At 71.6% G+C, this 57671-nt stretch carries 48 protein-coding genes (2 of these 48 cut by a window edge); 39 read left to right on the forward strand and 9 right to left on the reverse strand.

Going from position 1 to position 57671, the window contains the following annotated elements:
* The 6 genes in view from OG927_RS23180 to OG927_RS23205 are tightly spaced (at most 51 nt apart) and all read left to right on the forward strand, a layout consistent with a single transcriptional unit that may run on beyond the window.
* On the forward strand, positions 1-280 hold the final stretch of the coding sequence (locus OG927_RS23180) for an ABC transporter permease (RefSeq protein WP_056794543.1). It extends 725 nt beyond the left edge of the window; 280 of the gene's 1005 nt are visible here — the last part of the coding sequence; the start codon falls outside the window, past its left edge; it ends in the stop codon at positions 278-280.
* A 1-nt stretch (position 281) separates the two neighbouring features.
* Complete coding sequence (locus tag OG927_RS23185) at positions 282-1244, forward strand: ABC transporter permease (RefSeq protein ID WP_056794545.1); 963 nt, start codon at positions 282-284, stop codon at positions 1242-1244.
* Positions 1245-1250: 6 nt separating this feature from the next.
* On the forward strand, positions 1251-2243 hold the full coding sequence (locus OG927_RS23190; RefSeq protein ID WP_056794547.1) for an ABC transporter ATP-binding protein: 993 nt from the start codon (positions 1251-1253) through the stop codon (positions 2241-2243).
* The gene (locus OG927_RS23195) at positions 2240-3709 is read left to right on the forward strand and encodes an ABC transporter ATP-binding protein (protein ID WP_330320716.1); all 1470 of its coding nucleotides are present in this window, start codon (positions 2240-2242) and stop codon (positions 3707-3709) included. Before OG927_RS23190 ends, OG927_RS23195 begins: the two co-directional genes overlap by 4 nt.
* 46 nt (positions 3710-3755) lie before the next feature.
* On the forward strand, positions 3756-4427 hold the full coding sequence (locus OG927_RS23200; RefSeq protein WP_056794549.1) for a trimeric intracellular cation channel family protein: 672 nt from the start codon (positions 3756-3758) through the stop codon (positions 4425-4427).
* A gap of 51 nt (positions 4428-4478) precedes the next feature.
* Complete coding sequence (locus OG927_RS23205) at positions 4479-5345, forward strand: thioesterase family protein (RefSeq protein WP_330320717.1); 867 nt, start codon at positions 4479-4481, stop codon at positions 5343-5345.
* Between the two features lie 956 nt (positions 5346-6301).
* Here the strand turns inward: OG927_RS23205 and OG927_RS23210 are convergent.
* Positions 6302-6928 (reverse strand): TetR family transcriptional regulator, encoded by a 627-nt coding sequence (locus OG927_RS23210; RefSeq protein ID WP_056794553.1) that lies wholly within the window; start codon positions 6926-6928, stop codon positions 6302-6304.
* Between the two features lie 105 nt (positions 6929-7033).
* On the opposite strand from OG927_RS23210, the gene OG927_RS23215 reads away from it, so the two are divergent.
* The 3 genes from OG927_RS23215 to OG927_RS23225 all read left to right on the forward strand — a co-directional run bounded on the left by OG927_RS23215 (position 7034) and on the right by OG927_RS23225 (position 8842).
* The gene (locus tag OG927_RS23215; protein ID WP_164494118.1) at positions 7034-7189 is read left to right on the forward strand and encodes a hypothetical protein; all 156 of its coding nucleotides are present in this window, start codon (positions 7034-7036) and stop codon (positions 7187-7189) included.
* A gap of 48 nt (positions 7190-7237) precedes the next feature.
* Positions 7238-7528 (forward strand): hypothetical protein, encoded by a 291-nt coding sequence (locus OG927_RS23220; protein WP_056794556.1) that lies wholly within the window; start codon positions 7238-7240, stop codon positions 7526-7528.
* Between the two features lie 144 nt (positions 7529-7672).
* Positions 7673-8842: a cysteine desulfurase family protein gene (locus OG927_RS23225; RefSeq protein ID WP_124281118.1), complete on the forward strand. Its 1170-nt coding sequence runs from the start codon at positions 7673-7675 to the stop codon at positions 8840-8842.
* A gap of 125 nt (positions 8843-8967) precedes the next feature.
* Here OG927_RS23225 and OG927_RS23230 read toward each other — a convergent pair whose 3' ends face one another.
* The gene (locus OG927_RS23230; RefSeq protein WP_056794558.1) at positions 8968-9648 is read right to left on the reverse strand and encodes an N-acetylmuramoyl-L-alanine amidase; all 681 of its coding nucleotides are present in this window, start codon (positions 9646-9648) and stop codon (positions 8968-8970) included.
* Positions 9649-9709: 61 nt separating this feature from the next.
* On the opposite strand from OG927_RS23230, the gene mnmA reads away from it, so the two are divergent.
* Positions 9710-10843, forward strand: coding sequence for a tRNA 2-thiouridine(34) synthase MnmA (gene mnmA / locus OG927_RS23235; RefSeq protein ID WP_330320718.1), 1134 nt, complete (start codon positions 9710-9712; stop codon positions 10841-10843).
* A gap of 55 nt (positions 10844-10898) precedes the next feature.
* On the opposite strand, the gene OG927_RS23240 is transcribed toward mnmA, so the two are convergent.
* A complete protein-coding gene (locus OG927_RS23240) occupies positions 10899-11699 on the reverse strand; it encodes an alpha/beta fold hydrolase (protein WP_056794562.1) in 801 nt (266 codons plus the stop codon).
* Positions 11700-11761: 62 nt separating this feature from the next.
* Positions 11762-12097 carry a DUF427 domain-containing protein gene (locus OG927_RS23245; RefSeq protein WP_056794564.1) on the reverse strand — a complete coding sequence of 112 codons (336 nt, stop codon included), beginning with the start codon at positions 12095-12097 and terminating at the stop codon, positions 11762-11764.
* Positions 12098-12162: 65 nt separating this feature from the next.
* On the opposite strand from OG927_RS23245, the gene OG927_RS23250 reads away from it, so the two are divergent.
* The 11 genes from OG927_RS23250 to OG927_RS23300 all read left to right on the forward strand — a co-directional run bounded on the left by OG927_RS23250 (position 12163) and on the right by OG927_RS23300 (position 26309).
* Positions 12163-12702 (forward strand): LOG family protein, encoded by a 540-nt coding sequence (locus tag OG927_RS23250; RefSeq protein ID WP_124281117.1) that lies wholly within the window; start codon positions 12163-12165, stop codon positions 12700-12702.
* Positions 12703-12776: 74 nt separating this feature from the next.
* Positions 12777-13466: an SDR family oxidoreductase gene (locus OG927_RS23255; RefSeq protein WP_056794569.1), complete on the forward strand. Its 690-nt coding sequence runs from the start codon at positions 12777-12779 to the stop codon at positions 13464-13466.
* A 35-nt stretch (positions 13467-13501) separates the two neighbouring features.
* Positions 13502-14527: a methionine synthase gene (locus OG927_RS23260; protein ID WP_330320719.1), complete on the forward strand. Its 1026-nt coding sequence runs from the start codon at positions 13502-13504 to the stop codon at positions 14525-14527.
* 24 nt (positions 14528-14551) lie between these two features.
* Complete coding sequence (ligA, locus tag OG927_RS23265) at positions 14552-16747, forward strand: NAD-dependent DNA ligase LigA (protein WP_056794573.1); 2196 nt, start codon at positions 14552-14554, stop codon at positions 16745-16747.
* A gap of 296 nt (positions 16748-17043) precedes the next feature.
* The gene (locus OG927_RS23270) at positions 17044-19194 is read left to right on the forward strand and encodes a putative bifunctional diguanylate cyclase/phosphodiesterase (protein WP_124281115.1); all 2151 of its coding nucleotides are present in this window, start codon (positions 17044-17046) and stop codon (positions 19192-19194) included.
* A 203-nt stretch (positions 19195-19397) separates the two neighbouring features.
* Positions 19398-19694 (forward strand): Asp-tRNA(Asn)/Glu-tRNA(Gln) amidotransferase subunit GatC, encoded by a 297-nt coding sequence (gatC, locus tag OG927_RS23275; protein ID WP_014048481.1) that lies wholly within the window; start codon positions 19398-19400, stop codon positions 19692-19694.
* A gap of 5 nt (positions 19695-19699) precedes the next feature.
* Entirely contained in the window at positions 19700-21202 is a 1503-nt protein-coding gene (gene gatA, locus OG927_RS23280) for an Asp-tRNA(Asn)/Glu-tRNA(Gln) amidotransferase subunit GatA (protein WP_330320720.1), read from the forward strand.
* Positions 21199-21441 carry a hypothetical protein gene (locus tag OG927_RS23285; protein ID WP_056794577.1) on the forward strand — a complete coding sequence of 81 codons (243 nt, stop codon included), beginning with the start codon at positions 21199-21201 and terminating at the stop codon, positions 21439-21441. Before gatA ends, OG927_RS23285 begins: the two co-directional genes overlap by 4 nt.
* Positions 21442-21457: 16 nt before the next feature.
* On the forward strand, positions 21458-22966 hold the full coding sequence (gatB, locus tag OG927_RS23290) for an Asp-tRNA(Asn)/Glu-tRNA(Gln) amidotransferase subunit GatB (RefSeq protein WP_056794580.1): 1509 nt from the start codon (positions 21458-21460) through the stop codon (positions 22964-22966).
* A 286-nt stretch (positions 22967-23252) separates the two neighbouring features.
* On the forward strand, positions 23253-25472 hold the full coding sequence (locus OG927_RS23295; protein WP_330320721.1) for an MMPL family transporter: 2220 nt from the start codon (positions 23253-23255) through the stop codon (positions 25470-25472).
* Between the two features lie 237 nt (positions 25473-25709).
* Entirely contained in the window at positions 25710-26309 is a 600-nt protein-coding gene (locus tag OG927_RS23300) for a hypothetical protein (RefSeq protein ID WP_124281113.1), read from the forward strand.
* A 253-nt stretch (positions 26310-26562) separates the two neighbouring features.
* On the opposite strand, the gene OG927_RS23305 is transcribed toward OG927_RS23300, so the two are convergent.
* From OG927_RS23305 to OG927_RS23315, 3 genes are all read right to left on the reverse strand, one after another.
* A complete protein-coding gene (locus tag OG927_RS23305; RefSeq protein ID WP_330320722.1) occupies positions 26563-26850 on the reverse strand; it encodes a DUF6191 domain-containing protein in 288 nt (95 codons plus the stop codon).
* Positions 26851-26888: 38 nt separating this feature from the next.
* Positions 26889-28046, reverse strand: a complete 1158-nt coding sequence (locus OG927_RS23310; RefSeq protein WP_206431780.1) for a PQQ-dependent sugar dehydrogenase — start codon at positions 28044-28046, stop codon at positions 26889-26891.
* Between the two features lie 121 nt (positions 28047-28167).
* On the reverse strand, positions 28168-29124 hold the full coding sequence (locus tag OG927_RS23315; RefSeq protein WP_056794847.1) for an aldo/keto reductase: 957 nt from the start codon (positions 29122-29124) through the stop codon (positions 28168-28170).
* A gap of 130 nt (positions 29125-29254) precedes the next feature.
* Between OG927_RS23315 and OG927_RS23320 the strand changes: the two genes are divergently transcribed.
* The 7 genes from OG927_RS23320 (at position 29255) to OG927_RS23350 (ending at position 39669) form a co-directional block, all read left to right on the forward strand.
* Positions 29255-30217 (forward strand): 2-hydroxyacid dehydrogenase, encoded by a 963-nt coding sequence (locus tag OG927_RS23320; protein ID WP_330320723.1) that lies wholly within the window; start codon positions 29255-29257, stop codon positions 30215-30217.
* Positions 30218-30483: 266 nt separating this feature from the next.
* Entirely contained in the window at positions 30484-33312 is a 2829-nt protein-coding gene (locus OG927_RS23325) for a putative bifunctional diguanylate cyclase/phosphodiesterase (protein WP_209469690.1), read from the forward strand.
* 217 nt (positions 33313-33529) lie between these two features.
* Positions 33530-35386, forward strand: a complete 1857-nt coding sequence (locus OG927_RS23330) for an acetolactate synthase large subunit (RefSeq protein WP_079099437.1) — start codon at positions 33530-33532, stop codon at positions 35384-35386.
* Positions 35387-35407: 21 nt separating this feature from the next.
* The gene (ilvN, locus tag OG927_RS23335; protein WP_056794595.1) at positions 35408-35935 is read left to right on the forward strand and encodes an acetolactate synthase small subunit; all 528 of its coding nucleotides are present in this window, start codon (positions 35408-35410) and stop codon (positions 35933-35935) included.
* A gap of 131 nt (positions 35936-36066) precedes the next feature.
* Positions 36067-37068 (forward strand): ketol-acid reductoisomerase, encoded by a 1002-nt coding sequence (ilvC, locus tag OG927_RS23340; RefSeq protein ID WP_056794597.1) that lies wholly within the window; start codon positions 36067-36069, stop codon positions 37066-37068.
* Positions 37069-37356: 288 nt separating this feature from the next.
* Positions 37357-38949 carry a phosphoglycerate dehydrogenase gene (gene serA / locus OG927_RS23345; RefSeq protein WP_056794598.1) on the forward strand — a complete coding sequence of 531 codons (1593 nt, stop codon included), beginning with the start codon at positions 37357-37359 and terminating at the stop codon, positions 38947-38949.
* Positions 38950-39099: 150 nt separating this feature from the next.
* Positions 39100-39669 (forward strand): hypothetical protein, encoded by a 570-nt coding sequence (locus OG927_RS23350; protein WP_330320724.1) that lies wholly within the window; start codon positions 39100-39102, stop codon positions 39667-39669.
* A 174-nt stretch (positions 39670-39843) separates the two neighbouring features.
* Here the strand turns inward: OG927_RS23350 and OG927_RS23355 are convergent, their stop codons facing one another.
* Entirely contained in the window at positions 39844-41013 is a 1170-nt protein-coding gene (locus OG927_RS23355; protein ID WP_330320725.1) for a PucR family transcriptional regulator, read from the reverse strand.
* A 180-nt stretch (positions 41014-41193) separates the two neighbouring features.
* Here OG927_RS23355 and OG927_RS23360 point away from each other — a divergent pair, with 180 nt between their 5' ends.
* Both OG927_RS23360 and pruA read left to right on the forward strand, forming a co-directional pair.
* On the forward strand, positions 41194-42120 hold the full coding sequence (locus tag OG927_RS23360; RefSeq protein WP_056794605.1) for a proline dehydrogenase family protein: 927 nt from the start codon (positions 41194-41196) through the stop codon (positions 42118-42120).
* 57 nt (positions 42121-42177) lie between these two features.
* On the forward strand, positions 42178-43809 hold the full coding sequence (pruA, locus tag OG927_RS23365; protein ID WP_056794607.1) for an L-glutamate gamma-semialdehyde dehydrogenase: 1632 nt from the start codon (positions 42178-42180) through the stop codon (positions 43807-43809).
* A gap of 148 nt (positions 43810-43957) precedes the next feature.
* Here the strand turns inward: pruA and OG927_RS23370 are convergent, their stop codons facing one another.
* The gene (locus tag OG927_RS23370; RefSeq protein WP_319100803.1) at positions 43958-46249 is read right to left on the reverse strand and encodes an exo-beta-d-1,3/1,6-glucosidase; all 2292 of its coding nucleotides are present in this window, start codon (positions 46247-46249) and stop codon (positions 43958-43960) included.
* A 160-nt stretch (positions 46250-46409) separates the two neighbouring features.
* On the opposite strand from OG927_RS23370, the gene OG927_RS23375 reads away from it, so the two are divergent.
* The 9 genes from OG927_RS23375 to OG927_RS23415 all read left to right on the forward strand — a co-directional run.
* Positions 46410-47009: a TetR/AcrR family transcriptional regulator gene (locus OG927_RS23375; protein WP_056794611.1), complete on the forward strand. Its 600-nt coding sequence runs from the start codon at positions 46410-46412 to the stop codon at positions 47007-47009.
* 558 nt (positions 47010-47567) lie between these two features.
* Positions 47568-48038: a hypothetical protein gene (locus tag OG927_RS23380; protein ID WP_319100827.1), complete on the forward strand. Its 471-nt coding sequence runs from the start codon at positions 47568-47570 to the stop codon at positions 48036-48038.
* Positions 48038-49429: a hypothetical protein gene (locus OG927_RS23385; RefSeq protein ID WP_245376694.1), complete on the forward strand. Its 1392-nt coding sequence runs from the start codon at positions 48038-48040 to the stop codon at positions 49427-49429. Before OG927_RS23380 ends, OG927_RS23385 begins: the two co-directional genes overlap by 1 nt.
* Positions 49426-50868: a vWA domain-containing protein gene (locus OG927_RS23390; RefSeq protein WP_056794618.1), complete on the forward strand. Its 1443-nt coding sequence runs from the start codon at positions 49426-49428 to the stop codon at positions 50866-50868. Before OG927_RS23385 ends, OG927_RS23390 begins: the two co-directional genes overlap by 4 nt.
* Positions 50869-50880: 12 nt before the next feature.
* Positions 50881-51993 carry an ATP-binding protein gene (locus OG927_RS23395; RefSeq protein ID WP_056794620.1) on the forward strand — a complete coding sequence of 371 codons (1113 nt, stop codon included), beginning with the start codon at positions 50881-50883 and terminating at the stop codon, positions 51991-51993.
* Positions 51990-54773 (forward strand): DUF5682 family protein, encoded by a 2784-nt coding sequence (locus OG927_RS23400; protein ID WP_330320726.1) that lies wholly within the window; start codon positions 51990-51992, stop codon positions 54771-54773. Before OG927_RS23395 ends, OG927_RS23400 begins: the two co-directional genes overlap by 4 nt.
* A gap of 1057 nt (positions 54774-55830) precedes the next feature.
* Entirely contained in the window at positions 55831-55959 is a 129-nt protein-coding gene (locus tag OG927_RS23405) for a hypothetical protein (protein ID WP_274922797.1), read from the forward strand.
* A gap of 144 nt (positions 55960-56103) precedes the next feature.
* Entirely contained in the window at positions 56104-57147 is a 1044-nt protein-coding gene (locus OG927_RS23410) for a 3-isopropylmalate dehydrogenase (protein ID WP_056794624.1), read from the forward strand.
* A gap of 269 nt (positions 57148-57416) precedes the next feature.
* Positions 57417-57671, forward strand: partial view of a branched-chain amino acid aminotransferase gene (locus OG927_RS23415; RefSeq protein WP_330320727.1) — the start only. The gene runs 849 nt beyond the window's last position; only the first 255 of its 1104 coding nucleotides appear in the window; the start codon lies at positions 57417-57419; its stop codon lies beyond the right edge, outside the window.

Raw genomic sequence — 57671 nt, forward strand, 5'->3', positions numbered from 1 at the left:
CAAGCGGGTCGTGCGCGGCCGTCACGTGCTGCGCAACGCGCTGCTTCCCGTGGTCACCGCGGTCGGTCTGCTGACCGGAAGCCTGCTCTCGGGTGCGGTCCTGACCGAGTCGGTCTTCTCGTTCGGAGGCATCGGCTCCTTCATCCGTACGTCGATCGATGCCCGCGACTACCCGGTGCTGGTCGGGTTCATCCTCTTCATCGCGATGGTGTACGTCCTCATCAACCTGCTGGTCGACCTCGCATACAGCATCATCGACCCGAGAGTGCGGGTGCACTGACGTGACGACATTGACCAAGAGGGCCGACAAGATCGACCGGCTCGCCGAGCTGACCCAGCAGACCGAGTCGACCTCGGGCGCGAGCCTGTGGCGCGAGGCGCTGCGACGGCTCCGCAACAGCAAGATGGCCATCATCGGCGCCGTCGTCATCGGCCTGTTCGTCGTGATGGCGATCGTGGGACCGTGGGTCGCCCCGTACAGCCCCACCGCCCAGACCTGGCGCGGAGAAGTCTTCGCCAACCAGGGCAAGTTCGTCGGTATGCGCGGCGAGAACTGGTTCGGCCTCGACCACCTGGGCCGCGACCTCTTCTCCCGCATGCTCGTCGGGGCACGCCAGACCCTGCTCGTGGGCGTGGTCTCCATGCTCATCGGCCTGGTCATCGGCGCTGTCGTCGGCATCCTGTCCGGAGCCGCCGCGACCCTCGGCGGCAAGGTCGGACAGCGCATCGACACCGTGATCATGCGCATCACCGACCTCATGCTGTCGCTGCCCTCCCTGCTGCTGGCGGTCTCCGTCGCGGCGGTCATGGGCCAGTCCCTGACCACCGTGATGATCGCCGTCGGTGTCGTCCAGATCCCCGTCTTCGCCCGTCTGCTGCGCGGTTCGATGCTCGCCCAGGGCGGCGCGGACTACGTGCTGGCGGCGAAGGCGCTCGGCATCCGGAAGAAGCGGATCGTCCTCACACAGATCCTGCCCAACTCGCTGAGCCCGGTAATCGTCCAGGCGACACTCAGTCTCGCCACCGCGATCATCGAAGCCGCGGCCCTGTCCTACCTCGGCCTCGGCAACCCGGACCCGGCGATCCCGGAGTGGGGCGTCATGCTCTCCCAGGCGCAGCGGTTCTTCGACAACGAGCCGATGATGGCCGCCTACCCGGCCGTCGGGATCATCATCACCGCACTGGGCTTCACCCTGCTCGGCGAGGCCATGCGCGAAGCCCTCGACCCGAAGCTGCGAGGCTGATCTCCCATGGCACTGCTCAATGTTGACCAACTCAGCGTCACCTTCGGGGGACGCGGCCGCAAGGACTCCATCGCGGTCGACGGTGTCTCCTTCACCGTGGACCAGGGCCAGGTCGTCGGTCTGGTGGGCGAGTCGGGCTGCGGCAAGTCCGTGACCTCGCTCGCCCTGATGGGCCTGCTGCCCGAGAAGGGCGTCAAGGTCGGCGGACGCGTGGAGTTCGACGGCCAGGACCTGCTGACCATCAGCCGGCGCAAGCTCCGCGACATGCGCGGCAGCCAGCTCGCGATGATCTTCCAGGACCCGCTGTCCTCGCTGAACCCGGTGATCCCCATCGGTATCCAGGTGACCGAGATCCTCCAGCGCCACCGCGGCCTGAAGGGGGAGGCCGCCCGCAAGGAGGCCGCCGACCTGCTGGACCGGGTCGGTATCCCGGACCCGCGCCGGCGGCTTAAGGAGTACCCGCACCAGCTGTCCGGCGGTATGCGGCAGCGTGCGCTCATCGCCATGGCGGTGGCCTGCGCACCCCGGCTGCTCATCGCCGACGAGCCCACCACGGCGCTCGACGTGACCATCCAGGCCCAGATCCTGGAACTCCTCAAGGAACTGGTCGACCAGGAGGGCACCGCCCTCCTGATGATCACCCACGACCTCGGGGTCGTCGCAGGCATCTGCGACGAGGTCAACGTGCTCTACGCGGGACGGGCGGTGGAGTCCGCGGGCCGGCGCGAGCTGTTCGCGGCACCCACTCACCCGTACGCGCACGGACTGCTCGGGTCCATCCCGCGTCTGGACGCACCGCGCGGGGAGCCGCTCCGCCCGATCCGCGGGTCGATCAACGACAAGATCGCCTGGGCCGACGGCTGCGCCTTCGCGCCCCGCTGCGACTACTACACGATGGAGTGCCTCACGGGCACTCCCGAACTGACCGAACCACGCACGGCCGGACACCAGGTGCGCTGTGTCAACCCGGTCCTGCCCAAGGCGGAGGTTTCGGCATGAGCCTGCTCGAACTCGACGATGTGAAGGTCCACTTCCCCGTCAAGAAGGGTGTCTTCTTCGACCGTACGGTCGGACACGTGTACGCCGTGGACGGCATCTCGCTGAGCGTCGAGGCCGGACAGACGTACGGGCTCGTAGGCGAGTCGGGCTGCGGCAAGACGACGCTGGGCCGGGCCGTGCTGCGGCTCGTGGACATCACCTCCGGTGAGGTCGTCTTCGACGGCACCGACCTGGCCAAGCTGCCGGACGAGGAGATGCGCCAGTTCCGCCGCCGGCTCCAGATGGTCTTCCAGGACCCGCTCGGCAGCCTCAACCCGCGGCAGAACATCGAGTCGATCCTCTCCGAGGGCATGGCGGCCCACGGGATCGGCACCGACCGGGCGGACCGCCGCGAGAAGATCAAGGCGATCCTCGCCAGGGTCGGACTGCCGGCGAACTCGCTGTCCCGCTACCCGCACGAGTTCTCCGGCGGACAGCGCCAGCGCATCGGTATCGCCCGTGCCCTGGTGCTCGAGCCGGACGTGATCATCTGCGACGAGCCGGTGTCGGCGCTCGACGTGTCCATCCAGGCGCAGGTCATCAACCTGCTGGAGGAGCTGCAGGAGTCCCTCGGGCTCACGTATCTCGTCATCGCCCACGACCTCGCCGTCGTCCGGCACATCTCCGACGTCATCGGGGTCATGTACCTGGGTTCCCTGGTGGAGGAGGCGCCCAGCGACGCGCTGTACGCCGGGCCGAAGCACCCCTACACCCGGGCGCTCATGTCCGCGGTGCCGGTGCCCGACCCGGAGGTCGAGGACCGGCGGGAGCGGATCCTGCTCCAGGGCGACCTGCCCTCGCCGGCCAACCCGCCGGCCGGCTGCCGGTTCCACACCCGCTGCCCGTGGGTGCAGGAGAAGTGCGCACTGGAGCGCCCGGTCCTGACGGACCTGGGTGACGGGCACAAGGTGGCCTGCCACTTCGCGGCCGAGATCGAGAACGGGACGATCGGCCTGACCCGCGCCACGGGCATCGAGGCGGTCGTGGGTACGGACAAGAGCGCGGACGTGGACGCGGCGGAGCCGGTCGCCGACAAGGTGCCTGCGGCGAAGGTGCCCGCGCAGAAGGCGTCCGTCGAGGATGCGGTCGTCGTCGCGAAGCCGGTTGCCGTCGAGGACGAGGTCGTCGTCGAGACCCCGGTCGCCGTCGAGGCTCCGGTCGCGGGGAAGTCCGTGGCGGAGAAGCCCGCCGACGTGGACACCGACGCGGACGTTGCTGCGGAGAACGAGTCCGATGAAGCGGCCGCCCCCGAGGAGGAGGCCGTGGACAAGGCCGTCCCCGAGGACAAGGCTGCCCCTCAGGACAAGGCCGTCCCTGAGGACAAGGCTGTGGACAAGGACAAGGCCGTCCCCGAGGACAAGCCCGCCTCGGACGAGGTGGCGGACGCCGCCGGGACCGGTGCCGGAGGCAAGACCGGTTCCGCCTGACGGTTCCCGGCGACATCGTGGGCACCGGACGTTGTAGAACTGTCCGGTGCTCAACGAACTCTTCACTCCCTCCGTCCAGCATGCGCTCGACATCATCGGGATCTTCGTCTTCGCGATCTCGGGCGCTCTGCTCGCCGTACGCAAGAACTTCGATGTCTTCGGCATCGCGGTGCTCGCCGAGGTGACAGCGCTGGGCGGAGGGATCTTCCGTGACGTGATCATCGGGGCCCTTCCCCCGGCGGCCTTCACGGACCTCGGCTACTTCCTGACCCCGCTGCTCGCCGCCGGGCTGGTGTTCTTCCTGCATCCGCACGTCGAACGGATCCAGGTCGGCGTCAACGTCTTCGACGCGGCCGGCCTGGGACTCTTCTGCGTCGCCGGCACGGTCAAGGCGTACGACTACGGCCTCGGCCTCACCGCGTCCGCCGCGCTGGGGCTGGCCACCGCGGTCGGCGGCGGTGTGCTCCGCGACGTCCTGGCCAATGAGGTGCCCTCGCTGCTGCGCTGGGACCGCGACCTGTACGCGGTGCCCGCCATCGTGGGCGCCACCATGGTGGTGCTCTGCATCCGCTTCGACGTCCTCAACGCCTACACGAGCGGCGCGGCGGTGATCACGGCGTTCGTACTGCGGCTCCTGGCGCTGCGCTACCACTGGAGGGCCCCGCGCGCGTACAACCGCCGCTCGGCCACGGCCGAGGAAGCCCCGGCCGTCATCTGACCGCAATATAAAGCTACCGCTTAGTAACGCAATCGGTGTACGGTGCAGCCCATGGCACAGGCAGCAGCGCAGGCGCAGCGCACCCCGCAGGCGACCATCGGGGACAGCGAGTTCGACCGGGACACCGCCGTCACCCTTCGCGAAGAGGGTGTCTACGACGCGGAGCTCTCCGCGGGCTGGACCATCATCCACGCCGTCAACGGCGGCTACCTGCTGGCCGTGCTCGGCCGTGCGCTCGGTGAGGCGCTGCCGCACCCCGACCCCTTCTCGGTCTCGGCGCACTACCTGACGGCATCCGTTCCGGGGCCCGCGGTGATCCGTACCCAGGTCGTCCGCACGGGCCGCACCCTCTCCACCGGCGAGGCCTCGCTCTACCAGTACGCGGAGGACGGCACCGAGGTCGAGCGCATCCGGGTACTCGCCACCTACGGCGACCTGGACGGCCTGACCGACGACGTCCGCACCTCCGCGGAGCCGCCCGCCATCCCGCCGCTGCAGCACTGCCTCGGCCCGGCCGACGGGCCGGCGCCCATCCCCGGCAGCTCCGCCATCACCGAACGGCTCGACATCAGGCTCGACCCGGCGACGATCGGCTGGGCCATCGGCGCGCCGTCGGGCAGGGGCGAGATGCGTGGCTGGTTCGGACTCGCGGACGGCCGTGACGCGGATCCGCTGTCGCTGCTGCTCACCGTCGACGCGTTGCCGCCGACCTCGTTCGAGCTGGGGCTGAAGGGCTGGACGCCCACGATCGAGCTCACCACCCACATCCGCTGCCGTCCGGCCCCCGGACCGCTGCGCGTCTCCATCACCACCCGCAACCTGGCGGGCGGCTTCCTGGAGGAGGACGCGGACGTCTGGGACAGCGCCGACCGCCTGGTGGCCCAGTCCCGCCAGCTCGCACGCGCACCGCGCGGCTGAGCGGGCGCGAACCCACCCCGCGCCCGCCGCCCGTGCGACGGGCGGAGCCGCGCTGTGGCCGGCACGCGGACCCGGGCGCGGACCGCCGGAATCGGTCCGGCAGGATGCGGCCGGCCTCGGCGAGGTCGGTGTCCTCGATCCCGGAGCCCGGCGCAGGGCGACACCGACGTCGGGCCCAGGACCTGTGGCTCGATCAGGGGCGGGCGGGCGGATCGAGTTCGCCGGACACGCATGCGGGCCTGGATCCACAGGGTCGGCGCCGACACCCCGGCCTCCTGGGCGTCGCGGAGCTCCCTGCCCCGCACCCTGCCCCCGCCGGCCGGCTGCGGCGGAGTGGAGGAGCAGGGCGGCCCCCGGTTCTCCTGGACGAAGGCCAGATGGGTCCGGACGACGACCCGGCTGCCCGGACGGGCCTGGTGGGCACTCGGCAAAGCCGTGCCGGCCCGCCAGGAAGCCGCCGTGGCCGGCCCGCCAGGAGGCCGCCGTGGCCGGCTCGCCGAGGAGTCGGTTCAGTCGGCAGCCGGTAAGGGCGGCGAAGAGGCCTTCGAGGCTGCCGGGGTGGCGAGAGAGGCGCCCGCGGCCGGCACCGAAGGCGACCAGGCAGTGCCTGCCGCGAACATGCCCAACCAGGCGGTCCTCACAGGCGCCTGCGTGGCCAGTAGGCCCCGCGCCCGTGGTGCGCGGGATCGGGCGGCAGCCTCGGGAGCGCCGATGTCAGCGGATGCCTCACCCTCGCCTACGGCGGCGGAGTGCCGGCGTCCACCTGCGCGGGGGAGGCGTCGCGGCGCTGGACGGCGCTCCGACGTGGCGGTGCCCGACCGGTGACGAGGGCTCCGTACGCACACGGGCCGCGCTCGCCCGGCTCCCCGGCCGCGTCCCGGTGATCCTCCCGGTCCCGGGCCCGGCGGGAACCGGTCACCCGGCGGAGAGCGCCGTCCCCGGCGGGTCTCCCGGCCCTACGGGGCCTCGTCCAGCCAGTGGGCCCGGCCCAGCGTGACCAGTCGTAGCCGGCGCCGTGCCACCCGGACGACCTCCTCCTCGCCGCCGGGGCCCGCGTCCAGCAGGGCCGATGCCGTGATCACCATGTGGTCGACGTACAGGCCGCCCAGCATCAGGAGATCCGCCGGGTCCCAGCCGGCCGAGTCCGGCTCGGCGGCGAGCGCCGCCGCGACCTCTTCGGCGAACAGGCGGAGCTGGGCGGTGATGGCCTCGCGGACCGGGCCGACGCCGCCGTGCTGCTCGCGGGCGATGAAGCGGAAGTGGGCCGGCTGGGCCGCGACATGGCGGGCGATCAGTCCGACGCTGCGGTCCAGCCGCTCCTCGCTGTCGCCCGTCTCGGCCAGGACCGCGCCGATCATGCCGTGCAGACTGCCCAGGGTTTCCTCGACGAGGGCCACACCGAGAGCCGCCGTGCCGTCGAAGTGGCGGTAGAAGGCGGTCGGGGCCACACCCACGGCCCGCGTCACCTCGCGCAGACCCAGGCTGCTCAGGCTCTGGTGCTCCAGGAGCCGCAGCGCCGCGTCGAGCAGCGCCTGACGCGTCTTCTGCTTCTGGACCTGCCGGATGCCGGTGGTGTGACTCATGCCATTCAGTAAACAACCGTTCTCCGGGGCCCGGAAGGGGTAGGCGGACTAGACTCAATAGTCAGTGAACAGTCGTACTCTCAATTGCTCGCAGAAAGGCCGCACATGTTCGTCCTCGTCGCCGCCCTGCTCCTGCTGGGGGTCGTTCTCGGGGCGGTCGCGCACCTTCCGCTCCCTCTCACCCTCGCCGCCGCGGCCGTGATCGGTCTCTGGCTCGCACTCTTCGGTCTCCGAGAACACCTTGCCCGCCGCCCCCACTGAGCGCGGGGCCCGCCTCCGTACGTCTTCGGAACCGAAGGAGCCCGCATCATGACCCTCGCCACCGCACTCACCCGCAGCACCCGGCGTGAAGCCGGGAAGGTCTCCCGCGAGGCCGACGGGCTGGCCGTCGCCTCGTTCGTCCTCGGCCTGCTCGGCCTCCTTGTGATGAATATCCTCCTGGGGCCCACCGCCATCGTCATGGCGGTCATCGCCCTCGCGCGCTCCACCGCCCGCCGCGGCCGCGCCCTGCTCGGTCTGGCCCTCGGCATCGCCGACCTCGTCGTCCTCGGCGTCCTGGTCACCGCCAACGGCACCGTCTCCTGGAGCCTGGGGGGCTGACAGGGGTGGGCCGACGGCTCGTCCGGCGGCGGATCGGGCTCCGGGAATGAGCGGCGGCGGCGCGCGCTCCCGAGGCCCTCGACGGGCCGCTGCGTGATGCGCCCGCGATGCGCCCGGCCGGGGGCTCGTAGAATCGGGTCCACCATGGCCTACCTCGACCACGCCGCGACCACGCCGATGCTGCCGGAGGCGATCGCGGCGATGACCGCGCAGCTCGCCGTCACCGGCAACGCGTCCTCACTGCACGCCGCCGGGCGCCGGGCCCGCCGTACCGTCGAGGAGTCCAGAGAGACTCTCGCCGACGCGCTCGGCGCACGCCCCAGCGAGGTGGTCCTCACCTCCGGCGGGACCGAGGCCGACAACCTCGCTGTGAAGGGCCTCTACTGGGCCCGCCGCGACGCCGACCCCCGGCGCACCCGGCTCCTGGCGAGCCCTGTCGAGCACCACGCCGTGCTCGACGCCGTCGACTGGCTCGCCACGCACGAAGGCGCGACCGTCGAATACCTTCCCGTCGACCGGTACGGCCGGGTGCACCCCGACGCGCTGCGCGAGGCGATCCTCCGTGACCCCGACGACATCGCGATGATCACGGTGATGTGGGCCAACAACGAGATCGGCACGATCATGCCGATTCGTGAACTGGCCGAAGTGGCGCGTGAGTTCGACATCCCGATGCACGCCGATGCGGTGCAGGCCTTCGGTCAGCTGGAGGTCGACTTCGCCCGGTCGGGGCTGGCCGCGATGACCGTCAGCGCGCACAAGATCGGCGGCCCGTTCGGCATCGGCGCACTGCTGCTCGGCCGTGACTTCACGCCCGTGCCCGTGCTGCACGGCGGCGGGCAGGAACGGCAGGTGCGCTCCGGGACCCTGGACGTGCCCGCCGTCGCCGCGTTCGCCGTCGCCGGACGGCTCGCCGACGACGGGCGTGAGGACTTCGCCCGCGAGGTCGGCGCGCTCCGCGACGAGCTGGCCGCAGCCGTGCTGCGGGCCGTCCCCGACGCGATCCTCGGCGGCGACCCGGCCCCCGGCGGCCGACTCCCCGCCAACGCCCACTTCAGCTTCCCGGGCTGCGAGGGCGACTCCCTCCTGCTCCTGCTCGACGCCCAGGGCATCGCCTGCTCCACCGGCTCCGCCTGCACGGCCGGCATCGCCCAGCCCAGCCACGTGCTCCTTGCCACCGGCACCGACCCCGACCTGGCGCGCGGCACCCTGCGCTTCTCGCTCGGGCACACCTCGACGGCGGAGGACGTGGCCGAGGTCGCCCGGGCCATCGCCCCCGCGGTAGAACGCGCCAGAACAGCCGGCCTCAGCTAACCCCGCCCCGCCCCGCCGTCCGCCCGCTGGTCGTTGGGAGCGATGGGACGCGGGAATCGGACATAACGCCCGGTTTTTGGTCCCCTGGCTCCCGCTGACCGGCGTGACCCGGGGGGGGCGGGGGGTTAGCTGGGGTGTGGGGGTTGCGGGGCGGCGCGGACCAGTTTCATGTAGCGGTCCCAGTCCCAGTGGGGTCCGGGATCGGTGTGGTCCGTGCCCGGCACCTCGACGTGCCCGATGATGTGCTCGCGGTCCACGGGCAGCTCGTACCGCGCGCATATCTCGGCCGTCAGCAGGGCCGACGCCGCGTACATCTCCGGCGTGAAGTCCTGCGGGCGGTCCACGAAGCCCTCGTGCTCGATGCCGATACTGCGTTCGTTGTACGAGCGGTTACCCGCGTGGTACGCCACGTCGAGCTCGCGGATCATCTGGGTCACGCGGCCGTTCTGGCCGACGATGTAGTGCGTTGCCGCCTGGTGCGCCGGGTCCTGGAAGACCTTGACCGCGCTGGCGAAGCTGCCCTGGGTGACGTGGACGATGACCCGGTCCACGCCGTAGTCGTCGGGGCGGTCGGCCCGCCGCCAGTTCGCCTCGGAGGCCGCCACCCAGCGGGCGCCCGCGTAGTCCAGCTCACCCGGTTTGCGGGGCTTCTCCACGCCCGGCACCCGCCACCAGACGCGCCGGACGTCGTCCACCGCCAGCGCGGCCGTGCCCAGGGCAGCCGCGCCGCCGCCGATCAGCAGCGTGCGTCTGCTGACGCCGCGCGATCCGCTTCCGGATCCTTCGGCCTTCCCTCGTGTCCCCATATGATCGTCAACGCTTATCCGCGCGCATTCGGTTCCCGGGGCCCCGTACTCTGGATGAGCTATGACTCAGACCTCCCAGCGCCCCCTCCGCGTGCTCGCCGCCATGTCCGGCGGAGTCGACTCCGCCGTCGCCGCGGCCCGTGCCGCCGAGGCAGGCCACGACGTGACCGGTGTGCACCTCGCCCTCTCCGCGAACCCGCAGTCCTTCCGTACCGGGGCGCGCGGCTGTTGCACCATCGAGGACTCCCGGGACGCCCGCCGCGCGGCGGACGTCATCGGCATCCCGTTCTACGTCTGGGACCTGGCGGAACGCTTCCGTGAGGACGTCGTGGACGACTTCGTCGCGGAGTACGAGGCAGGGCGCACGCCCAACCCCTGCTTGCGCTGCAACGAGAAGATCAAGTTCGCCGCGCTGCTCGACAAGGCGCTGGCCCTCGGCTTCGACGCGGTGTGCACGGGCCACTACGCGACGGTCGTGCTCAGGGAGGACGGCACCCGGGAGATGCACCGCGCCTCGGACATGGCCAAGGACCAGAGCTACGTCCTCGGCGTCCTGGACGAGAAGCAGCTCGCACACGCCATGTTCCCGCTCGGCGACACCCTCACCACCAAGGACGAGATCCGGGCCGAGGCCGAGCGACGGGGCCTGGCGGTCGCCAAGAAGCCCGACAGCCACGACATCTGCTTCATCGCCGACGGTGACACCCAGGGCTTCCTGGCCGGCCGGCTCGGTGGCCCGGCCGAGGGGGACATCGTCGACGAGACCGGTACGAAGGTCGGCACCCACGAGGGCGCCTTCGGCTTCACCATCGGCCAGCGCAAGGGGCTGCGCATCGGCCACCCGGCCCCCGACGGCAAGCCCCGCTACGTCCTGGACATCTCCCCGGTGAACAACACGGTGACGGTCGGCCCGGTCGAGGCCCTCGACGTCACCGCCCTGACGGCGATCAAGCCCCGCTGGTGCGGCACGGCCCCGTCCGGCCCCGGCACGTACACCGCGCAGCTCCGCGCGCACGGCGGCGAGACCGAGGTGACGGCGGAGCTGGTCGACGGCACCCTGCACGTCTCGTTCACCGAGCCCGTACGGGGTGTGGCTCCCGGCCAGGCCGTCGTGCTGTACGACGGCACCCGGGTCGTCGGGTCCGCCACGATCGCGACGACGGTCAGGCGCGAGAAGGCGGCGGCGGCCGGCTGATCCACGGGCCCCGGGACGGGTCGCTCCCCTGCGACGACCCGGCCCGGTGCCACGCCTACGACGCCCGGTGCGCGATCACGTCCCGGGCGAAGAAGTCCGCCAGGACCGGGGCGATCGCCTGCGGCGCCAGCTCCCGGGTCTGGCCCGTCAGGGTGCGGTGCCGCGCGCGGGGGATCGCCGCCGCGAGGGCATGCGTCATCTCGCGCATCGGGGTGGGGCTGAAGCCGCCGCTCACCACCAGCGTGCGCGCCGTGACGGACGAGAACCGGCCGGCCGGGAGTGCGCCGTTGCCCAGCAGCGCGTCGTCGTACGCCAGGGTGTGCGCCAGCGCTTTCAGACCGGCCCATACCGGGGCGTGGCGCATCCGGGCGATCGTCGTCTCCGGGACACCGGTCTGCGACATGTACAGGGCGACGGCGCCGTCACGGTCCCCTATGGACAGCATCCGGTGCAGCCGCGCCGTGCAGCGTGACTTGTACAGGAGACCGGCCGGCCCCGGGGAGTAGGGCGGTTCGTAGACCGCGAGGAGATCCACCGGCAGCCCCGAGGCCTGCGCCTCCAGTGCCAGCGCCCCGCCCGACAGCATGCCGAACAGCGACGCCCGCCCTCCCGCCCGGCTCATCACCGCGGCCAGGTCCTCGACCTCCCGGCGCACCGCGTACGGCCCGCCGTCACCGCTGGCGCCGCGTCCCCGGCGGTCGTAGGTGACGACCGTGAAGCGCGGTGCCAGCAGGGCGGCCAGCGGTTCCTCGGTCGCCGCGGTGCTCAGTGCCCCGCCGACCAGGACGACCGGCGGCCCGTCGCCCCGCCGGCGATACGCGATCGAGGTGCCGTCGCGGGAGAGAGTCATGTCCATGTGGGGGTGGACCGCACCGGCGCAAGGAACTCATCGGTGCGGCGGAGAAATATTTCCGACGGTCAGCCGGTCACCACATCCGTGGCGTAGAAGCAGAAGTGGTCCTTGATCGCGGCGACTTGCTCCCTGGGCTCCGGATAGGCCCAGACGAGGTCCGCCGCGCCGGGCCGGGACCAGTAGGAGGCGTCGCCCTTGAAGGGGCAGTGCGTACGGGTACCGGAGGGCGTCAGCAGTTCGGTACGGACGTCCCCGGGCGGCAGGTAGTAGCGGTCGGGACAGCCCGTCTCGCGCAGCACCAGCGGGCGGCGGCTCTCGGCGAGCACCTGCCCGTCGTGCACCGCACGCACGTGCACGGCAGCGGGTTCGACGGTGATGGTGTGTCCTGCGGTGGAGGTCATATGTGCTTCAGCCGCCCGGCAGGCCGGTTTCTTCCCGGGGCGCGGGCCGGTCGTACGGTGTCTCCATGAATATCTGCGTCTTCCTCTCCGCCGCCGACCTCGACGAGCGCTACACCGTGCCGGCCCGGGAATTCGCCGAGCTGCTGGGCCGGGGCGGGCACACCCTGGTCTGGGGCGGATCGGAGAGCGGACTCATGAAGGTCGTCGCCGACGGGGTGCAGGAGTCCGGCGGGCGGCTGGTCGGGGTGTCGGTGGACTTCCTGGCGGCGAAGGCGCGGACGAACGCCGACGAGATGGTGATCGCCGGGGACCTGGCCGAGCGCAAGGCGCTGCTCCTGGAGAAGTCCGACGCGATCGTCATCATGGTCGGCGGCACGGGGACCCTCGACGAGGCCACGGAGATCCTGGAGCTGAAGAAGCACGGCAAGCACACCAAGCCCGTCGTCCTGCTGAACACGGCCGGGTTCTACGACGGTCTGCGCCAGCAGTTCCAGCGCATGGAGGACGAGGGCTTCCTGCCGCTGCCCCTCACCGAGCTCGTCTTCTTCGCCAAGGACGGCGTCGGGGCGCTCGCCTACCTGGAGGAGTCGGCCGGCCTGCTGTGACGCACCGGGCCGGTCCGCTCCGACGCACTGGGCCGGCCGGCTGTGACGCCCGGCCGGGATGACAGCATGAGGCCATGCCTACTCACCTCATCACCGGCGCCGGCTCCGGTATCGGCGCAGCCGTCGCCCGGCGCCTGCGGGAACGCGGCGACGACCTCGTGCTGCTCGCCCGGGACGCGGGACGCGCCAAAGAGCTCGCCGCACTCCACCCGGGGGCGCGCACGCTCGTCGGCGACCTCGGCAACCCCGACCGGCTCTCCTGGGCGTTCGGGCAGCAGCCGATGCCCGAACGCCTCGACTCGCTGCTGCACATCGCGGGCGTCGTCGAGCTCGGCCGGATCGGCGACCTCACCCCCAAGGCCTGGCACTTCCAGCTCAACGCCAACCTGATCGCCCCCGCCGAGCTGACCCGGCTGCTGCTGCCGCAACTGCGCGTCTCGCACGGCCAGGTCGTCTTCGTGAACTCGGGCGCCGGGCTCGAGGCGCACGCCGAGTGGGGCGCGTACGCCGCGAGCAAGCACGGCCTCAAGGCCCTCGCCGACTCGCTGCGCCACGAGGAGCACGGCAACGGCGTGCGGGTCACGTCCGTCTTCCCCGGGCGCACCGCCAGCCCCATGCAGGCCAAGGTCCACCAGCAGGAGGGCAAGGAGTACGACGCCTCCCGCTGGATCGACCCGGAGTCCGTGGCCACCACGATCCTGCTGGCCATCGACCTGCCGCGCGACGCCGAGATCAACAACCTGACGGTCCGCCCAGGCCGCTGACAGTCCGGGGACCGCGCGGCCCGTAGGCTCTCCGCGTGAGTGAGAAGAGCAAGTTCAGCGGGTGCGCCGCCACCGGTATCGGGTCCATGCCGGGCGGAGACGCACGGGAAGCGGCCAGGACCGTCGCCGGGTCCTTCGGCGACGGACAGGGCATGCCGTACCTGGCGGAGCTGCCCGCGCGCGGCCCCGGTGCGGACATGACCGGGCGGACCATAGGACTGCTCGTCGAGATGTACGGCCACGTCGAGCCCAGCGGCTGGCGGATCAGCGACCGTCCCGGCCGCGACACCCGGCGCGCGCGGTCGTGGCTCGGCGAGGACCTCGACGCCCTGGAGGAGTACACCCAGGGCTACGAAGGGCTGCTCAAGGTCCAGGCCGTCGGCCCCTGGACCCTGGCCGCGGGCCTGGAGCTGCGGGGCGGCGAGGCGATGCTCGCGGACCCGGGCGCCTGCCGTGACCTGGCCGGTTCGCTGGCAGAGGGACTCCGCGGCCACCTCGCCGAGGTCCGGCGCCGGGTGCCCGGCGCCGAGGTCGTCCTCCAGCTGGACGAGCCCTCCCTGACCGCCGTGCTGCTGGGCCGGGTCAGGTCGGCGAGCGGATACCGCACCTACCGAGCCGTGGACCGACAAGTCGTCGAAGGAACCCTGCGCGATCTGCTCGCGGTGAACGGCGAGGGACCGACGGCGGTCCACTCGTGCGCCCCCGAGGTGCCCTTCGCCCTGCTGCGCCGCGCCGGGGCCGACGCCGTCTCCTTCGATTTCTCCCTCCTCACCGAGCGTGAGGAGGAGGCGATCGGTGAGGCCGTCGAAGGCGGCACCCAGCTCTTCCTCGGCGTGGTTCCCGGAGTCGACGCGGCCTCGACCGCATTGTCGGACCCTGGCGGTAGCGTCATGGGTGTCAGGACGTTGTGGAGCAGGCTGGGATTCAATCCGGGGACTCTCACCGAGTCCGTCGTGATCACCCCGTCCTGCGGGCTCGCGGGGGCGTCGCCCGCGTACGCGCGCGCCGCGCTCGCCCACTGCGCCCGGGCCGCGAGGTCGCTCGCAGACAACCCTGAGTAACGGGTCAACGGGAGGAACGGGACGATGGCGGGCGAACAGCAGGCACAGCGGCTGACCGGTGTGCCGGCACAGGCGCAGGAGCAGCACGCGCTCCTCGCCGAGCAGATCGAGGAGCACCGCTTCCGGTACTACGTGAAGGACCAGCCCGTCGTCAGCGACGCCGAGTTCGACCGGCTGATGCGCGCGCTGGAGGCCGTCGAGGACGCGTACCCGCAGCTGCGCACGCCGGACTCGCCGACCCAGAAGGTTGCGGGGCCGTACACCACGGAATTCACCTCCGTCGAGCACCGCGAGCGCATGCTCTCCCTGGACAACGCCTTCGACGACGAGGAGCTGGCCGCCTGGGCCGAGCGCGTCGCCAGGGACGTGGGCACACCCGGCCACCACTTCCTGTGCGAGCTCAAGGTGGACGGACTCGCGGTCAACCTCACCTACGAGCACGGCAGGCTGACCCGCGCCGCGACCCGCGGCGACGGGCGCACCGGCGAGGACATCACCCCCAACGTCCGCACGATCGCGGAGATCCCGCACCGGCTCACGGGCGACCGGATCCCCGCGCTCGTCGAGATCCGCGGCGAGGTCTTCTTCCCGATGGAGGCCTTCGAAGGGCTCAACGCCCGGCTGGTCGAGGCCGACGACAAACCCTTCGCCAACCCGCGCAACGCGGCGGCGGGTTCGCTGCGCCAGAAGGACCCGAAGGTCACCGCCACCCGCCCGCTCCACATGGTCGTGCACGGCATCGGCGCCCGCGAGGGCTTCGACATCGACCGCCTGTCGCAGGCCTACGAGCTGCTGCGCGAGTGGGGCCTGCCGACCGCCCGGCACAACAAGGTGGTCGACTCCCTCGACGGCGTGAGGGAGTTCATCGCGTACTTCGGTGAGAACCGCCACTCCGTGGAGCACGAGATCGACGGGGTCGTCGTCAAACTCGACGAGATCCCGCTCCAGGGCCGGCTCGGCTCCACCTCCCGTGCCCCGCGCTGGGCGATCGCGTGGAAGTACGCGCCGGAGGAGGTCAACACCAAGCTGGTCAACATCCGGGTCGGTGTCGGGCGCACCGGCAGGGTCACCCCGTACGCGCAGGTGGAGCCGGTCGAGGTGGCCGGTTCCGAGGTCGAGTTCGCCACCCTGCACAACCAGAACGTGGTGAAGGCCAAGGGCGTCCTGATCGGCGACACGGTGGTGCTCCGCAAGGCGGGCGACGTCATCCCGGAGATCCTCGGACCGGTCGTCGATCTGCGTGACGGGAGCGAGCGCGCCTTCGTCATGCCGTCCGAGTGCCCCGAGTGCGGGACGGAGCTGCGCCCCATGAAGGAGGGCGACATCGACCTCCGCTGCCCCAACGCGCGTTCCTGCCCTGCCCAGTTGCGGGAGCGGCTGGCCTATCTCGCGGGCCGCAAGTGCCTGGACATCGACCATTTCGGCTATGTCGCGGCCGCCGCCCTGACCAAGCCGCTGGAACCCGCCGAGCCGCCCCTGCGGGACGAGGGCGACCTCTTCGGCCTGACGGTGGAGCAGTTGCTGCCGATCCGGGCCTATGTGCTGGATCCGGACAGCGGACTCCCCAAGCGCGACCCGAAGACCGGTGAGGAGAAGATCGCGACGGTCTTCGCCAACCAGCAGGGCGAACCGAGGAAGAACGCCCTGGGCATGCTGGAGGGCATCGCGGCGGCCCGGCAGGCTCCGCTGGCGCGGATCCTCACGGGGCTCTCCATCCGCCACGTCGGCCCCGTGGCCGCCGAGGAGCTGGCCCGGCAGTTCCGGTCCATCGACCGCATCGACGAGGCGTCCGAGGAGGAACTGGCCGCGGCGGACGGGGTCGGGCCGATCATCGCGGCCTCGGTCAAGCAGTGGTTCGCCGAGGAGTGGCACCGCGAGATCCTGCGCAAGTGGCGGGAGGCCGGGGTCCGGACGGAGGACGAGGGCGCGGGCGAGGACGAGGGACCCCGGCCGCTCGAGGGCCTCACCGTCGTGGTCACCGGCACCCTCGCGACGCACACCAGGGATGGCGCGAAAGACGCGCTCCAGAGCCGTGGAGCGAAGGTGACCGGATCTGTCTCGAAGAAGACGTCCTTCGTGGTGGTCGGGGAGAACCCTGGTTCGAAGTACGACAAGGCGATGCAACTGAAGGTGCCCGTCCTGGACGAGGACGGCTTCGCCGTGCTCCTCGCCCAGGGGCCGGACGCGGCGCGTGAGGCCGCTGTGCCCGCCGATGCGTGATCGAGGCGCGATCGAGACGCAGCCGGGGAGTGGCCGTGGGCGACGGGGGAAGAAAGCGGACGTGAGGGGAGCGAGAGGTCCGGCCGGTACCACCCGTTCGGCGCATATCAGAGGGTGAGGGGTGCCAGGTCCGCATTCGGGCAAGAGCTGCAGAGCGCTGCCCCTGCGGGCCCTCGGCGGCCTACTGTTGAGCGTGCCCCTGCCGTGCCCGGCCGCGTGGTGGGAATCGGGTCGTGGTGGCATGGGAGCGGGGCCCACTGTGGGACATCGGCACCGCCGGCTGTGAGAGGGACGGAATGAAACCGACCGAGAGTGCCGCGGTGGTGTCGCGGCTGCGAGGTTTCGCGGGCCTCACTTCGAAAGTGGGGGCCGTCGTCGTGGCGGTCGCCGCCGTCCAGCTGGCGACCGGCTTCTACCGGACGGTCCGCGACGGACACGCACTCTTCCCGGACGGCACAGCGGGCTGGTCGCTCGCCCTGCTCACCGGGATCATCGTCGGGCATCTGGTGGCCCTCGGGCGCGACCGCTGGTGGGGCGGCACCGGTTCCGGTGCCGCCCTCACCCTTGCGGTGCTGCTGCTCTACGGCTGGGTGCCCGCCGGCCTGGTCAGCCTCGTCGTCGTGGTGCTCGTCGGCACGGCCAGGCGGCACCGCTGGCGGCAGGGCCTGCTGCACGGCGCCGTCGACATACTCGGCATAGGGGCCGCCGCGCTCGTCCTGTCCGCGTTCGGGAACGTACCGACCGTCGAGGACCCCTGGCAGCCACTCCACTGGGGGATCGGCGCCGTACCGGAAGTCCTGCTCGCCGCGTCGACGTACCTCCTCGTCACCCGGGCCCTGCTCTGGTGCGCACAGGCGTCCCAGAGCGGCGGGCTGCCGACGATCGCCCGCACGGCGCTCCTGCGTCAGGGACTCGTCGCGGTCGCCCTGCTCGGCATCGCCCCGCTCATCTGTGTCGTGGCCTCGGCCGTGCCCGTGCTGCTGCCGCTCTTCGCCATCCCGCTGATCGCCCTCGACTCCACGCTCTGGATCGCCCGCGCACGGGCCGAGGAGCAGCTGAGGGATCCTCTGACCGGTCTGCCCAATCGTCAGTGGCTGCTGGAGAGGACGTGGACGGCGCTGGAGGAGGCCGGGAACACCGGCACCAGATCGGCCCTCGTCCTCATCGACCTCGACCGGTTCCGCGCCGTCAACGACACCCTCGGCCACCTGGCCGGGGACCGGCTCCTGCTCCAGATCGCCGACCGGCTGCGGATCGCCCTGCCGCGCGGGGCGGAGGCCGCGCGGCTGGGCGGCGACGAGTTCGCCGTACTGCTGCCGACCGCGGACTCCATCACCAGCGCCCAGCGCGTGGCACGCCACCTGGTCGCCGAGCTCTCCTCGCCCCTCGACCTCGACGGGCTCACGCTGGTGCTGGAGGCGAGCGCCGGTGTCGCGGTGCACCCCGACCACGCGCTGGACGCCGAAGGGCTGCTGCGGCGGGCGGACGTGGCCATGTACCAGGCCAAGCGGGACCGCACGGGCGTCGAGGTGTACGAGTCGAAGCGGGACAGCAACACCCCCGACCGCCTCGGTCTGCTGGGTGATCTCCGCCGTGCCCTGGACGCCCGGGAGGTGGAGCTCCACTACCAGCCGAAGGTCCGCTTCGACGGCCAGGTCGCCGGCCTCGAGGCGCTCGTACGCTGGGTGCATCCGGAGCGGGGGAGAGTCCCCCCGGACGAGTTCATCGCGATCGCGGAATCGTCCGGTCTGATGCCGCACCTCACCGAGTACGTGCTGGAGACGGCGCTCGCCCAGGTGGCCCGGTGGCGGGCGCAGGGACTGTTCGTGCCCGTCGCCGTCAACGTGTCGCCGCGCGACGTCCACACACCTGGCTTCGCGGGCAGCGTCGCCGCCCGGCTCGCCCGGCACGGCGTCCCGGCCGGTGCGCTGCAGCTGGAGATAACCGAGCACGTCCTGCTGGAGGACCCGCAGCGGGCCGCCGACACCCTGGCCGGCCTGACCGGGCACGGGGTGAAGATGTCACTCGACGACTTCGGCACCGGCTACTCCTCCCTGGTCCACCTCCGCAAGCTGCCGGTCAGCGAACTGAAGATCGACCGCTCGTTCGTGGCCCGGCTGGCCGTCGACAACGAGGACGCGGAGATCGTCCGCTGCACCATCGACCTGGCCCACTCGCTCGGCCTGCTCGTCGTCGCCGAGGGCGTCGAGGACGACGAGACCTGGGAACGGCTGCGGGACCTGCGCTGCGACGCGGTGCAGGGGTGGCTCGTCGCCGCCGCGATGCCGCCGCAGGAGACGACGGCCTGGCTGCGGGCGCGTGGCGAACACGGGTGGCGGCGGCCCGCGGAGCTGGCGGCCGCGGCCGCCGCGGCGGCGGCGATGCAGCCCGAGGCGGAGCAGCAGCGCCCGGCCGGGAGAGCGGTGACCGGCCCGGCGACGGCCTGAGGACACGCACCGGGGTGGCCCCGGTGGGGGCGTGAGCACGGGTGCCGGGGTGGGCCGGTGGCTGTTTTGTCCTCAATCGCGGTGAGGGCTCGGCGCGGCCGGAGCGGGGTCACCGGGCCGCAGCCGGGACAGCAGGCGGGGCAGTGGGCCGCGACCCCATAGGATTGGGCGAAAACCGCACACCAACCCCTGAGGATCGCTGCATGCCTGGCATCACGCGCGAGGAGGTCGCCCACCTCGCCCGGCTGGCGCGTCTGGAGCTGAAGGGCGAAGAGCTCGAGCACTTCGCCGGTCAGCTCGACGACATCATCGGCGCGGTCGCCCGCGTCTCCGAGGTCGCCGACCAAGACGTACCGCCGACCTCCCACCCGCTGCCGCTGACGAACGTCATGCGCGCGGACGAGGTCCGTCCGTCTCTCACCCCCGCGCAGGCACTCTCCGGCGCCCCGGCCCAGGAGCAGCAGCGTTTCAAGGTGCCGCAGATCCTGGGGGAGGACTAACAGCCATGACGGACATCAGCATCATCATCAAGCTCACCGCGGCCGAGACCGCCGCGAAGATCGCCTCCGGCGAGCTGACGGCCGTCGATGTCACCGAGGCCCACCTGGCCCGGATCGACGCCGTCGACGAGAAGGTCCACGCCTTCCTGCACGTCGACCGCGAGGGTGCGCTCGCGCAGGCCCGCGCCGTCGACGCCAAGCGTGAGGCGGGCGAGAAGCTCGGCCCGCTGGCCGGCGTCCCGCTCGCGCTCAAGGACATCTTCACCACGCAGGACATGCCGACGACCGTCGGTTCGAAGATCCTCGAGGGCTGGGTCCCGCCGTACGACGCGACCCTCACCAAGAAGCTGAAGGCGGCCGACGTCGTCATCCTCGGCAAGACCAACATGGACGAGTTCGCCATGGGGTCCTCCACCGAGAACAGCGCGTACGGTCCGACCGGCAACCCCTGGGACCTCACCCGCATCCCGGGCGGCTCCGGCGGCGGCTCCGCCGCGGCGCTGGCCTCCTTCGAGGCGCCGCTGGCCATCGGCACGGACACCGGCGGCTCCATCCGCCAGCCCGCCGCCGTCACCGGCACCGTCGGCGTCAAGCCCACCTACGGCGGCGTCTCCCGCTACGGCATGGTCGCCTTCTCCTCCTCCCTCGACCAGGGCGGCCCCTGTGCCCGTACGGTCCTGGACGCGGCGCTGCTGCACGAGGTGATCGCCGGACACGACCCGATGGACTCGACGTCCATCGACGCCCCGGTCCCGCCGGTCGTCGAGGCCGCGCGCAACGGCTCCGTCCAGGGCATGCGCGTCGGTGTCGTCAAGCAGTTCGCGGGCGAGGGCTACCAGGCCGGTGTCGTCCAGCGCTTCAACGAGTCGGTCGAGCTGCTGAAGTCGCTCGGCGCCACGGTCGTCGAGCTGGACTGCCCGTCCTTCGACCTCGCCCTCTCGGCGTACTACCTGATCGCGCCGTCCGAGTGCTCCTCGAACCTGGCCCGGTTCGACGCCATGCGCTACGGCCTGCGCGTCGGCGACGACGGCACCCGGTCCGCCGAGGACGTCACCGCCCTCACCCGTGAGGCCGGCTTCGGCGACGAGGTCAAGCGCCGCATCATCCTCGGTACGTACGCGCTCAGCTCCGGCTACTACGACGCGTACTACGGATCGGCCCAGAAGGTCCGCACCCTCATCACCCAGGACTTCGAGAAGGCCTTCGAGCAGGTGGACGTCATCGTCTCCCCGACGACGCCCACCACCGCCTTCCCGATCGGCGAGCGCGCCGACGACCCGATGGCGATGTACCTCGCGGACCTGTGCACCATCCCGACCAACCTCGCCGGCAACTCCGCCATGTCGCTGCCCTGCGGTCTGGCTCCGGAGGACGGCCTGCCGGTCGGACTGCAGATCATCGCCCCCGCCATGAAGGACGACCGGCTGTACAAGGTCGGAGCAGCCGTCGAGGCCGCTTTCGTGGAAAAGTGGGGGCACCCACTGCTTGAGGAGGCTCCGTCACTATGAGCGCAATGGCTAAGAAGGCCAAGAACTTCAAGAAGTCCAAGTCCGGCGTGTACGTGTCCCTGGGCACCACCGCCTTCGGCGCACTCAGCGTCGTCAAGCAGGCGAGGATGGCCCGCCAGGACAGCGACACGCTGCGCCTGATCGACGCCGCGGTCTCCGCCGCCGCGATCGTGACCGGACTCGCGATTCTCTACCGCGAACTCAAGCGTCTCGGCGACGACGACGTCCTGCTGGGCTGAGAGGGAAAGTTTCACCGTGACTGTCATCGACCTGGAGTCGTACGAGGACGCCCTCGCGACGTACGACCCCGTCATGGGCCTCGAGGTCCATGTCGAGCTCGGCACCAAGACCAAGATGTTCTGCGGGTGCTCCACCGAGCTCAAGCAGGACGCCAACTCGCAGACCTGCCCGGTCTGCCTCGGGCTGCCCGGCGCGCTGCCGGTCGTCAACGAGATCGGCATCGAGTCCGCCGTCAAGATCGGGCTCGCGCTGAACTGCGAGATCGCCGAGTGGTGCCGCTTCGCCCGGAAGAACTACTTCTATCCGGACATGCCGAAGAACTTCCAGACCTCGCAGTACGACGAGCCGATCGCCTTCGACGGCTATCTGGACGTCCAGCTGGAGGACGGTGAGATCTTCCGCGTGCAGATCGAGCGCGCCCACATGGAGGAGGACACCGGCAAGTCGACGCACGTCGGCGGTGCCACCGGCCGCATCCACGGCGCCTCGCACTCGCTGCTCGACTACAACCGTGCGGGCATCCCGCTCATCGAGATCGTCACCAAGCCGATCGAGGGGGCCGGCGCACGCGCCCCCGAGGTCGCCAAGGCGTACGTCGCCGAGCTCCGCGAGCTCATCAAGGCACTCGGTGTCTCGGAGGCCCGGATGGAGATGGGCCAGATGCGCTGCGACGTGAACCTGTCGCTGCGTCCCCACGGCACCGAGAAGTTCGGTACGCGCTCCGAGACGAAGAACGTCAACTCGTTGCGTTCCGTCGAGCGCGCCGCCCGCTTCGAGATCCAGCGCCACGCCGCGGTGCTGAACTCCGGCGGGACGATCGTGCAGGAGACCCGGCACTTCCACGAGGAGGACGGCTCCACCACGGCCGGCCGCATCAAGGACAACGCCGAGGACTACCGCTACTTCCCCGAGCCCGACCTGGTGCCGGTCGCGCCGGCCCGCGCCTGGGTCGAGGAGCTCCGCCAGGGGCTCCCCGAGCTGCCGCGGCTGCGCCGCAAGCGGCTCAAGGACGAGTGGGGCGTCAACGAGCACGACATGCAGTCCATCCTGAACGCGGGGGCGGTCGACCTGATCGTCGCCACCACGGACGCGGGCGCCCCCTCCGACCAGGCCCGCAAGTGGTGGATGGGCGAGCTCGCCCGTAACGCCAACGAGACCGGCCGCAGCCTGGACGAGCTGCCCGTCACCCCGGCGCAGGTCGCCCGGGTGGCCGAGCTCGTCACCTCCGGCGACCTCAACGACAAGCTGGCGCGCCAGGTCCTGGAGGGTGTCCTCGCGGGCGAGGGCGACCCGGACACCGTCGTCGAGAAGCGCGGTCTGAAGGTCGTCTCGGACGAGGGCGCGCTGGGCACCGCGGTCGACGAGGCCATCGCGGGCAACGCCGCGATCGCCGACAAGATCCGCGGTGGCAAGGTCGCCGCGGCGGGTGCGCTGGTCGGGGCGGTCATGAAGGCCACCCGCGGCCAGGCGGACGCGGCGCGGGTGCGCGAGCTGATCCTGGAGAAGCTCGGCGTCGAGGGCTGAACGGGTGGGGCGCGGGGGCGGACACCGCCCCCGGAGCGTCCCGAGCCGGGGCCCAGGCCGTCTGGCGGACCTGTGTGAACGAAAGGGCGGTGCACCCCGGACCACGGGGGTGCACCGCCCTCCGTGTGACCGCTGTGGCTACCGTCAAGTCCTGTGACCATGGCCACGAAAAGGGCAAATGATCACGATTGGCTGACAGAGTGAGGCATCTCAGGTCATGCGACCTTTGCGGGATGTTCCCCCTTATGTCCCCGCGCGGGTCCACGAACCCTCAGGAGCACCTCCGTTGGCCGCCATCGCACGCTGGTGTCTCAGGCACCGCCTCGCCGCCGTCCTCATCTGGCTGATCGCCCTCGGCGGCGCCGCCACCGCGGCCGGCTTCGCGGGGTCCGCGTACTCCAACGACTACGAGGTGCCCGGCACCGAGTCGGGCCGCGCGGGTGAGCTCCTCCAGGAGGGGTTCACCGATCTCGGCGGCGACACCGACACGGTGGTCTGGCACACCGAGGGCCCCACCGTCCGCGCCACCGACGTCGAACGGACGATGACCAGGACACTGGCGGCCATCGAGGCCCTGCCCGGCGTCGGGGACGTCACCGGCCCCTACGGTGCGGCCGGCAACGGGCAGGTCAGCGCGGACAGCCGTACCGCCTACGCCACGATCACCTTCGACCACCGGGCCGACGAGATCCCGCAGGAACAGGCGCAGGCCGTCGTCGACACCGCGAAGGAGGCCGCGAGCGACGGGCTCCAGGTCGAGCTCGGCGGCACCGCCGTCGCCCTGACCGAGGCACCGGCCCTCCACCTCAGCGAGGCCATCGGGGTCGTCGTCGCCGCCCTGGTCCTCTTCCTCGCCTTCGGCTCGCTCGCCGCCAGCCTGCTGCCCATCGCCACCGCCCTCGTCTCCGTCGGGACGGCGTACGCGGGCATCGTGCTGCTCGGGCACGTCATGACCGTCGCCGACTTCGCACCGATGCTGGGCATGCTCATCGGTCTCGGTGTCGGCATCGACTACGCGCTGTTCATCGTCACCCGGCACCGCACCGGACTGCGCCGCGGCCTGTCCGTCCCCGAGGCCGCACAGAACGCCATAGTCACCACCGGGCGCGCCGTCGTCTTCGCCGGAGCCACCGTCTGCGTCGCCCTGCTCGGCATGCTGGTCCTGCGGCTCGGCTTCCTCAACGGCGTCGCCATCGCCGCGTCCCTCACCGTGGTGCTGACCGTCGCCGCGTCCGTGACCCTGCTGCCCGCCCTGCTCTCCTTCATCGGCATGCGGGCGCTGAGCCGGCGCGAGCGCAGGCAGCTCGCCGAGCACGGACCGCAGCCCGAACGGACCACCGGCTTCGCGGCCCGCTGGTCCGCGTTCGTCGAACGGCACCCCAAGCTGCTCGGAGCGGTCGCCGCCGCCGTCATGGCGGTGCTCGCCCTGCCCACCCTCGGGCTGCACCTGGGCACCTCCGACCAGGGCAACAACCCCGCCACGGCGACCACCCGGCAGGCGTACGACCTGCTGGCCGACGGGTTCGGCCCCGGTGTCAACGGGCCGCTGACGATCGCCGCCCACCTCGACGGAGCCGACGACCGGCTCGCCCTGGACGGCCTGCCCGGCGTGCTGCGGGACACCGACGGTGTCGCCTCCGTGAGCCCGGTCACGTACAACAGCAGCGGCGACACGGCGTTCGTCACCGTCGTCCCGGAGTCCGCCCCGCAGTCCCAGCGGACCAGCGAACTCGTCGACCGGCTGCGCGACGACGTCCTGCCGCCGGTACAGGACCACACGTCCCTCCAGGTCCACGTGGGCGGTGTGACCGCCAGCTACGACGACTTCGCCGAGATCATCATCGGCAAGCTCCCGCTCTTCGTCGGGGTCGTCATCGGCCTCGGCTGCCTGCTCCTGCTGCTGGCCTTCCGGTCCCTCGCCATCCCGCTGAAGGCGGCCGTGATGAACGTGGCCGCCGTCGCCGCCTCGTTCGGGGTCGTCGTCGCGGTCTTCCAGTGGGGCTGGGGCAGCGAACTGCTGGGACTCGGCAGCGCGGGCCCGATCGAGCCCTTCCTGCCGGTGATCATGGTGTCCGTGCTCTTCGGGCTCTCGATGGACTACCAGGTCTTCCTCGTCGGCCGGATGTACGAGGAGTGGCTGGAGACCGGCGACAACCGCAGATCGGTCCGGGTCGGCCTCGCCGAGACCGGCCGGGTGATCAACTCCGCCGCCGTCATCATGATCTCGGTCTTCCTCGCCTTCGTGCTCAGCGGGGACCGCGTCATCGCGATGTTCGGCATCGCGCTGGCCGCCGCCGTCGCACTCGACGCCTTCGTCCTGCGCACCCTGCTGGTGCCCGCCCTGATGCACATGCTGGGCGGTGCGAACTGGTGGCTGCCCGCCCCGCTGGACCGCCTGCTCCCGCGCATCAGCATCGAGCCGCCGGACCGGACGGCGCCGCGTGCGGGGATCCCGGGGGAGCGCGCCGACGACCAGGACCGGCTCGTCACGCAGCGCATCCACTGAGACCGAGGCACGCACCGTGCGGAGTGGATCGCCTCCGCCGCCGGCCTCCGCAGCATCGCGGTGGCCGAGCGGCTCGGCGTGAAGCGCGGCGGCGTGCCGCGCGAGGCGTACCGGTACCGGGGAGAGCGCCACGGCGGGCAGATCTGGTCCGTGCCGGCCGCGGACTGGCGTGCCGTACGGGCATGGGGGAACGGCGCGTTAAGGAGGTTCTCATCCGGGCCCCCTAGCGTGCGGCGCATGAAGACCACCCCCTCCACACCCGCATCCGCTGCCGACGACACCGAGGAGAGGACGGCGACGGACGAGGCCGCCGCGCCGGACCTGACGAAGTCCGGACCCGCCGACGCATCCCCCGCCACCGAGGCCGCCACCGACGCGGCGGCTGAGGACGACGACCTGGAGTCCGACCCCTACGAGGACGCGGAGGCCGTCGCCTCCTCCTCGGCCGGCACGGGCGCCGCAGCCGTCGTCGCCGCCGCGCTCGGTGTCATCTCCCTCTCGGGCGCCTGGTCCGGCCGGGTCGCCGCCGAGCGCGAGACCCTGATCGGGCAGATCAAGACCTCCGGCGGCGGCAGCGCCGCCCAGCAGATCTCCGAGATCTACGCCGACGCCTGGCACACCACGGCCCTCGTCAACGGGCTGTTCGCACTCCTGGCGCTGCTGGTCGGCGTCCTCGTCCTGGTCCGCCCCGCCTTCGGTCCCCCCGCCGCCGGCCCGCAGCCGGGCTGGATCCGCTCCGTCGCCCTGGCGGGCATCGCGCTCGGCGTGCTCGGAGTCCTCATCTCCGTGGGGATGTACTTCGACCTCATCGTCGGCCTGCCCACCGCGGCGGGGTAGCGCGGCCGCTCCTGCCGTTCCTGTTCCCCGACCCGTTCCGCCCCGGTGGGCGGGCGGCGCACCGTCCGCCGAACCGTGTCGTGCGGCGGACGCCGTGCCCTGTCGTGCCGCGGACGCCGCGCCGCGGCTGCCGTACGCGCGTTTCGGTTCCGGCTGTACGCCGGTGTGCTTCGGTTCCGGCCGTACGCCGTGGGGTGAGCCGGTCGGGGCTCGGCGTCCCGGGCTCCGGACGGGCCGAGAGGATGCCGGGCGGTCAGCCGTGCGGCCCGCGCGGGGCGTCCTCGGCCGCGCCGGGCGGGCCCGGCACGGTGCCGGCGCGGGTGCCGCCCGGCGGGGGCTCGGGCGGGACGTCGCCCGGCCCGTCCGGTGCGCCCGGCCCCGGAGGCGGGCGCCGGAGCGTCACCTTGCCCGCCGTGAGGTCTATCGGGCCCCTCGCAGGGTCGCCGATGCCCAGGTCCACCCGGCTCAGCTCCAGCCGCTTCTGCTCCGCGGCCGTGTGCTTGCGGCCCGGAGCGAACAGTTCCTCGAAGAAGTTGAACACCGGTCGTGCTCCCTCCGACGTGCTGCCCCGGCCGGCCGCTACCGCACCTTCAGCAGCAGGATCCGGTCGTCGCCCGGCTTCGGGGTGGCGCGTCCGTCCGTATTGCTCGTGACCACCCACAGCTTGTCACCGCCCGCCGCGAGCACGGTGCGCAGCCGGCCGTAGGTCCCCTCCAGGAACGCCTGGGGCGGTGCCAGAGGTTCCTTCACCGTGCCCGACAGCGGGATCCGCCACAGCCGTTCGCCGCGCAGCCCCGCCATCCAGACCGAGCCCTCCGCGAACGCGATGCCGCTCGGGGACGCCTCCGAGGTCTTCCACTGGGCCACCGGGTCGACGAACCCGGCCTCGCCCTTCCTGCCCTCGACCTCGGGCCAGCCGTAGTTCTTCCCCGGCTCGATCCTGTTCAGCTCGTCCCAGGTGTCCTGGCCGAACTCGGCCGCCCAGAGCCGCTTCTCCCCGTCCCAGGCGAGACCCTGCACATTGCGGTGTCCGTACGAGTACACGACCGAGTCGGCCTCCGGGTTGCCGTGGACCGGCTCGCCGTCAGGGGTCATCCGCAGGATCTTGCCGGCCAGTGACGCCTTGTCCTGGGCGAGGCCGGTGTCACCCGTCTCGCCGGTGCCCGCGTACAGCATGCGGTCGGGGCCGAACGCGATCCGGCCGCCGTTGTGGACGAAGCCCTTCGGGATGCCCCGCAGGATCGTGTCGGGGGCGCCCAGCTGCCGACCCGCCGGCTTGCCCTCGTCGTACTGGAGGCGGGCGATGCGGTTGTCCGAGGCGGTGGTGAAGTACGCGTACACCAAATGGTCCGCGCCGTACGTCGGCGCGACCGCGAGGCCGAGCAGGCCGCCCTCTCCGGACGGTGCGACTCCGGGCACGGAGCCCAGCAGCGTCTTCCTGCCGCTGTCCCCGTCGATCCGGCTGATCGTCGCCCCGTCGCGCGAGGCCACCAGCAGATCACCGCCGGGCAGCGCCGCGAGGCCCCAGGGGGACGCGAGGTCCTCCGTGAGCGTCGACACGACGTCCACCGACCCCTTGGCCGGCGGCAGGTCGGCCGGCGGGCTCGACGAGGCCGGGGGAGCGGACGAGGTGTTCGCCGGGGGAGAGGACGGGTCCTTCCCTCCGGCCGCCGAGCCGGCGTCCGACGAGCAGGCGGACGACAGCAGCAGGGAGGCCGACGCGAACGCGGCCACCATCCCCTTGCGCACCGCAGGAGTTTGCACAGCACCGATCCTTTCGACGGTGAGCGTGACTACCGTTCATACACGGCTGCTCCGCCGTGGGTTCCGGTCTCCGCCCATTCTCCCCGCCACGTGATCAGTACCACGACCCGCGCGCCCGCGGCAGCCCGTCGATCTCCGCCAGATCCCCGTCCGTGAGCGCCACGGCCGCCGCACCGGCGTTCTCCACGGCCCACTGCTCGCGCTTCGTGCCCGGCACCGGTACCACGTGCCGCCCCTGCCGCAGCACCCACGCCAGCGCCACCTGCGCCGGAGTCGCGCCGTGCCGCTCCGCGATCCGCCGCAGACCCGCCACCACCGGCTGGTTGGCCGCCATCATCTCCGCGGTGAAGCGGGGGTGCCTGGCCCGCGGATCGTCCGGCTCGAAGCCTTGACCGGGCTTCAGCGTCCCCGTCAGGTAGCCGTTGCCGAGCGGCATCGCGGCGAGTACGCCCACACCCCGCGCTGCACACCACGGCAGCAGGTCCTCCAGCGCCTCCGGCGACCACACGGAGAGCTCCGCCTGGACCGCGCTGACGGGGAAGACCTGCTGGACCCGCTCCAGCTGCCGGATCGTTCCGTCATGCATCCGCGCCCCCGGCCGGCGCCCGGCGCGCGCCCCGACCGCGCTCAGGCCCAGCGCCCGCACCTTGCCCGCCGTGACCAGGTCCGCCATCGCGCCCCAGGTCTCCTCCACCGGTACCTCGGGGTCGGCCCTGTGCAGCTGGTACAGATCGATCACATCGGTCTGCAGCCGCCGCAGCGAGGCGTCGCAGGCCCGGCGCACATATCCGGGCCGCCCGTTGGCGACGATGTGCTGGTCGCCCACCAGCAGACCGCACTTGGTGGAGAGGAAGGCCTCGGACCGGCGCCCCTTGACCGCGCGCCCGACCAACAGCTCATTGGTGAACGGACCGTACATATCGGCCGTGTCGAGCAGTTGGACGCCCGCGTCCAGTGCCGCGTGCACCGTCCGCAGCGAACGGTCACCACGCTGTTGCGACGTGCTGTAGGCCCAGCTCATCGGCATACAGCCCAGCCCGACCGCGCCCACGGCGAGCGCCGCCGAGCCGATTGTCCTGCGCTCCAACTCCCCGAACCCTCCCTCGGTCCCGCCGTCACGGGACCACACCGCCCCCAAAGTAACCTCTGCCGCCCCGCGCCCTTCGCATAGCCTCCTGACCATGACTTCGACACGGACTTCGACACCCGCGACCGACGTATGGCTGCCGATCGCGGCCGCCGAGATGGACGGACTCCCCGAGGGTCTCAACTACCGTTTCTGGGACGGCGGCCGGGACTACCCGTCGGACCCCGCGGACTGCGCGTTCTACGTGGTTCCGTACATGAAGGGTGCGGAGGTCGCCGTCCGCCCGCTCAAGGCCATGAGCGCGGTCCAGGTGGTGCAGACGCTCTCCGCCGGTATCGACCACGTGGAGCCGGGGCTCGGGCTGCTGCCCGCCGGAGTGCGGCTGTGCAACGCCAAGGGGGTGCACGAGGCATCGACCGCCGAGCTCGCGCTCGCGCTGGTCCTCGCCTCGCTGCGGGGCCTTTCCGGCTTCATACAGGGCCAGGGCAGGGAGGAGTGGCGGTCCGGCTTCTATCCGGCGCTCGCCGACAAGTCCGTGCTCATCGTGGGCTACGGGTCGATCGGCGCGGCCATCGAGGACCGGCTCGAACCCTTCGAGTGCGCGCGGGTGGTGCGCGTCGCACGCTCCGCACGGGCAGCCGGGCGCGGCCCCGTGCACGCGCTCGAGGACCTGCCCGCCCTGCTGCCCGCGGCGGACGTCGTCATCCTGTCCACCCCGCTGAACCCGTCCACACAAGGGCTGGTGGACGCAGGCTTCCTCGCGGCGATGCGGGACGGCGCGCTCCTCGTGAACGTCGCGCGGGGGCCGGTGGTGGACACCGCGGCGCTGCTCTCCGAGCTCGAATCCGGGCGCCTGCGGGCCGCACTCGACGTCACCGACCCCGAACCCCTGCCCGCGGGTCACCCCCTCTGGCATGCTCCCCACGTCCTCATCACGCCCCATGTGGGCGGCAGTACCTCGGCGTTCCTGCCGCGCGCCAAGCGTCTGCTGGCCGGACAGCTCACCCGGTTCGCCGCAGGGCAGCCGGTCGACAACCTCGTACTCACGACCGACTGAGCACGCTGCGAATCGGTTCGGCTGCACACCGTTCCCGCAACACCCCTCATGGTCACGGAGCGTAGAGAAGCTATGTCCCTGAGTGACGACTCTGGTGTATCGTCCGGAGGGGGCTGCGTCGTGGCAGGGACGGCGCCGGGGAGGAAGCAGAACGCGAGGGGGCGACGAGTGGTGTGCGGCCAGTGGACGGACGGTCAGGTGCGGCAGGGCGGACGGGTGCGGTCGACGACGCCCAGGGCGCCGGGCCCGGCCCGGGGAGCTCTGCGGTGAGCGCCCTCGGGGCCCTGCTCTCCCGGCGGCCGGCCACCGGCCGGAACGCGGGGCTGCGCTCCCAGCTGATTCTCGCCGCCATCTGCGCGGGGTACGCCGTGGGGGCGGCCACCGGCTGGGGCTCACCGGGACTCGCCCTGTTCATGGGCGACTTCGGGCTCAGTGTCGCCGCCCTGATCGCCGCCGTGTCGTGCTTCCTCTACGCCCGCACGAGCGGTATCCGCTACAGGCCCGCCTGGCTGCTGTTCTCGCTCTCCTCCGCCATGGCCGCCGGCGGCAACGCGGTCTGGGGCTGGTACGAGGTGGTCCTGGGGCGCCCCGTGCCCTCCCCGTCGCTCGCCGACCTCTTCTTCCTCTGCTTCGCGCCGCCCGCCATTGTCGGACTGCTCGTCCTCGCCAAACGACCCGTCACCCGGGCCGGCTGGGTCTGCCTGGTCCTGGACGCCTGGCTGATCGGCGGTTCCCTGCTGACGCTCTCCTGGAGCCTCGCACTCGCCCACACCGCCCACGTGGCCAACGCCGAGGGCGAGAGCGTGGCCCGGGCCGCGCTCACGCTGGCCTACCCGCTGCTCGACATCGTGCTGGTCTCCATGGTGCTCGCACTGCACTTCCGGCGGGTCCACGGCAACCGCTCCGCGGTGAACACCGCCATCGCAGGGCTCGCCCTGACCGTGCTGTGCGACGCCCTCTTCACCTCACCGCTGCTGCGCTCGGCCTACAGTTCCGGCCAACTGCTGGACGCCGGCTGGTTCGCCGGCTCCCTGCTCCTGGCGTACGCACCCTGGGGCGCCCGCCACGTCCAGGACAACGCTGTCGAGCCCGGCCGTGAGCCGCGGACCGCCAGCCGGCCGATCGCCGGTTCCCTGGCGGCGCTCACGCCGTACCTGGCCGCGGCCGTCTGCACCCTCGGCATCCTCTACAACGTGGTCGAGGACCGCAGCACCGACCGGGTCGTCGTCCTCACCGGCTGCGCGGTCGTGCTCGCCCTGGTCGTGCGTCAGGCCATCATGCTCCTCGACAACATCGCCCTCACCCAGGAGCTGGCGCAGAAGGAGAACCACTTCCGCTCCCTGGTGCAGGGATCCAGCGACGTCATCATGATCGCCGCCCCCACCGGGGTCCTGCGCTACGTGAGCCCGGCGGCGGCCGGCGTCTACGGGCGCGAGGCCGAGGACCTCGTCGGCGCCGAGCTGGCGTCGATCATCCACCCCGAGGATCTCGGGGGAGTGGTCCACGAGGTGCGGCGGTTCCTCGCGGCCCCGTCCTGCGAGGAACCCACCACCCGGATCGAGTGCCGCTTCAGATCGGGCACCGGCGACTGGCTGCACGTCGAGTCCACCGTCAACCGCCACCAGGGCGGCCTGCTGCTCAACAGCCGCGACGTGACGGAGCGGGTCAGGCTGCAGGCACAGCTCCAGCACAACGCCGAGCACGACCCGCTCACGGACCTGCCCAACCGCGCGCTGTTCACCGCCCGGGTCAGCAAGGCGCTGGGCGGCAGGCGCGCCGGCGACCCGGGCACAGCCGTCCTCTTCATCGACCTCGACGGCTTCAAGGCCGTCAACGACTCCATCGGCCACCAGGCGGGGGACGAGCTCCTCATCCAGGCCGCCCGCCGCCTCCAGGAGTCCGTCCGCGCCTCGGACACCGCGGCACGCCTCGGAGGTGACGAATTCGCGGCGCTCATCGTCGGCGACGGCACCCGCGACCAGGCCGCCAGGGAGTACCAGGTCCACGAGATCGCCGAACGGCTGCGGCTCACGCTCTCCCAGCCGTACCGGATCGGCACCGGAGAGGTCCGCGTGGCCGCCTCCATCGGCGTCGCGTTCGCCGAGCCCTCCATCACGCCCAAGGACCTCATGCGCAACGCCGACCTCGCGATGTACCGCGCGAAGGCGGGCGGCAAGGACCGGGTCGAGCTGTACGCCCCCCAGATGCAGGCCGAGGTGGTGCACCGCTCCGAGCTCGCCGCACGGCTCCGCACGGCCCTGCGCGAGGGTGAGTTCGCCCTGCTGCACCAGCCCGTCGTCCATCTGGCCAGCGGCACCGTCGCGGCCGTCGCCGCCCAGGCGCGCTGGCGCTCCGCCCAGGGCATCCTGTTCACCCCCGCCGAATTCCTCCGGGTCGCCGATGACAGCGACCGTGCCGCCGAGCTGGGCAGCTGGCTGCTGGAGGAGGCCGTCGAGCAGGCCGCCGACCGGGCCCTGGCCGGGCACCCGGTCTCCGTCTCGGTCCGCGTATCGGCCGGCAGGCTCCTGGACCGGGCGCTGCCCTTCAGCTCCGTCGAGGCGCTCCTCACCCGGCACGGGCTGCCCTCCGGCGCCCTGATGATCGAGGTGTCGGACAACGACCCCGGGGTCTCCTTCGAGGACCTGGAACAGCGGCTGGTCGCGCTGCGCCGGCTCGGCGTCCGGATCGCGCTCGACGGCTTCGGCAGCGGATACGCCGCGATCAACGCCCTGCGCAGGCTCCCCATCGACGTGCTGAAGCTGGACCGGGGCCTCGTCGAGGGCATCGCGGAGTCCGCGCGGGTGCACAAGATCACCAGTGGTCTCCTGCGGATCGCCGGCGACCTCGGCATGCAGTCCGTGGCCGACGGGGTGGACCTGCCCGAGCAGGTGCGTGCCCTGCGTGCCATGGGGTGCACGCACGGGCAGGGCATGGCCTTCTCCGGGCCGCTCGACGAGTACCGGCTGCGACGCACCCTCATCCGCGGGAAGTTCCCCGTCCCGGGCGGCGGTCCGGCCGCTCAGCCGGTGCTCGCGGGCGGCTCGATCCCGCTGCAATGCCGCTCACATGATGAGACGCCCGTCCCACCCACTTGACACCGTACGCGTGCCGGAGAGAGGGTCAATGCCATGCGCACCCGAATTCTCGTACTTGGAAAGCGCGTCGGCTGAAGCAGGGTCACTCATGGACACCTTGCAGACCGCACCGGCGCGCTCCCCTCGCTTGCCTCACGGCACGAGGGGTTTTTTGTTGCACCAGCAACACCCAAAACCCCACAAACACCCCGCATAAACCCTCAGCTTCGAGAAGAGAATGCCGATGACCGAGCAGGCCACCGGGGCCCAGCACCCGCAGCCGCGGGCCCGTAACGGCGGACCGTCCTCCGCCTCCGTTGAGCACCTCACGGGCGCGCAGTCCCTCATCCGCTCTCTCGAGGAAGTCGGCGCCGACACCGTATTCGGCCTTCCCGGTGGTTGCATCCTGCCGGCGTACGACCCGCTGATGGACTCCACCCGGGTCCGCCACATCCTGGTCCGCCACGAGCAGGGCGCCGGTCACGCCGCCACCGGATACGCCCAGGCCACCGGCAAGGTCGGGGTCTGCATGGTCACCTCGGGTCCCGGCGCCACCAACCTGGTCACCCCGATCGCCGACGCGGCGATGGACTCGGTGCCGATGGTCGCGATCACCGGCCAGGTGGCCTCCGCCGCCATCGGTACGGACGCCTTCCAGGAAGCCGACATCTGCGGCATCACGATGCCGATCACGAAGCACAACTTCCTGGTCACCCGTGCCGAGGACATCGCGCACACCATCGCCGAGGCCTTCCACATCGCCTCCACCGGCCGGCCGGGTCCGGTCCTGGTCGACATCGCCAAGGACGCGCTGCAGGCGAAGACGACCTTCAGCTGGCCGCCGTCGATGGACCTGCCCGGCTACCGCCCGGTCACCAAGCCGCACGCCAAGCAGATCCGCGAGGCGGCCAAGCTCATCACCCAGGCCAAGCGCCCGGTGCTGTACGTCGGCGGCGGTGTCATGAAGGCCGGCGCCACCGCGGAGCTGAAGGTCCTGGCAGAGCTCACCGGAGCGCCCGTCACCACCACGCTGATGGCGCTCGGCTCCTTCCCCGACAGCCACCCGCTGCACGTGGGAATGCCCGGCATGCACGGTTCGGTCACCGCCGTCACCGCGCTGCAGAAGGCCGACCTGATCGTCGCGCTCGGAGCCAGGTTCGACGACCGCGTCACCGGCAAGCTGGACAGCTTCGCCCCGTACGCCAAGATCGTGCACGCCGACATCGACCCGGCCGAGATCGGCAAGAACCGTGCCGCGGACGTGCCGATCGTCGGTGACGCGCGCGAGGTCGTCGCCGACCTCGTCCAGGCGGTCCAGGCCGAGCACACCGACGGCAACACCGGCGACTACGACGCCTGGTGGAAGGACCTCAACCGCTGGCGCGAGACCTATCCGGTCGGCTACGACCTGCCGGAGGACGGCAGCCTCTCGCCGCAGCAGGTCATCGAGCGCATCGGTGAACTCGCCCCGGAGGGCACGATCTTCGCCGCCGGCGTCGGCCAGCACCAGATGTGGGCCTCGCACTTCATCAAGTACGAGCAGCCGTCCACCTGGCTGAACTCCGGCGGTGCCGGGACGATGGGATACGCGGTGCCGGCCGCCATGGGCGCCAAGGCCGGCATGCCGGACCGCGCGGTCTGGGCGATCGACGGCGACGGCTGCTTCCAGATGACCAACCAGGAACTCACCACCTGCGCGCTCAACAACATCCCGATCAAGGTCGCGATCATCAACAACGGCGCGCTCGGGATGGTCCGCCAGTGGCAGACCCTCTTCTACAACCAGCGGTACTCCAACACCGTGCTGCACTCCGGCGCGGACACGGACGGCGCCCCGGCGAAGGGCACCCGGGTGCCGGACTTCGTCAAGCTGTCCGAGGCCATGGGCTGCCACGCGATCCGCTGCGAGGACCCGGCCGACCTGGACAAGGTCATCGCCGAGGCCAACGCGGTCAACGACCGCCCGGTCGTCATCGACTTCATCGTCCACGAGGACGCCATGGTGTGGCCGATGGTCGCCGCCGGCACCTCCAACGACGAGGTCATGGCAGCCCGCGGTGTCCGCCCCGACTTCGGCGACAACGAAGACGACTGAGAGACAGAGAGAGACAGACTGATGTCCAGCAAGCACACGCTCTCCGTCCTGGTCGAGAACAAGCCGGGTGTCCTCGCCCGGATCACGGCCCTGTTCTCCCGGCGCGGTTTCAACATCGACTCGCTCGCGGTCGGTACGACCGAGCACCCCGACATCTCCCGCATCACCATCGTCGTGAATGTCGAGGGTCTGCCCCTGGAGCAGGTGACCAAGCAGCTCAACAAGCTGGTCAACGTTCTGAAGATCGTCGAACTCGAGCCGTCCGCTGCGATCCAGCGGGAGCTCGTCCTGGTGAAGGTCCGCGCGGACAACGAGACCCGCTCCCAGATCGTCGAGATCGTCCAGCTGTTCCGTGCCAAGACCGTGGACGTCTCCCCGGAGGCCGTCACGATCGAGGCCACCGGAGGTGCCGACAAGCTGGAAGCCATGCTCAAGATGCTGGAGCAGTTCGGCATCAAGGAGCTCGTCCAGTCCGGCACGATCGCCATAGGGCGCGGCGCGCGCTCGATCACCGACCGTTCCCTGCGCGCGCTCGACCGCACCGCGTAAACCGTTCCGGGCGGCACCGGGTCCGGTCCGCCGGACCGGACCCGACCGCTCGCATCGCGAGACCCGACAACGTATCGACGCACCCCGCCGTACGGTGGGACGCAACACCTGCACACCAAGGAGAAGACCCAGTGGCCGAGCTGTTCTACGACGACGATGCCGACCTGTCCATCATCCAGGGCCGCAAGGTCGCGGTCCTCGGATACGGCAGCCAGGGCCACGCCCACGCGCTGTCGCTGCGCGACTCGGGTGTCGACGTCCGTGTCGGTCTGCACGAGGGTTCGAAGTCCAAGGCCAAGGCCGAGGAGCAGGGCCTGCGCGTGGTGACCCCGGCCGAGGCGTCCGCCGAGGCCGACGTCATCATGATCCTCGTCCCGGACCCGATCCAGGCCCAGGTCTACGAGGAGTCCGTCAAGGACAACCTCAAGGACGGCGACGCGCTGTTCTTCGGCCACGGCCTGAACATCCGCTTCGACTTCATCAAGCCGCCGGCCAACGTCGACGTCTGCATGGTCGCCCCGAAGGGCCCGGGCCACCTCGTCCGCCGCCAGTACGAGGAGGGCCGCGGCGTCCCGTGCATCGTGGCCGTCGAGCAGGACGCCACCGGCAAGGGCCTGGAGCTCGCCCTCAGTTACGCGAAGGGCATCGGCGGCACCCGCGCCGGCGTCATCAAGACGACCTTCACCGAGGAGACCGAGACCGACCTGTTCGGTGAGCAGGCCGTCCTCTGCGGTGGCACCGCCGCCCTGGTCAAGGCCGGCTTCGAGACGCTGACCGAGGCCGGTTACCAGCCGGAGATCGCGTACTTCGAGTGCCTCCACGAGCTGAAGCTCATCGTCGACCTCATGTACGAGGGCGGCCTGGAGAAGATGCGCTGGTCCATCTCGGAGACCGCCGAGTGGGGCGACTACGTCACCGGCCCCCGGATCATCACGGACGCCACCAAGGCCGAGATGAAGAAGATTCTCGCCGAGATCCAGGACGGCACCTTCGCCAAGAACTGGATGGCTGAATACCACAACGGTCTGCCCAAGTACAACGAGTACAAGAAGGCCGACAGCGACCACCTGCTGGAGACCACCGGCAAGGAGCTGCGCAAGCTCATGAGCTGGGTCGACAACGACGACGCCTGATTCCTGCCGGGGGCGGGTCCGCACGGATCCGCCCCCGGGCCGGCCTCACACCCCGTGTCACTGCGGGGAGAGCCGGTGGCGGGAACGGCACCGTACGTTCGTACAGACCGTCCACCCCGTGCGGGTGATCCTTCCACTGGAGCGCTCTACGCGCCCGGTCGCATGACTACACTGCTCAACACATATACGCGTCAGGGCCCACAGTGTCGTGCGTCTCCACGCGGCTAGCCCCTCCACCGCCTGCGGCCGTCGGGACGGCCGTCCGCACTGGACTTGTGAGGACAACACGTGAGCTCGAAACCTGTCGTACTCATCGCTGAAGAGCTGTCGCCCGCCACGGTCGACGCTCTGGGTCCGGATTTCGAGATCCGGCACTGCAACGGCGCGGACCGCGCCGCGCTCCTCCCCGCGATCGCCGATGTCGACGCCATCCTGGTGCGCTCCGCCACCAAGGTCGACGCCGAGGCCATCGCCGCCGCGAAGAAGCTCAGGGTCGTCGCCCGGGCCGGCGTCGGCCTGGACAACGTCGACGTCTCCTCGGCCACCAAGGCCGGCGTGATGGTCGTCAACGCGCCGACGTCCAACATCGTCACCGCGGCCGAGCTCGCCTGCGGTCTGCTCGTCGCCACCGCGCGCAACATCCCGCAGGCCAACACCGCCCTGAAGAACGGCGAGTGGAAGCGCTCCAAGTACACGGGTGTGGAGCTCAGCGAGAAGACGCTCGGCGTCGTCGGCCTCGGCCGCATCGGCGTGCTGGTCGCCCAGCGCATGTCGGCCTTCGGCATGAAGATCGTCGCGTACGACCCCTACGTGCAGCCCGCGCGCGCCGCGCAGATGGGTGTCAAGCTCCTCACGCTGGACGAGCTGCTCGAGGTCTCCGACTTCATCACGGTGCACCTCCCCAAGACCCCCGAGACGCTGGGCCTGATCGGCGACGAGGCCCTGCACAAGGTGAAGCCCTCGGTGCGGATCGTCAACGCCGCCCGCGGCGGCATCGTCGACGAGGAGGCGCTGGCCTCCGCCCTCAAGGAGGGCCGCGTCGCCGGAGCGGGTCTGGACGTGTACACGAAGGAGCCCTGCACGGACTCCCCGCTGTTCCAGTTCGACCAGGTGGTCTGCACCCCGCACCTCGGTGCCTCCACCGACGAGGCGCAGGAGAAGGCGGGCATCGCGGTCGCCAGGTCCGTACGTCTCGCCCTCGCCGGTGAGCTCGTGCCCGACGCGGTCAACGTCCAGGGCGGTGTCATCGCCGAGGACGTCCGTCCCGGACTGCCGCTCGCCGAGAAGCTCGGCCGGATCTTCACCGCGCTCGCGGGCGAGGTCGCGGCCCGGCTCGACGTCGAGGTCTACGGCGAGATCACCCAGCACGACGTGAAGGTGCTCGAACTCTCCGCGCTCAAGGGCGTCTTCGAGGACGTCGTCGACGAGACGGTGTCGTACGTCAACGCCCCGCTCTTCGCGCAGGAGCGCGGTGTCGAGGTCCGCCTCACCACCAGCTCCGAGTCGCCGGACCACCGCAACGTGGTGACCGTCCGCGGCACGCTGTCCAGCGGCGAGGAGGTCGCGGTCTCCGGCACCCTGGCCGGCCCCAAGAACCTCCAGAAGATCGTCGGCATCGGCGAGTACGACGTCGACCTGGCGCTCGCCGACCACATGGTCGTCCTGCGCTACGAGGACCGTCCGGGCGTCGTCGGCGCCGTCGGCAAGATCCTGGGCGAGGCCGGCCTGAACATCGCGGGCATGCAGGTCTCGCGGCAGGACGCGGGCGGCGAGGCGCTGGTCGTCCTCACCGTCGACGACACCATCCCGCAGTCGGTGCTGACCGAGATCGCCGAGGAGATCGGCGCCGTCTCGGCCCGTTCGGTGAACCTCACCGACTGACCCACCGCTGAGCGGCGGGCGCACCCGGCAGCGCGGTCACTGGTCCGCACTGCCGGGTGCGCCGCTGTCCGGGTACGGACCCCGGCGCGGCCGGGGCCGCGATAGGGTCGGCCTCCGGTACGGGGGCGACGGCCGACGGGGGGCTGGACGGTGGAGACCGGTGCGATTCTCATCGCGTTGATCGGCGTCTGCGGAACGCTGGCCGCCACCTGGCTGACCCAGCGCAGCGCCGACCGCGTCAAGCGGCGGGAGTTGGAGCACGCCGAGCGGCAGCGTCGCGCAGAGCACGAGGAGCGTTCCCGGGAGGCGGCGCTCGAAGCCCGCAGGGCCGGTTACGTGGTGCTGAACACGACGGCCCGCCAGTACTTCACCGCCCTGCGCGACCGGGTCCACGCGCTGCGGCGAGGCACCTGGCCGGAGCCGGGCAGGGACGAGGTGGAGGAGTGCCGCACCGCCTATCTGGAGTCGTACGCGGAGGCCCAGATGATCGTCCCCGACCCCCTGCTCGAGGTGGCCCGGCGGACCAACGCGGCTCTGAGCTCCGCGTACGGGATGCTCAAGACGAAGCAGAGCGGAACGGCGGGGGAGGGCGAGGCGCTGGACGTCATAGGCGCCCGGATCGACGACGCCCGGGGTCCGCTCCACGAGCTGCGCGAGGCGATGCGGCGGGATCTGCGCGTCACCGGCAGCGCGGCTCCGGCCACCCGTGAGCGCGCCTGAGGAGCGGGCCCGCTTCCGCGCGAGCCCGCGCCACCTCCCCACAGGGCCCGTCCGGCCGGCCCCGGCACAGCGGGCACGTCCTCATGGCCGGCCCCGGCAGGTCCCGCACAGCGACAGACGGACCCGGCAGGGCCCGCACATTCGGGGCCCGCGCCCTGCAGAGTGCGCACCGGATCACAGCCGGGCCGACTTCAGCGCCATGTGCAGCAGCAGCCGGTCCTCACCGTCGTTCAGGTCGAGTCCGGTGAGCTGCTGGACCCGGGTCAGCCGGTAGTAGAGCGTCTGGCGGTGGATGCCCAACGCGGCCGCCGCCCGGCTCGCCTGGCCCGCGCAGTCGAGGAACACCTCGGCGGTGCGGGCCAGTTCGGCGTGCGGCGGGTTGAGCAGGGTGGCCACCGTGTGGTCCGGCGCGGTTCCCGGGTGCCGGGGCAGCGACGCCAGCAGCCGGTACGGGCCGATGGCCGGCCAGCCGGCGACGGGACCGAAGCGGGACTCCGCCGCCGCGGCGCGGGCCGCGGACCGGGCCTCGTGCCAGGAGTCGGCCAGCTCCGTCAGGCCCCGGCGGGCGACCGCGACGCCGGCGGTGGCGGCGGGACCCGCTGCCGCGCGCAGCCGGTCCGCGGCCGTCGTCGCCGGGTCCAGGGCGTCGGGGGAGCGCAGCCTGACGAGCGCGGCCAGCGAGGGCGCTCCCGTCCCCGGGCCCGCACCGGCTCCCGTCCCCGCCCCCATGACCGTGGCGAGGGCCGCTGCCGAGGGCACCGTACGCGCCGACGGTGTCTCCTCCGGCCACGGCGTCACGCACACCACCGTGTGCAGTCCCTCCGCGTCCGGGCCGAGAGCCTCGCTCAGGGCGGCGACGGCCATGTCGTGCTGCCAGCCCCGGCCGGCGGCGAGCACCGCGCCGAACTCGCGGGACAGGTCCGCGCCCGCCCGCGCCTCGTCGGAGAGGAGCGCACCGATCCGCGCCGCGACCTCCATCGCCGCCGTCAGTCGCGCGTCGGTGGGTGCCGGATCCGCGTCCAGCAGCCATACGTACCCGAGGACGACACCCCGATGGCGTACCGGCAGGCAGATCCGGCTGCGGAACACCCCGGCCTCCGGAGCGGCCGGGATGTGGACCGGGCCGGTCGCGCGGGTGATGCCGAAGCCCTCGAACCAGGCGCGGACGGCCGGGGTGGAGCGCCGGGTGAGGATCGAGCGCGTACGGACGGGGTCCATGGCCGTGTCGTCGTCGCTGTCGTGGGCCCCGAAGGCGACCAGGCCGAAATCCCGGTCCTCCAGGGTGGCCGGGGCGCCGAGCAGCGCGGAGATCTCGTCGACCAGCTCCTGGTAATCGCCCTTCACCCGGCCATTCTCGCACCCCTTCAGACATATGTCTGAGGTGGCGGCCACAGATGCGTGACAGGTGTCGATGGCACAGGATCGGATGGATCCCTAGATTTCACGGTGGTTCTCCGTGCCGTCCCGGTCTGTTCGTGTGCATACCGATACGGCCCCCGTTCGTACATTCCGTGGAGGTGCCCCGTGCTGGGTCCCGTGATTCTCGCCGCGTCCCGCAGCGACAAGATGCGTCGTTTCGTCTCGGCCGCCCCGGGCACCAAGCAGGTCGTCGACCGGTTCATCGCCGGTGAGACGGTCGACCAGGTCATCCGGATCGTGCAGGACTCGGCCGACCAGGGCCTCGAGGTCACCCTGGACGTCGTGGGTGAGGACATCACCACCCCCGAGCAGGCCGCGGCGGCCCGTGACGCCTACCTGGAGCTGATCGGCCACCTCGCGGACCTCGGTCTGGGCACCGGCGCCGAGATGTCGGTGAAGCTGTCGATGTTCGGCCAGTCCCTCGACGACGGCCACGAGCTGGCGCTCGCCAACATCCGCCCGGTGGTCGAGGCGGCGGCCGCGATCGGCACCACCGTCACGCTGGACGCCGAGGACCACACCACCCTCGACTCGATGTTCGCCATCCACGAGGAGCTGCGGAAGGACTTCCCGCAGACCGGCTGTGTGATCCAGGCCTACCTGTTCCGCACCGAGGACGACGCCCGCCGCCTCGCCGCGGCCGGCAGCCGGGTCCGCCTGGTGAAGGGCGCGTACAAGGAGCCCGCCTCCGTCGCGTACCAGCAGAAGCCCGAGATCGACAAGGCCTTCGTCCGGATCCTGAAGATCCTGATGCTGGGCGAGGGCTACCCGATGATCGGCTCCCACGACCCGCGGCTCATCGCCATCGGCCAGGAGCTCGCCCACCAGGCCGGGCGCAAACTGGACGAGTACGAGTTCCAGATGCTGTACGGCATCCGCAGCGACGAGCAGATCCGCCTCGCGGCCGAGGGCCACCGGATGCGCGTCTACACGGCGTACGGCACCGACTGGTACGGCTACTTCATGCGCCGCCTCGCGGAGAAGCCGGCCAACCTGCTGTTCTTCGCCCGCTCCATCCTCACCAAGGGCTGAACCAAGGGCTGACCCGCCCGGCCGACCACCCACCCCAACCAAGGAGACAAGGCACTCATGGACGCTGTGACCCAGGTCCCCGCGCCGGTCAACGAGCCGGTCCACTCCTACGCCCCGGGTTCCCCCGAGCGGGCCCGCCTGGAGGCGAAGCTCAAGGAGCTCGCCGAGAACCCGATCGACCTGCCGATGACCATCGGCGGCGAGAAGCGGATGGGTGGCGGCGAGCGCTTCGACGTCGTGCAGCCCCACAACCACAAGGCCGTCATCGGCACGTTCGCCGGTGCCACGGAGGCCGACGCGCAGGACGCGATCGACGCCGCCCTCGCCGCCGCCCCGGCCTGGCGCGCGATGTCCTTCGACGACCGCGCCGCGATCATCCTGCGCGCCGCCGAGCTGCTGGCCGGCCCCTGGCGCGAGACGCTGGCCGCGTCCACGATGCTCGGCCAGTCGAAGACCGCCCAGCAGGCCGAGATCGACTGTCCCTGCGAGCTCGTCGACTTCTGGCGCTTCAACGTGCACTACGCGCGCCAGATCCTCGCCGAGCAGCCCCCGGCGAACTCTCCCGGCGTGTGGAACCGTATGGACCACCGTCCGCTGGAGGGCTTCGTCTACGCGATCACGCCGTTCAACTTCACGGCCATCGCGGGCAACCTGCCCACCGCGCCCGCCCTCATGGGCAACGTCGTGGTGTGGAAGCCGTCCCCGACGCAGACCCACGCCGCCGTGCTGCTGATGCAGCTCCTGGAGGAGGCCGGTCTGCCCAAGGGCGTCATCAACCTGGTGACGGGCGACGGCAAGGCGGTCTCCGAGGTGGCGCTGAACCACCGCGACCTGGCCGGCATCCACTTCACCGGCTCGACCCCCACCTTCCAGCACCTGTGGAAGACGGTCGGCAACAACATCGCCAACTACCGCACCTACCCGCGGCTCGTCGGCGAGACCGGTGGCAAGGACTTCGTCGTCGCGCACCCGAGCGCCGACCGCGCCGTGCTGAAGACCGCCCTGACCCGTGGTTCCTTCGAGTACCAGGGCCAGAAGTGCTCCGCCTCGTCCCGGGCGTACGTCCCGGCCTCCCTCTGGAACTCCGGCTTCAAGGAGGAGTTCGCTGCCGAGGTCGACTCCATCACCCAGGGCGACGTCACCGACCTGTCGCACTTCATCGGCGCCGTCATCGACGAGCGTTCCTTCGCGAAGAACAAGGCCGCGATCGACCGCGCCCAGGCCGACCCGTCCTGCACGATCGTCGCGGGTGGCACGTACGACGACTCCGTCGGCTACTTCGTCCGCCCGACCGTCATCGTGTGCGACGACCCGGCCAACGAGGTCTTCACCACCGAGTACTTCGGCCCGATCCTCGCCGTCCACGTCTACGAGGACGAGAAGTACGACGCCATGCTGGAGCAGATGGAGTCGGTCTCCGACTACGCGCTGACCGGTGCGGTCATCGCCAACGACCGTGCGGCGGCCGCGTACACGATGGACAAGCTCCGCTACGCCGCGGGCAACTTCTACATCAACGACAAGTCGACCGGTGCCGTCGTCGGCCAGCAGCCCTTCGGTGGCGGCCGGGCCTCGGGCACCAACGACAAGGCGGGCGCCCCGCAGAACCTGCAGCGCTGGACGCTGACCCGCGCCATCAAGGAGACGCTGGTCCCGCCGACCGACTACACCTACCCCCACCAGGGCTGACGCCCTCCGGGGCGCCGTACACCGGCGCCCCGCCCCGCGCACCGCCTCCCGACCGGCTCCCCCCGCCGGCCGGGAGGCGGTTTCCACTTCCGGGTACCGTGCCGAGGGCGGGGAGGCACGGCGCGTCGCGGGCTGAGCCCCGCGGGGCTCAGCCCTTCACGGTGAAGCCCGCCCGCAGCAGGGCGTCGTCGCGCGAGGACGGGCCGACGAGCAGCTCGAAGTCGCCCGGCTCCACGACGCGGAGGCCCTCGGCGTCCACCAGCGTGCACGCCCCGACGGGCAGCTCCACCAGGACCTCGCGCGCCTCCCCCGGAGCGAGCGTCACCTGCTGATACGCCTTCAGCTCCTTCTCGGCCCAGGTCACGGACGTCACCGTGTCGCTGATGTACACCTGCACGGTCTCCCGCACGGGCCTGGACCCGGTGTTGCGGACCGTGACGCGTGCACGCAGCGTGTCGGCCGTCCCGACGCTCGTCGTGAGCACCTCCAGGTCCGCGTACGCGACCGTCGTGTAGCTCAGCCCCTCGCCGAACACGAACGCAGGACGCTGGGTGAGGTCGGCGTACCGGGTGCCGTGCTGGCCGCGGATCTGGTTGTAGTACGTCGGCTGCTGGCCCGCGTGCCGGGCGAAGGAGACCGGCAGCCGCCCCGACGGCTCGACGAGCCCGAGCAGTACCTCGGCCACGGCACGTCCGCCCTGCATGCCCGGGTTGAAGGCGTGCACGATCGCCGCGGCGCCCAGCACGGACGGCGGCAGGACCAGCGGCTTCGAACTGATGACCACGACGACGAGAGGCTTGCCCGTGGCGGCCAGCGCGTCGAGCAGCGCGACCTGGTCGCCGACGAGTTCCAGGGTCGCGGTGGAGCGTCCCTCGCCGACGAGTTCGATGCGGTCGCCCACGACGGCGACCACGTGGTCGGCGGCCTCGGCGGCGGCGACCGCCTCACGGATCAGGGCCTCGTCGGGCTCCGCCGGCACGACGACCTCGGGGCGCGGCTGCCCGTCGGGGAAGAACTCCCCCTCCGGGTCGGGCCCCACGGTGAGGATCCGGGCGCCCCGCGCGTACGAGACGGTCCACTCGGCCGGGGCGTGGGCGCGGAAGCCGTCGAGCACCGTACGGATCATCGGGCGCGGGTGGCCGTCCGGCAGCCAGTCGGCCTGGCCCGAGGAACCGGCCCAGTCGCCGAGCTGGGTCTGCGCGTCGTCGGCGTTGGGCCCGACGACGGCGACCGTGCGCGGCGCCGGGACGGGGCCGGAGAGGGCGCGTCCGTCGGCGCCCGCCTCGAAGCCGCCGGCCAGCGGCAGGGTGCCGTCGTTGGTGAGCAGGACCAGGGAGCGGCGGGCCGCCTCCAGATTGAGCACGGCGTGCCCCGCGCTGCCGATGACCTCCGCCTGCCGCGCGGCGTCGGGATGGCGCGGATCCTCGAACAGGCCCAGCTCGAACTTCAGCGTCAGGACGCGCCGGACCGCCGCGTCGATCTCCGCCTCGCCGAGGGTGCCCTGCTCCACCGCCCGCTGCGCGCCCTCGAAGAACTTCGGCGTGGTCATCACCATGTCGTTGCCCGCGCGGACCGCCGCGGCGGCGGCCTGGGTGTGGTCGGCGTAGATCCGCTGCTCCCACACCATGCGGCCGACGTTGTCCCAGTCCGTGACCAGGGTGCCGGTGTAGCCCCACTCGCCGCGCAGCACCTCGTTCAGCAGCCAGTTGTTCACGGTGACGGGGACGCCGTCCATGGACTGGTAGCCGAGCATGAACGTACGGCAGCCCTCACGGGCGACCCGCTCGAACGGGGGGAGGAACCAGGAGCGCAGCTTGCGCCGGGAGATGTCGGCCTCGCTCGCGTCACGGCCGCCCTGCGTCTCGGAGTAGCCCGCGAAGTGCTTGGCGCACGCCAGGACCGCCGTCGGGTCGGCCAGACCGTCGCCCTGGTAGCCGCGGACCATCGCCGAGGCGAGCTCGCCGATCAGGAAGGGGTCCTCGCCGAACGTCTCGCTGACCCTGCCCCAGCGCAGGTCGCGGGTGATGCAGAGGACGGGGGAGAACGTCCAGTGGACACCGGTCGCGGCGACCTCGACGGCCGTCGCCCTGGCGATGCGCTCCACGAGCTCCGGGTCCCAGGTGGCGGCCATGCCGAGCTGCGTGGGGTAGATGGTCGCCCCCTCCCAGAAGGAGTGCCCGTGGATGCAGTCCTCCGCGACCAGCAGGGGGATGCGCAGGCGCGTCCGCTCGGTGAGGGCCGCCGCTTCGAGGACGCGTTCGGGCGAGGCGTGCAGGATCGAACCCACGTGCAGGTCCTCGATGAGGTGCCGTACCCCGTCCTTGGCGTTCAGCTGGAGCATCTGGCCGGTCTTCTCGGCCAGGGTCATGCGGCCGAGGAGGTCGTCGACCCGGTCGGCGACGGGCAGCGCGGGGTCGAGGTAGGGCAGGGAGGGGGCCACGGGGGGTCCTTTCGCGACACGGTTCGGGTCCACCTTAGGGTCAATACCGACCACCTGGTAAGTATCTCTCGCGGGCCCCGGACCCCGTGTGCGAATCTGATCACCGACGACGGCTGACTCGGCAGCCGGCTGCCGACAGGACCGGGGGAGGGAGTGGCGCGTGACCGCCGAAGCGCAGCGTGGCTACGCGAAGGGCCGGGCGAAGCGACGCGAGATCCTCGACCAGGCCATGTCGCTGTTCGGCGAGGCCGGCTACCGGGGTGCCTCGTTGCGCGTGATCGCGACCCGGTGCGGCATGTCGCACCCCGGCCTGCTGCACCACTTCCCCACCAAGGAGTCCTTGCTGCTCGCCGTGCTCGAACACCGTGACGAGGCGGACGGCGCATGGCTGTCGGTGGGCGGCACCACGGGCGTCGACCGGCTGCGCCGGTTCGCCGAGCTGGCCGCGCTGAACGCCACGCGCCGGGGGATCGTCGAGCTGTTCACCGTGGTCTCCGCCGAGGCCACCGCTGCCGACCACCCGGCGCACGCGTACTTCGTGCGGCGCTACCGCGATTCCGTCTCCGGCGCCGGGCTCGCCTACCTCCAGGCGTGCGACGAGGGCGCACTGCGGGACGGCATCGATCCCGAGGCGGCGGGGCAGCAGCTGATCGCCCTGATGGACGGGCTCCAGGTGCAGTGGCTGCTCGCCGACTGTGCGACGGACATGGCGGGCGTGCTGCGCGCCCACATCCAGGCACAGCTCACCGTGCGGCTCTGAACGCGACTGCGCGAGCGACCGGTCCACCGGTGAGGCGACCTCCGACTCCGGCGTGAGCGGAGGTACTTCACCGCGCACCGCTGGACGCCTCCCTGCTCCTGCCGCACGCCGCAGCACGCCGCCGCGCCCCGCTGCACGCCTCCCTGCTCCTGCCGCACGCCGCCGTGCGCCACCGCACACCACGTGCGCTGCTGAACGCCCGCGCACCCCCGCGCAGTTCAGCGTCCGGTGACAAGCGGCATCCGCGCACGCCGTGCCCGGCGGGTATTCGCAGGTCCGTCGCGCGGTGCCGGGCGGGCACCCGCGGCACCACCGCGCGCGGTGCCGGGGCGGGCGCCCCCAGGCCGCCGGACGGCGTGGGCGCGGGCCTTCGCGCGGGTCACGGTGCCGCACGGGTCCGTATGCCAACCGCCCCCGCCCCGCCCCGGCGCCCGTGGTTGTCAGTGGTCGCCATTAGGTTCAGTGGTGTCCCGCCGACGTGGTGAGGACGCCCCCCCGGTGTGCATTGGAGATGGCGCGTTGTCGGATTCAGATTGGGAGCGGTCGAGCACGGTACGGGTGGTGGCGCCCGCACGACCGCGCAAGCTCGCCAAGGTCCCGTTCGTCGAGCTGGCCGACGGACGCCTGCAGGGTGTGGTGTCCAGCGGCTCCGACATCGAGCGGGTCTACGTCTCGTCGGTCGTCGCCGGTACCTACGCCTTCGCGTGCAGCACCAACAACAACCGTCCCTGCGGCGGCGCCAGGGGCTCGTTCTGCAACCACATACGGGCCCTGATCACCGAAGCGGTGCTGCAGTACGGCGCCGAGCGCGTCGCCCGCTACCTGAGGGTCGAGAGCGCGGACGGCGAGCCGAGCGCACAGACCATCACCGGCGGCATGAGCAGCACCCGGCCGTCGCAGGGGGACACCACGGCCGCCGCGCCCGTCTTCAGCAGGTTCCTGCGCCACCTCGCCTACCTGGAGCTGGCACCGACCACCGCGCCGCTGCCCGAGATGCAGTGGTTCCCGCCGAGCAGGGCGGTGGCGTGATGCGCGCCGATCTGCTGGCCGGACCCGTCCCCGGGCTCGACGAGGCCCTGGCCGCCGTCGACGCCTTCGACCGGACCCTCGTCGAGGGCCTGTCGCGTCCCCGGCCCGAGCTGTCCGCCGGCCCGGCCGGGCTCGCACGCGCCGTCGCGGGCAGCCCGCTGGCCGACAGGGTCGCCGAGGCGGCCGGGAAGGCCGTGGCGGGAGCGGCGGGCGAGGACCACTTCGTGGCCCTGGCCGCCGCCCGGACCGCCCTGCTCGGATCCGTCCACGACGCCCTGACCACGCGCGTCGGGGAGGCGACCGGACGGCCCCGCGGCGAGGAGACCGTCCCGCACCCCGGTGGGGGGCAGGCGGCCAACCTGCACCTCGCCGCCCGCTCCTGGCTGGCCGACCTGGCCCGCTCCGGGTGGCAGGGCATCGACCACGACCTGGTCTCCGGCGCGGCGCCGGTCGTCTCCGCGATGCTTCCGGACCCGGCCATGCGCCGCCTGGCGACGCTCCTGGACGGCTTCGCGGTGGAGCTGGCAGCGTCCTGCCCGGGCGCTTCACTCGAACGCGTACCGGCACGCCGTTGGGCGGACCTGTGGTCGCGCGGGATGCTGCTCACCCTGCCCGGGGCCGCCGCCCTGCCCCTGTCCGGCACGGCCACCGGCAGGCTCCTGCCCCTCGGTGTCGACCTGCAGGAGCACGCGACCGCCGTACAGGCCCAGGTCCACGCCGTGTTCGAGCCCGCGGACGGGACCGCGCCCCGTCTCGTGCGGGCGGGCGTGTCCGTGCCGAAGCCCGACACGGTCGTCGGGGCCGGGCTCTGGCAGCTGCTCCGCCCCCACATGTCACTGCTGGCCGCGGTCGGCGACGGGTGCTCGATGGACCTCACCGACATGCCGGTCACCGCCGACGGGGACCTGGTCTGGGACGACGGGCAGGCCCGCCGGGGCGACCCCGCCGACGCGTTCGCCACCGCCCGCGTCGCCCTGCCCGCCGCCACCGACGCCGCGACCGTGCCCCTCGACCGGCACCCGGCGCGCATCGCCGTCCCCGTGTTCCTGGAGGGCTACGAGGCAGGGACCGACGACGACGGCACACTGACGTTCACCGTCGCCGGTCACGCGCTTCCTGTCGACACCGACCGGATCCCGGCCGCCGGACCCCTCACCCCCGAGGCGGTCGCTGCCTCCGGTGCCTGCATCGCGCTGCTCCGCTGGGACGCCGGGACGTATCGCGTCCAGCCGCTCGCCGTGGAGCGGACCGTACGGAAGAAGGCCGTCGCGCTGCACGCCGGCGGATGGGCCGGAGGCACGGCCGACAAGGCGGGCGTCCGGGCCGAGAAGGCCGCCACCGACGCCGTGGCCGTGCTGCGGGAGCGGGCAGGGAGGCTGCTGCGGAAATGACGGACCACACGACCGGATCCCAGCCGGTGCCCCCGGCCGAGGCCCCGCAGGACGCCGGGCCCGACCACCACGACAACCGCCGCCAGGTCCTCTACTGGCGCCTCCTCGCCCGCCTCTTCGACCCGGAGGAGCAGGCCACCCTCGAATCGGCGAGCCTGGCCGTCGTCGACGACATCGGCCTGCCGTCCGCGCTGCTGGACCCGCAGGCCTCGGTCGACTCCGTCGTGCAACGCCACCCGGAGCTGGCCGACGAGTTCGACGGCCTGATGGCGCCCGGTCCCGAGACCGATCCCGCCGGCGCCTCCCGCGACCGGGCCGCCGAAGTACGGCGCGCGGCTCTGGCGTCGAAGGTGCTGCTCAACGTCTTCGCCTCCGGCTCCGGCACGGTCACCGCCGGACAGCTGGCGCGCTGGCAGTCCGACGCGGGATGGCTGGAGCGCGCGCTCGGCTGCACCCCCGGCCAACTGCGGGGCGGGCGGACCGGGCCGGGCGTCGGCCCGACGGGCACCGGGGGCCGCGGCGCGACCCCCGACCTCGGCCGGCTGATCCCTGCGATCGGCCCCGCGCTGGGCGCGCTGGAGGCCGACCTCGTCAAGCGCATGCACCTGCGCGAAGTGCTGGCCGACCCCCGACTGGCCGCACAGCTCACCCCGAGCATGTCGCTGATCGAGCAGCTGCTGCGCGACAAGAACAACCTCTCCGGCGTGGCCCTCGCCAACGCCAAGGCCCTGATCCGCCGCTTCGTGGACGACATCGCCGAAGTGCTGCGCACCCAGGTGGAGAAGTCCACGGTGGGAGCCCTGGACCGCTCGGTCCCGCCCAAGCGGGTGTTCCGCAACCTCGACATCGACCGCACGATCTGGAAGAACCTCGTCAACTGGAGCCCGGAGGAGGAGCGGCTGTACGTCGACCGCCTCTACTACCGGCACACCGCCCGCCGCACGACACCCCAGCGGCTGATCGTCGTCGTGGACCAGTCGGGCTCGATGGTCGACTCGATGGTGAACTGCACCATCCTGGCCTCGATCTTCGCCGGGCTCCCCAAGGTGGACGTCCACCTGATCGCGTACGACACCCAGGCGCTCGACCTCACACCCTGGGTGCACGACCCCTTCGAGACCCTGCTGCGCACCAACCTCGGCGGCGGCACCGACGGAACGGTCGCCATGGCGCTGGCCCAGCCGAAGATCGCCGAGCCGCGCAACACCGTCGTCGTATGGATATCCGACTTCTACGAGTGGCAGACGGAACCGCTGTTCGAAAGCATGGCGGCCATTCACCGCTCGGGTGCCAAATTCATCCCGGTCGGCTCGGTGACCAGCTCCGGCCGCGGCGTCGTCAATCCGTGGTTCCGGGAACGGTTCAAGGATCTCGGCACGCCGGTGCTCTCCGGCCACATCCGCAAGCTCGTCCACGAGCTCAAGACGTTCCTCGCCTAGAAAGGCCCTCACATGTCCGACCTGTTGCGCGCCCCCGCCGAGATCAAGTACGCCGAGGAGCTGGACTGGCTGGAGTCCATCGACGACAACCCCAAGCCCTTCTCGTGGCGCCTCTCCCCGAAGATGGTCCGCCTGTTCATCCTGGGCTCCGAGCGCTCGGACGGCCTGGACCGCGACATAGCGCAGAAGTGGTACGGCGACCGCAGCTTCGTCGAGCGTTCGATCGTCACGCTGGCCTCCGACCGCGGTCTGCTGCTCATCGGCGATCCCGGAACCGGCAAGAGCTGGCTGGCCGAGCTGCTGTCCGCCGCGATCAGCCGCAACTCCACCCTGGTGGTGCAGGGCACGGCCGGCACCACCGAGGACCACATCAAGTACTCGTGGAACGTGTCCATGGTCATCGCCAAGGGACAGTCGCGGGAGTCGATGATCCCCTCGCCGATCATGACCGCGATGGAGACGGGCGCGATCGGCCGGTTCGAGGAGCTCACCCGCTCCACCAGCGACGTCCAGGACGCGCTGATCTCGATCCTGTCCGAGAAGTACATCTCGGTGCCCGAACTGGACAGCGACAGCATCGTCTTCGCCAAGCCCGGCTTCTCGGTCATCGCGACCGCCAACAGCCGCGACCGGGGTGTCAACGACCTGTCCTCGGCGCTCAAGCGCCGCTTCAACTTCGTCCGCATCCCGGTGGTGACGAACAAGAAGAGCGAGACGGAGATCGTCCGCTTCCGCACCGAGGAGCTGCTGCGGCGTCACCAGATCGAGCTGGACGTGCCGCCGACACTCCTCGACGTGCTGCTGCAGAGCTTCGCGGACCTGCGCGCCACGGCGGCCGCGGCCGGCAGCGACGACGAGAAGCTGGAGTCCGCCCTGTCCACCGCCGAGCAGATCGGCGTACTGGAGGACGCGATCCTCCACAGCAACTTCTTCGGCGAACGCGCTCTGACCGCCCACACGCTGGCCTCCTCGCTCGTCGGGTCGCTGGCCCGGCGCGAGCCCGAGGACCTGGCCATCCTCAACAAGTACCTGCACGGTGTCGTCGAGCCGCGCAGCAAGGCGGAGGGCGGCTCGTGGCCGGAGTTCCTGGAGGGCGGCCGGGACGCGATCGCCACCCTGTCATGAGCGGCGCGCCCGAAGAGACCTTCGGAGAGCTGCGCGGGCAACTACAGGAGGCCGCCACTGCCTTCGCCGACGGACCCGACGCGCTGGAGGGGATCCTCCTCGGCCTCGTCGACGACGTCGACCGCGCGGTGCGCGAGCCGTTGGAGATCTTCCCCGTGTGCCACCACTCGCCCGCGTCGGCGATCGCGATGGCACGCCGGCTGCGGGAGAAGCAGCCCAAGGTCGTGTACCTGGAGCTGTGCGAGGACATGGCACCGCTGCTCACCGAGCTGCGCAACTGCCGGCTGCCGGTGGCGGTCCAGTCCTTCGCCTCCGAGGTCGACGGCTTCCCCGCCGAGTGGTCCCCGCTGTCGGTGGTCGCGCCGATCACCGAGGCCTCCGCCGAATACCAGGCGATCGCCTACGCACTGGACACCCCGGGCGTCGATCTGGTCCTCGTCGACCGCTCCTCGGACCACGTCTTCCAGTGGGACGCGCGCGCGGGGTACGACGCAGGCCCGGCCGACCCGGACGCCCCGCCCCCGGAGGAGGAGGCCGCGCTCCACGGCGACGCGGTGGGCGTGGAGATCGGCGACCTGCGCCCGCGCTTCGCCGAGCTGGAGGAGCACCTGCTGCGCCACGGCAAGGTCCGGCACTGGTCGGAGTGGTGGCACCAGTACGTCGAGCTGCCGCTCGGCGACAGCGACCACGACACCTACCGCCAGGTCATGCTCCTGATCGGCAGCCTCTTCCGGCGCCTCGCCCCCGGCGACCCCCACCGGGTGCGCGTGGACGAGGACCGCGAGCGCTACATGTGGACCAGGATGCGTGAGCACCTGGCCGCGACCGGCACCGATCCCGAGGACTGCCTCTACGTCTGCGGCGCCTTCCACGCGGCCAGCCGCGTCGAGGAGTTCGGCGTCGCGGGCAGCGACACCTTCGAGATCACCCCGCGCAGCGCGACCACGTGGCTGCACGGCCTGATCCCGTCCAGCCACGCGGCGATCGAGGCACAGTTCGGCCTCGCCTCCGGTTCCGTGTCGATCGCCGCGACCCTCTGGGCGAAGAACCTCCGGCGCACCCGTGTGAAGCCCTTCGTCCTCGCAGGGCAGGCCGGGGCGAAGAAACCGAGGCCCGCGAAGACCACGGCCGCTCCCGTGCCGGACCTCCCGGCCTCGGACAAGCTGACCGGTTTCCTGCAGCAACCTCCCGTCCTGGACCGGCTGGACGAGGCCGAACTGCTCGGCTGGTCCGTGGAGATCGTGCGCGCCGCCCGCCGCAACGGCTACCTCGCCTCCACCGCCGACGCCATCGCGGTGTTCGAGACGTCGATCCTGCTGGCCGGGATGCGCGACAGGGCCAGGCCCACGCCCTACGACTTCCAGGACGCGGCCGTCACCTGCATCGAGAAGGACTCGGTGCCCGGCCGCCGCGACGTACGCCGCCTCGTGGAGATCATGATGGGCGGCGACCGGGTCGGCCAGGTCGGCTACGAGGCACTGCCGCCCCTCGCCCGCGACGTGCACGACCGGCTCGCTCCGCTGAACCTCAAGCTCCAGCAGCGCGGGGTGCAGCGGGCCCTGCTGGACATCGCCTCCCGGCCGGAGCTGGAGCGGTGCTCCGACGTGCTGTGGATGCTGCGCCACCTGATGCCGGGCGGCGCAGCCCGCACGGTCATGGGCGAGCGGAAGCTGGGGGAGCGGCCCATCCAGGAGTCGTGGGACCTCGCGCTGGGCACCCACCAGCGTGCGCTCATCGAGCTCGGCTACGAGGGCGTGAGCATCGAGCAGGTCCTGGAGCAGCGCCTGCGCCGTACCGCGTACGGCCCGCAGGCGACCGCGGCGACCGTCCTGGAAGCCGTCGAGGACGCGACGCTGTACCTCCGCAGCCGTCGGCTCGCCGACGAGCTGGGCAACCGCGCCCTGGAGGTGCTCTCGGCCGAGCGCACCGTCGACGGCGCACCGGAGGTGCTGCGCCGGGTGCGGCGGCTGCTGGCGTACTACCGCACCAGCGAACCGGTCCTGCCTCCGTGGATCGAGGCCTTCACCAAGGCGGGGTACGCGCACTACTGCACTCTGCTGCCGACCGCGTTCACCGACGAGGACGCCACGGTCCGGCAGGTGGCGGCGATGCTGGGCTTCCTCTTCAGCATGGAGAACCTGGCGCTGTCGCTGGGATGCGACCGGACCCAGCTGGAGCTGGCCCTGGCACAGTCGCATCCCCAGGAGCCTTCGAGGACGGCGCTGCTGTGGGCCGCCCAGGTTCACCTGGGGCACCTGACCCGTGAGGACCTCCGGGCGAAGTGCGACGAACTGCTCGGCAACCCCCTCGTGGTACCCGCGTATCCGCGCTACCTCAGCGGTTTCGTGCAGGCCCTGGAGCCGGTGCCCGGCCTCACCGACTTCGTGGTGGAGGCGGTGTCGAACGCCTTCGGGCGGCTGCCGGACCCGGTGCTCCTGCCGTGGCTGCCGACGCTGATCACCACCCTGCGGGCGGACGGTGCCGAGCTGGCTCCGCTGCTGATCCGCGAGGCCGGACGGATCTTCCCGGGCCGGCTCGCGACCCTGGACCAGTGGGTTCCGCCGTGGAAGGCGCAGCCGGTGCCGGACGCGGGGCCCCCGGCGCCGTCCGAGGGCGGCGGCTGCGTCCTGCTCGCCGCCCATCCCGCATCCTGCGACGCCCTCGCGGGCCTGCTGGGCTGCGACGGGACGTGGGAGACGGCGGCCCCCGACCCGTCGGGTGCGGCCCTCGTCGGCCGCCACCCGGATACGGCGGTGGCGCTGGAGGCACTCCTGGTGTGACGGAGAGCTGCCGCCGGCCACTGGGCAGCGGGACCGGCGGGCCGGCAGACCGGCCGAGCGCGGGTCACCGGTGGGGCTGGTGGGGCGACGTTCTGGCGGACCGGTGACACCTCGTCTCATCGGGCCGGTACCGCTCCACACGACGGACGCGGCCCCGTGCTGTCCGCCTCGGAGGCCGCCGGCTCCATGGGGCCGCTCCGGGATCCGCTGCCGCGTCCGTCCCCTGCACCTGCCGTACCGGGCGGGCGTCGACAGCCGGTTCGCGCCGACCCGCAGATCGCCAAGGCCCCTCCAGCGCCAGCGCGGTGCTCGACTCCATCCGCTCCGCGACCACCCCGCAAGCGGGCCGAGCCGTCCTCACCGGGCACGTACACGCCCGGTGAGGACGGCTCGGCCTCGTGGCCCTCCGACAACAGCGCTGCCGAGGCGGACACTCCGGAGAACCGTGCCCGGTCCGCCCGGCGTCCTCTCCGGGAACGGACCCGGCACGTACAGAGGGCTCGTCCCCCTGCGCACACAGCACGACCGCACGCCGCTGCCGGCGGAGCGGGAGCCTAGAACGTGCGGGTCGCGGGCTTGCTCGATCGGCCGACGCCCACCTCCCGCGCACCCGGCCGGCGTCCCACACCGCACCCGCGCAACCGCGTCCGCCCCTCAGCCAGCGTGCCCCGGGGCACCCGAACGCCCTCGCAGTGGGCCGACACCCGGGGCCGACATCCGGGGCAGCCACCGGGCCGACACCGGGTCACGGACGCACCCGGGGCACGCCTCCGTAGCACGTGGTGCTCGCGTCGCCGTCTCAGATAGTAGGAAGTCCGAGTACCTGTAGAGACAGATGGCCCCAGCTGTCCTAACTTTGTAGGAGCCGAACGACTCGCATGATCCAGCGACTGGCGGTCGCGAGCACGTGCCCCGAAGCAGGCAACCCCTGCGGCACCGCTCCCCGCCCCTTCCGGCGCCTCGAAATCCCGATCCCGACCGTCACCTTCGTGCGGCCCGTACCGCGCGACGTGAAGCGTCCCGATCCCGATATCCACGCGATCCCAAGGAGTCGATCATGGCCCAGACCACTGCACGCCGTGTCCGTCACACCCCCCGCCCGACCGAGTCGGAGCGCAAGAACGCCGCAGCCGCCCTGCAGCGTGCCCTCGACCGCCGGGACAACGGCGGGTCGACCGGCCACTGATGCCCGGGTTCCCACCTCGTGGCACCGATGATCCCTGGTCCAGCGCTTGTGCGGGCCTCGCGCACCACTCGCGCGAACCGCTCCGGCCGTCCGGATCGTGGACAGCGGATGTCATGGGGTGGGACGGAAGGCTAGGGTGCCTCCATGTCTCGCAGCATCGATCTCGCAGTGATCCCCGGCGACGGTATCGGCCAGGAGGTCGTCACCCAGGGCCTCAAGGTCCTCAACGCTGTTCTCCCGCAGGATGTGAAGCTGGAGACCAAGGAGTACGACCTCGGCGCCCAGCGCTGGCACCGCACCGGTGAGACCCTCCCGGACGCGGAGCTGGAGGCCCTCAAGGGCCACGACGCCATCCTGCTCGGCGCCATCGGTGACCCGTCCGTGCCGTCGGGCGTACTGGAGCGCGGGCTGCTGCTCAAGCTCCGCTTCGCCTTCGACCACTACGTCAACCTGCGGCCGTCGAAGCTCTTCCCGAACACCGCGACGCCGCTGGCCGGCCGCCCCGACATCGACTTCGTCGTCGTGCGCGAGGGCACCGAGGGCCCGTACACGGGCAATGGCGGCTCCCTGCGCACCGGCACGGAGCACGAGGTCGCCACCGAGGTCAGCGTCAACACCGCCTTCGGTGTCGAGCGCGTCGTCCGTGACGCCTTCGCCCGTGCCGCGGCCCGCCCGCGCAAGAAGCTGACGCTGGTCCACAAGAACAACGTCCTCGTGCACGCCGGCCACCTGTGGAAGAACATCTTCGACAAGGTCGCGGCCGAGAACCCCGAGGTCACCACCGATTACCTGCACGTCGACGCCGCGACGATCTTCTTCGTCACCCAGCCGGAGCGCTTCGACGTCATCGTCACCGACAACCTCTTCGGCGACATCCTCACCGACCTCGCCGCGGCCGTGACCGGCGGCATCGGCCTGGCCGCGTCCGGCAACATCAATCCGACGGGTGCCTTCCCGTCGATGTTCGAGCCGGTCCACGGCACCGCCCCCGACATCGCGGGCCAGGGCAAGGCCGACCCGACCGCCACGATCCTCTCCGTCGCCCTTCTGCTGCGCCACCTCGGCTACGAGCCCGAGGCCCTGCGCATCGAGGAGGCCGTCTCCGTCGACCTCGCGGAGCGCGAAGGCAAGGCCGCCCGCACCACCGACGAGATCGGTGACGCGCTCGCAGTACGCGTAGCGAGCTGACCCGACGCCTTTACTTCGAAGCCGCCGGGTCGCATCCGCACCCGGCGGCTTCACCTTGCGGTCTCCGGGTGCCACCATCGACCCCGGACCGCATTTCACGTCACCGCAAACACGTCATTTCGTGCACGGCCGCCCGCGAGAGATAATCGAACGCGGGGCCGTGGCTTGCGGTAGAGCTCGGACGTCCTACGACCTGCCTGCGAAGTGCGGGACGGGAGCGGGCGTGAGCGCGGTCCATCACACACAAGACCGGTGAAGGACACGCACTCATGACGACGCCCACGATCGAGCTCAAGCCCTCCTCGAACCCGCTGTCCGACGCGGAGCGCGAGGCGATCCTGGCCAACCCCGGATTCGGCCGCCACTTCACCGATCACATGGTGACGATCAGCTGGACCGAAGGCCGCGGCTGGCACGACGCCCAGCTCGTCCCGTACGGACCGCTGTCGATCGACCCCGCCAACATGACCCTGCACTACGCGCAGGAGATCTTCGAGGGTCTCAAGGCCTACCGCCAGGGCGAC

It is taken from the genome of Streptomyces clavifer, assembly GCF_036345975.1.
Lineage (GTDB): Bacteria > Actinomycetota > Actinomycetes > Streptomycetales > Streptomycetaceae > Streptomyces > Streptomyces clavifer.

Coding starts and splice junctions, on each gene's coding strand:
- OG927_RS23190 (WP_056794547.1), top strand. CDS start 1,251: ATGGCACTGCTCAATGTTGACCAACTCAGCGTCACCTTCGGGGGACGC.
- OG927_RS23195 (WP_330320716.1), top strand. CDS start 2,240: ATGAGCCTGCTCGAACTCGACGATGTGAAGGTCCACTTCCCCGTCAAG.
- OG927_RS23205 (WP_330320717.1), top strand. CDS start 4,479: ATGGCACAGGCAGCAGCGCAGGCGCAGCGCACCCCGCAGGCGACCATC.
- OG927_RS23210 (WP_056794553.1), bottom strand. CDS start 6,928: ATGAGTCACACCACCGGCATCCGGCAGGTCCAGAAGCAGAAGACGCGT.
- OG927_RS23215 (WP_164494118.1), top strand. CDS start 7,034: ATGTTCGTCCTCGTCGCCGCCCTGCTCCTGCTGGGGGTCGTTCTCGGG.
- OG927_RS23220 (WP_056794556.1), top strand. CDS start 7,238: ATGACCCTCGCCACCGCACTCACCCGCAGCACCCGGCGTGAAGCCGGG.
- OG927_RS23225 (WP_124281118.1), top strand. CDS start 7,673: ATGGCCTACCTCGACCACGCCGCGACCACGCCGATGCTGCCGGAGGCG.
- OG927_RS23230 (WP_056794558.1), bottom strand. CDS start 9,648: ATGGGGACACGAGGGAAGGCCGAAGGATCCGGAAGCGGATCGCGCGGC.
- mnmA (WP_330320718.1), top strand. CDS start 9,710: ATGACTCAGACCTCCCAGCGCCCCCTCCGCGTGCTCGCCGCCATGTCC.
- OG927_RS23240 (WP_056794562.1), bottom strand. CDS start 11,699: ATGGACATGACTCTCTCCCGCGACGGCACCTCGATCGCGTATCGCCGG.
- OG927_RS23245 (WP_056794564.1), bottom strand. CDS start 12,097: ATGACCTCCACCGCAGGACACACCATCACCGTCGAACCCGCTGCCGTG.
- OG927_RS23250 (WP_124281117.1), top strand. CDS start 12,163: ATGAATATCTGCGTCTTCCTCTCCGCCGCCGACCTCGACGAGCGCTAC.
- OG927_RS23255 (WP_056794569.1), top strand. CDS start 12,777: ATGCCTACTCACCTCATCACCGGCGCCGGCTCCGGTATCGGCGCAGCC.
- ligA (WP_056794573.1), top strand. CDS start 14,552: ATGGCGGGCGAACAGCAGGCACAGCGGCTGACCGGTGTGCCGGCACAG.
- OG927_RS23270 (WP_124281115.1), top strand. CDS start 17,044: ATGAAACCGACCGAGAGTGCCGCGGTGGTGTCGCGGCTGCGAGGTTTC.
- gatC (WP_014048481.1), top strand. CDS start 19,398: ATGCCTGGCATCACGCGCGAGGAGGTCGCCCACCTCGCCCGGCTGGCG.
- gatA (WP_330320720.1), top strand. CDS start 19,700: ATGACGGACATCAGCATCATCATCAAGCTCACCGCGGCCGAGACCGCC.
- OG927_RS23285 (WP_056794577.1), top strand. CDS start 21,199: ATGAGCGCAATGGCTAAGAAGGCCAAGAACTTCAAGAAGTCCAAGTCC.
- OG927_RS23300 (WP_124281113.1), top strand. CDS start 25,710: ATGAAGACCACCCCCTCCACACCCGCATCCGCTGCCGACGACACCGAG.
- OG927_RS23310 (WP_206431780.1), bottom strand. CDS start 28,046: ATGGTGGCCGCGTTCGCGTCGGCCTCCCTGCTGCTGTCGTCCGCCTGC.
- OG927_RS23320 (WP_330320723.1), top strand. CDS start 29,255: ATGACTTCGACACGGACTTCGACACCCGCGACCGACGTATGGCTGCCG.
- OG927_RS23330 (WP_079099437.1), top strand. CDS start 33,530: ATGCCGATGACCGAGCAGGCCACCGGGGCCCAGCACCCGCAGCCGCGG.
- ilvN (WP_056794595.1), top strand. CDS start 35,408: ATGTCCAGCAAGCACACGCTCTCCGTCCTGGTCGAGAACAAGCCGGGT.
- pruA (WP_056794607.1), top strand. CDS start 42,178: ATGGACGCTGTGACCCAGGTCCCCGCGCCGGTCAACGAGCCGGTCCAC.
- OG927_RS23385 (WP_245376694.1), top strand. CDS start 48,038: ATGCGCGCCGATCTGCTGGCCGGACCCGTCCCCGGGCTCGACGAGGCC.
- OG927_RS23390 (WP_056794618.1), top strand. CDS start 49,426: ATGACGGACCACACGACCGGATCCCAGCCGGTGCCCCCGGCCGAGGCC.
- OG927_RS23395 (WP_056794620.1), top strand. CDS start 50,881: ATGTCCGACCTGTTGCGCGCCCCCGCCGAGATCAAGTACGCCGAGGAG.
- OG927_RS23400 (WP_330320726.1), top strand. CDS start 51,990: ATGAGCGGCGCGCCCGAAGAGACCTTCGGAGAGCTGCGCGGGCAACTA.
- OG927_RS23405 (WP_274922797.1), top strand. CDS start 55,831: ATGGCCCAGACCACTGCACGCCGTGTCCGTCACACCCCCCGCCCGACC.
- OG927_RS23410 (WP_056794624.1), top strand. CDS start 56,104: ATGTCTCGCAGCATCGATCTCGCAGTGATCCCCGGCGACGGTATCGGC.